The organism is Candidatus Amarolinea dominans, from assembly GCA_016719785.1.
In the GTDB taxonomy this organism is placed as follows: Bacteria; Chloroflexota; Anaerolineae; order SSC4; family Amarolineaceae; genus Amarolinea; species Amarolinea dominans.
The window spans coordinates 1-53935 of sequence record JADJYJ010000022.1 but is presented as its reverse complement, the minus strand read 5'-3'; the positions used below and the strand labels follow the sequence as shown (position 1 = coordinate 53935).

Genomic DNA, 53935 nt, shown 5'->3' with positions numbered 1-53935 from the left:
ATCGCCGCAGTGAGACGGTCAAGGACGTGTCGCCGGCGGAACTCGACAAGGCCTACACCACCGGTGGAACTGACCCGCAGGAAGCCGACGCGATCTTCCGCCTGACCGTTGCCGACCTACGAAGAACGCTTGTCGTATCGCCATGAATCGTGAAGTTGCCATCGAATCGAACATCCCGCCCCCTCACCAACAAACAAGAAAACAGGCTTCTTACTTCCACCGGCGCCCAGCGCAGGTTCTAGCCATGACACTTCATCCCATGCTCCCAACCACCCTGGCTCCGCCGCCACGTGCTGGACTATCCCCAGCCCGGCCTGGGCCGAGAAATCTCGCCTGTGCGAGCAGATCTGGCCCGGCATGGCGCTGCCGTTCCTCGCGAGATTTACGCTAAATCTCCGTCGCCCGACGCGCCTGTCCGGTGCTTTGCGCGCGAGGTCGAGCCGATGGCCTACGGCTTGCAGGAGGAGTCACGCCAGCACCTTCGACCTGGGCGGCGCGTATCCCTACATCGGCTATCAACTGCTCTCTGAAACCTACTAGCGCAGCATCTTCTTGCTCCGAACTGAAGAACCGCTAACATGCGTATGGGTTGAGCGAAGGAGGCGAACTCTTTGACCACTCTTGTTCTGCATCCTGCGCTACTTGAACGTGCTGCAGGATGAGGAGGAGTTTGGTGATTTCACCCAATACGCCATCCTGCCTGCGCTGGACAAGGTTTTCGTGCGGCTCGCATGCGCGACGAGAACGATCATTCCGCGCCGTCGCCCACCTGGCCGTGCTGCAAGCTCTGTACGATGTGCGGGTGACTACGGTCGGCGAGCCGCTCATCAAGGCCGCTTTGGGAGGAAGACCACGCCCAGGCGCAATGCGAGGCCTTCGACGAAATGCCCCTGGCATACGACGCAATGGATTAGTTCAAGTTCTTGTTGGAGGACAACGTGCTTGATACCGTTTTCTTCATTGCCTTCCTTACGTCGCGTTTATTTTGTCGACAGTAGTCGGCATCACCGCTACTATTCCGATCGCTTCTCCTTTCCAGCTTCTCCTCGCAGTTCCTGGAAAGCCGCCGCCTGTTCTGTGGTCCGTGCCTGGCACTACGGCATTGTCACCATTCTGAGCGTCCACTTATTTGCCTTTCTTTCTTCCCAAAGCGCATGGGCTCGACGACGCTGACCCGACGCGGTTTCGGCATCATCGAGGTGATCGGCGGTGGCGCTGGCGCCGGTCTCCATCGTTGGGCTCAGCCCGCTCGTCCTGCGCCGCATGTCTGATGACCGCGGGTGTCGTCGCCACCTGGGCTGACTGGTTGCTCATCCTTGCTCCTGCTCGTGCAGGTCATCCTGGGCTTCTGGGTCTCCTTCTTACCGCTGGTGGTCCGACTGGTTCTGCGCACTGGCGCAGCCGTGGTTGTTTCCCTGGTGGTCTTCCAGCCGAAGATCGAATATGTCCCGTCGTTGCTCTGTGGTCAAATGGCATCACCCGTGGGGCTTCGTCATCATCTGCATCTTCTTCACGTTAGTTGGTGCATGTGGTCACCTACCCGATTACCTACCTCTGGTAGCTGCCGCAGGTGGTCATTTGAATCGCTCGGCCGGTGCAAAAGTAACGGCGCGGAACCGCACCCCATTCGTGCAAATTCGTGAAATTCGTGGCAAAGAATGCCCATGAAACACCTGATGAACTCCTACGCGCGACTGCGTGACGCACCATCACCGCCTGTGCCTGGTAGGTGCTGGGCACGCGGGCATGTTGGCCGCCTCCTCCTGGCCCTCGACCTGCCGCAAACGGACAGCGCCTGGCTCGCCATCACCGAGACCGACGGCTGCTTCGTGGATGGCGTCAGCGCAGTAACGGGTTGCTACGTGGGTCGGCGCACGCTGCGTGTGGAAGATTTCGGTAAAGTTGCCGCCGTCTTTGTGGGACACGCAGCCAGCGGGCCGTTCGCATTGCGCCGCGGCTCGACGTGCGGAGCTGGCGGCGGCGTTTGCGCCTGAGGCGCGCAGCCGTTGGGAAGCGGGCAACTACTCGGCTATCAGCGCATGCCCGACGAGGACCTGCTCGATTCCCGATGGGTGACGATGCGGATCAACATCTGACTCGATCGGACACGCGGGTGTGCGTGAACTGCGAGGGGCCTGCGGCGAGGAAATCATCAACCAGCGAGGTGACACGGGACGCGAATTCTCTGTCGCGCCTGTGCCGGCCAGGCGTACTATGTCGAAACCCGCCTGGGCCTGGCGTCACAATCTCTACCTTGCCGTGGACATCGAAGCTGGTTCAGAGCTAATGAGGGGTTCCCTTGACACCGGTTGAGCATTGGGAACCTACCTGGAATGACAACTGACGCTGCGATAGAACCATGAATCGAACCGCCAACGAAACCAGGGCCTCTCTCTGGGCATTCTCGATCGTGAGGGCGCAAGATCTGTATCCCGCCTACTTGCTTTCGTCATGGCACGGGCATCGTTTCCATTGCCTGCCATCTCTTGGGCATGATCTCCTCGCCCTTCCCTGTTCTACCTGAATCAGCTTTTCCCGCCGCGCTCTGGTTGCTCACGTTGGGCCGGCTCTTTCGTCATCTCCGATCCTCGCTGACCTCACCAGCCACAACCTGAGCGCGGCTTTCTACCCTCGTCGCCGGGACGAACGGTGCTGGGCAGTCAATTCGTCATCCTGGAAGTGACCAGCCAACGGCGCTGGCGCTGGATTGTCGGCCTGGTTCTGGATCGTCTTGATCTACGCCTTCTTCGCCGATGACCATCAAAGAACAGAAACCGCCGCTGGAAGGGGCATCAACGGCGCCTGGCTGTTGACGGTGGTCTCCACGCAGTCCGTCGCCGTGCTGGGAACGCTGATCGCCCCCCGCTTCGGCGCCTGGCAAGAGATTTTCCTCTTCGCCATGCTCTGCTTCTTCCTGCTCGGATGCATGTTCTACATCCTCGTCATCGCGCTCATTTTCTACCGCTTCATGTTCTTCAAGCTCAACCCGCAGGAGCTGACGCCTCCCTATTGGATCAACATGGGCGCCGTCGCCATCACCACCCTGGCGGGCGCCAACATCATCCTCAGCGGCAACTATCCCTTCCTCGCTGACATGATGTCGTTCATCGAGGGCTTCACCCTCTTCTTCTGGGCGATAGGAACCTGGTGGATTCCGCTCCTGCTCGTCTTCGGCGGATGGCGTCACCTCTACAAGCACCAGATGCTGACCTATCATCCGCTGTATTGGGGCCTGGTCTTCCCGCTCGGCATGTACACCGTTTGCACCTTCAACTCGCCAGGGCGCTTGGGGTTGACTTTCTGCTTGCCATCCCTCGCTACTTCGTCTATCTTGCCATCGCGGCCTGGCTCGTCACGTTCTTTGGCCTCGTGGTTCAGATTGGGAAGAAGCTGGCGCCCTGAACGATCACAGAGATCGAACCTGGTTTAGCCGATGAGTATTGACCGTTCACGCCGCATCACTTTCGAAGAGATCGCGGACCTCTATAATGAAACGCGCACCCGCTATCTCGATGCGCTGATCGAGGACATCATCCGCCTGGCCGCGCTGCCCGCGGACGGGCGCATCCTTGAGATCGGCTGCGGGCCGGGCAATGCGACCGTCGCCTTCGCCAGGCGGGGCTATCGCCTGCTGGCAATCGAGCTGGGCGAGCGCCTGGCCGCGTACGCCGCCCAGAACTGCCGGGCTTACCCCAACGTGACCATCGTCCAGTCCGAGTTCGAGTCCTGCGACCTGCCGAGGTATGGCTTCGACCTGGCCGTTTCTGCGGACGCCTTCCACTGGATTCGCCCCGAAACCGGTTACGCCAAAGTAATGACCGCGCTCAAGGCGACAGGCTCCTTTGCCTTTTTCTGGCAACTTACGGTTGACCCGCAAACCGACTGGTCGCGGGCCATTGACGAAGTGTTTCGCCAGCGCGCGCCGCAGGTCGAGCGGCCCAACGAGCCGATGGACGCCGCCTGGGTGCGGGCCGTCATCGAGGGCAACTTTCGTGACTATTGCGGCATCGAGAATGTGGCGGTCAAGATCTACGATTGGATGGAGACCCTGGACGCGGACAGGTACGTCAAGCTCCTGCGCACTCGTTCTGGCCTGCACGGCATGGACGAGGGTTTGCGGCTGGCGCTGAACCGGGAGATTGACGCCGTGATTCAGGCGGCCGGTGGCAGCATCGAGCAGCCGTACCGGGCGATCCTCTTTCACGCACCTGGAGCCTGAGGGGAACTGGACTTCCGAAGTTGGGGGGAGGGGGCGAATGTCGAATGGGGGCAAAATTCGGATTTGCCGGAGGCAGTAAATATCGTTTGACGCAGTCAAGGGATGGATGTATACTGCTGCAGTTCAGGCATCAATCGTCGTTCGGAGCGCATCTTGATCATCTCGCACAAGTACAAATTCATCTTCATCAAGACCAAGAAGACGGCAGGCACGAGCATCGAGGTCTACCTGTCTCAGTTTTGTGGAGAGGATGATGTGGTCACGCCCATCTGGCCGCATGTGGAACCGCATCGCGCCAGGAATTACCAGGGCCTTTGGAATCCCCCACCGGAAATCATCGAAAGCAGAGGGCGCGACCTGAAAACGACCCTAAAATGACATGGAGACACCTCTGGCGCAGGCACAGATACGTTCGTCACCTCCCGGCAACGATCATACGGGCAAGAACATCGCGGGAAGTGTGGGAAACCTATTTCAAGTTCTGCGTGGAAAGAAACCCATGGGACAAGACGCTGTCTCACTATGCCATGATCAACGATCGCAAGGACGGCGGCCTCACGCTGGACGAGTATTTTGACAGGCGCTGGTTCTGCATCAACTATCCGAAATACACCGACTCGCGTGGGTCAATCCTGGTGGATCGGGTTCTCAAGTACGAATCACTGATGCAGGAATTGTCCCAGGTGTTCGGCCAACTGGGCATCCCGTTCGAGGGATCGCCGGGGTCAGGCCAAATCAGAACATCGCACAGACAGAAGGCCGTACCAGGAAGTCTTCACGAGTCGTCAGAGAGAGATCATAGACAAGGCATTCGCGCCAGAGATCACAATGCACAACTATATCTTCTGATGCCGAACGCATGGTAAGCCCATTGTGAGGAGTATGACACCATGACCACTATCCAAACCATCATTCGCCAGGTCAACAAAGACCTTGTCCCGCAGTTCGAGGAAAGACTGCGCGGCTTTCTGATCACCCAGGACAAGGATTGGTTGATTGATCAGATCATCCGCCTGGCTCTGGACGCGCACAGCTTGCAGGAGATGGATCGCAAGCAGCTACAGGAGGTCAAGGCGAAGGCCCGCGCCGACCGCATCGTTCGCCTGCACGAGATGGATCTGAATCTGCCGGTGCTGACCGCCTTCCTGGAGCGTTACGGATCGTATGACCGCGCCAAACTCATCGCCGAGGGGTATCTCCTGGCGAGTGCGCCGGTCAAGGGCGGCGATCTGATCGGGGAAGAGTACCGCACCAGGGAAGGAGATGCCTTGCTTCAGCACGCCAAAGATGTCCTCTTCGGGCTTCTCTTTGGCGACGAGAGCACCCAGACCCACTTCGAGCGAGTGCAACGTGAGCTGCTCACCTTCGCGCTGCCGCGGTTCAAGGCCGAGGCGCTGGATTTCATGAAAGCGTCCACGGAAATGAGCGCAGCCGGTACCTGGCAGGACCCCGACAGTGTGTCCAATGACGCCCGCGCCGACAACGTCATCATGGAGGTGGAATATGGTGAAATCGTGGGAGAGGCGATTGGCCACGGGATTGTGCGCGGTTTGAGCCTGATCAACAATCTGGAGGTGAACGAGCAGATTCTCTATGCGCGCATGATCAATATCGAACAGAGTACCTTGATCGAATAGATTCGCAACAGACAGCGCCGGTGGCTGGCGAATGATGTTTGACACGGGTAGAGGGCAGGGGTATACTGCCAGCGATAACAGAGCCGTAGCACGCTTCGCCCCTGGCGGGATTGTCCAAACGATTTAGAAGTAGATGCACAATGATGTTTCAGCAGCGTTGACGGTAGATGCATCGTCTAGCTGAGAATCGAGCGAGAAAATGAGCGTTTATGACATGACCATCACTAAGGTTCTTCAGTTGCCCGAATCGTTCGTTCAAGAAGTGAACGATTTCATAGACTTCTTGCTGATGAGACAAGACACCACCCGCTGGCAGCTGTGGAATCAGTTCACTGAGACACTTGAACTCTCCGAGATAGGCCTTTCCGATTATTTGTCCAATCTCGAAGACTATGAGAGTCGCCTGGCACGCGGAGAGATCCAGTGGTGACAATCACGCGCGGAGATGTGGTGTTATGCGATCTCAACCCAGTCATAGGCACAGAAGTCGTCAGTTCTTGGGTTATGAAGGACCAGAATGTGTCCAACGCGCAGGAGTTGCCGTGAAACTCATCAAGCAGCACCCGCTCGTGTCGTTCTTTGTCCTGGCCTACGCCATCACCTGGAGTCTGCAATTGGCCGCGATTGCCCTCGCGCCCGGCCAGGGGATGTCCCTGAGCAATGAGACCAACTTTCAGTATTTTCTCGATCTGCTGGCCGGCCGGTTGAACTCCGGACAGGCGCTGGTCTACTTCTTATTCACACTAGGCGCCGGCCCGCTGTTCGCGGCCATCCTCGTCACATCTGTGGTGGAAGGCCGGGCCGGACTGAGAGACCTGTGGCGCCGCTCCACCCTTTGGCGGGTTGACACCAGGTGGTACCTGGCCGCGCTGGGCATTCCGCTGGCCCTGGGCGTGGTCAGCCTCGGCCTGGGGCTGCTCTCCAGCGGCGGCAAGTTGGATTACACCGCGAAATTGCCCATCGGCTCGTTCATTCCGTTCTTCCTGTACATGCTCATCTTCACGGGCATTGCCGAAGAGCCGGGCTGGCGCGGGTTTGCTCTGCCCCGCTTGCAGCACCGCTTCCATGCCGAGCGCGCCAGTTGGATTCTGGGCCTCCTGTGGGGCGTCTGGCATTTTCCTTTCATCATCTACTACAACCTGGCCGCCGGCCCGGCGCCGCTGATCGCCTCGCTGCTTGGGCTGACGATGGGCATCATCGGCTGGACCATCGTCAACACCTGGCTCTACAACAACACCGAGAGCGTGTGGATCATGATCCTGCTGCACGGCTGGGGCAATGCGGTGCAGTCGTACCTGGTGCTTTCGTCCAACAACTACGCAGCGCAGACGCTGTACGGCATCCTGCCCTGGGCCATTGCCATTTTCCTCGTGCGCAAATACGGCAAGGAAAACCTGGCCCCGCGCCCCCGCCCGACCCGCGCCTGATCCTGGCGGCTGTTACTGTTCGTACACGGATTCACGCGGATGGACACGGATTCTTCCCGTCTTTGCGGTGAGTAGAGTTTGCTGCACCGGTTTGTGAATTCATCCTCGCGCCGTCACACCAGGGCCGCAATCTACGTCAATCTCCACATCACCCCATTGCGTTCCGGCGCCATTGTATTTCGGCATAGACAACCATCTCATATCACCCGCCAGAGATACGGGGCGCTTCCTCATTCACCATTGCCGTTTGCGACCGAGAAGATACCCCGCCTGCGAAAAGGTGAGCAGTCATCACCGGGTTTGGCGTAGGAGGTGTGGAAATGAATTTTGTGTTTCGTGTGACTGCGCCGGCAGCCGTGTGGCTGGTCGTTGCGCTATCGCTGGGCCTGGCGATAGTCGCGGCGCCGGCGCTGGCCCAGGCCGTCTACAACCCGCGCTACGATGTCAACGGCGACGGAACGATCAGCGTTGTGGACCTGCAGATTGTGGCCGCGGCCTGGGGGACCAGCGGCAATCCCTACAACGATCGGGAGCTGATCGTGGCCAAAGAAGGGGGCGAGTATCTGACCGTCGGCGCAGCCGTGGCCGCGATCAACGCGGCCGGCAACGCCAGCGCCGGCAGCCCCTACGTGGTCCGCGTCCTGCCCGGCTCGTACGTGGAAGCGGTGACGCTGCCGAGTTTCACGCACCTGTTGGGGAGCGGCGAGGAGACCACCATCATCAGCAGCACGGTAGGAAACCCCATAGATGCGCTCAACTTTCCCACCGCGACGCTGGTGCTCAGCGACCAGAGCCGCGCCAGCCAGCTCACCGTGGTCAATGCAGGGACGGGGTACGTCAACACTGCGGTGCGCCTGCGCAGCGGCAACGGCGCCACGTTGACCCACCTCACGGCGCGGGCGGATGGGACGGGCCAGCCGTGCTGCCGCTACTACTTCGGCCTTTACGTAACAGACGCTGGCGCCGTGTTGCAGGGCGAGATGCTCAGGCTTCATGCACAAGGTGGGCTGCAAAACGCGGCGCTCTACGTCGCAGAACAGGCCGTCGCCAGGTTACGCGAGAGCAGCCTGACGGCGCAGAACGGCGATGCCGATACACGTGGCATCGAGGTGTGGGGGAGCGCCGTTGAGTTGGACCGGATCAGCATCGAGGCCGAATCTTCTAACACCAATGCCAGGGCCATCGAGGCGACCGATAGCCAGGTTACCGTGCGCAACAGCACGCTGGCCGCGGCTGGCGGCTACGCCACCGCTGGCGCGACCAACATCAACACCGCCTTCACCCTCAGCAACAGCTCGGTGACAGTGTTGGGAGGAATCGGCCAGTCATTTGGCATCCAAGCCCTCGACGATACGGGTCTGGAAATTGAGAACAGCGTCATCGTCGTTACTGGCGGCGATATCGGCGTCTACGGCATCAGCAGCGTATCCAACTACGACAGGGCGCTGCGAGTCCACCATACGTCGGTGGATGGTACGGGCGTGGGCCCGGCTATCGGCCTGTCTGTACAAGACTCTGTGCTTCAAGTGACCAACAGCGAGATCCGGGCCCTCTCCAACAGCGGTATCACTGGCTATGGCATCCATAACGCCACCGGCGGCGGCGTACGGGTGGATTCATCCCAGGTGCGCGGGAGCATCAACGCGGTGTGGAATGATGCGGGCGCCCGCGCCGATTCAGACATCCGCAACTCGATGCTGGGGTGGGGGCTGGTGCATGTTGACGGTGGCGCGCTGACCTGCACCGATGTCAGCGACGACCAGGATCGGCGGCTGAACAAACAGTGCAATCCGACCCACCTGCTGCAAATCCTGGGCGCGGCCGGCCAGCCCGTCTTCCGCAGCGCGGGCATCACCTACGGCAACGCGCCCGGCCTCGGTAATTGGGGTACCTCACTCTGTCTGGGTTTCGCCACGGGCGGCGCCAACGACAACGCCGGCCGCCGGCTCATTTACCCTTTCAGTCTGCCGGCCGGCGCGCGGATCACCCAAATCATCACGGAAGCGTACAGTGCAACCGCCACCGGCGTCATGACCAGCACCCTGGCCAGCCGCTTTTTCGGCTCTGGCAGCAACGTCACGCAGATCGGGCAGATCGGTGTGATCAGCGGCCCCTTTGGGTGGAATACCGTGGGCCAGACCTTCGACGTCACCCTCGACGACTGGCGCAGCTACTTCATCCAGGTTGATTTCCAGACCACCAACAACATGAGCGGTACCTGCATCGGCGGCCATCGGATCGCGTATGAGCTGTATGGGCCGTAGGCGACCTACCGGAGGGTTGGCCAGGGAGCTTTCAGCACGCTCCGCTGGCTGAGAGGAAGACACGATGTCAACTGCATGTGTTTTGACTTTGTTGGCGCTGCTCATCCTGGCCGGATTGGCTGCGCTGATCGCGCCGGCCGCGGCGACAGTGCGGGACGATCTGGCGGAGCCGTCCGCCGCGACCTTCCTGCCGGTGATCCTGAAATAGGCTTGTTGTCGTCCGATGATCGTACGCGAAGGAGGCATGATGACACGAATCCAACGTTTTTTGATGGCGGTTCTGCCCAAGCGATGGGCGGACGCCATGCGCGCCGAGTCGCAGGCCTGGCAGATGCGCTGCAACAGTTGCGGGGCGACGCGCTCCGTGTGGGACGCGGGCGGCATCCGCTGGAAGGCCGCAGCATCCCGCAAGCAGGCGCTGGTCTACTGCCCGCAGTGCGGCGAGCGGCGTTCAACTACAATCGAGCGCATACCTGCGACAAACAGAGGAGATATGCAATGAACGATCAAGTTTTTCCGACTGGCAAGTTCACCTATACCGTTGGCGAGTATTCGCCCGTCGTTGACATTTACGAGGGAGGGAAAATAACCCTGTCTCTCGAAGGGGAGATCATTGTCATCAGCAAATACCAGGTGACGGGCGACCTCCTCGAAGTGGAGGATGTGGAAGGATCGTATGCCGCGCCCGAATACGGGGCGGGCAAGTACCGATGGAATCTTGATGGGAACACATTGACCTTCACGTTGGTGGAAGACAAAATGCCCCCGCGCCCGAAATCGTTTGCCGTTCCCTGGCATAGAGTGGAGTGACTGCCACAAGACAAATCAGGAGGCTCCTATGAATCTGCAATCCATCTGGTCTACGCTTGAAGAAAGTTCGGAAATTTTGGGCGACAATTATGCCTACCCCGCCGCAGACAAAGCTGCGGAGGAACTTTCACTGCCCCCTAATTTCTACAATTGGGTGACGGCGATTTGGGCATTCGACGCCAATCCGTTTTCCATCGCCCAGTTCATGCGATACTTTCCATACGGGCTTGCGCAGGTGAACGATGAGCGACTTTCCTCCGCAGTTCAGCAGGGATATTTGGCGACTGACGGTCAGGGGAAATATCGCGCAACCGAGTCGGGAAGAACCACTGCGCTTCGACTTATCAATGTGGGGAATGAAGCGATGGCGCCCCTCACTCCCATGCCAAAAGAGTCGTTGCGGACAATTGGCGATCTGCTTGCCCGCATTTCAGGCGCGGCGTTCCATTCGCCTGAACCACCCGCGCATGTTTTGATAAAAGCCAAACGAGATTTCTACGAGCGGACGGGAGTGTTCGCGACGCTCGAAGGTTTTATTGCCCACTGCTTCCTGTTGGAAGGTCACCGCGACGATTGCTATTTTGCCACGTGGAGCGCGCACGGAGTCGAAGGTCACGCGTGGGAGGTACTCGACAAACTCTCCCAGAACGACGCGCTGACCTTCAACGAACTCCACGAGAAGTCCAGCCGCCGCGGCGTGACGGAGGATGTCCACGCGGGGGATGTGAGGGAACTCATCGGGCGCGGGTGGGCGGAGGAAGGTTCGGGCGTAGTTCAAATCACAGCGGCGGGCAAACAGGTTCGGGCAGAGGTCGAAGCGGAGACGGAACGTCTCTTCTTTGCGCCGTGGTCATGCCTGAACGAGTCCGAGTTGGAGGAGTTGGCCAGTCTCGCAGTTCGATTGCGGGATGGGCTGCAAGCAATGAAAGGAGAAGAACTATGAACGAAAACACCCCTATCAACGGCGTGCAGGTTGGAGAACTGGTGGAGTTCAGAAACATGTGCGCAACAACATTCAGGAGGTATGAGTCATGACTCCCATCGTTCGTGTGACTGCCCTGGCAGTCGTGCTGATGTTCCTTGCGCTGGCGATGGGGCCGGCCAGCGCGCAGGAGCCGCCGGATGGTCCCGCCGTGGCCGCCACAGCATCCCGGTGGAGGAGGCCAAGCCGGCCGGCGAGCGCGGGCTCTACCTGCACCCCGTGGAGCTGGGCCAGCCGGCAGAGTTGGGTTTGGACTACCAGCGTAACCTCGACGAGACGGAGTAATTCGATCTGCGCGGAACGGCAAACAGAGTCCATTGCCCAAAAGAACTAGTTCTTGTGCCGCAAAACGGTAAAATATCCCTCGTAATTTCATCCCTGGCCAGACAGGTGAGGGATGTTCTTGTTCTCCCATTTGTTGTATTGTATGCTGAGGTGGTTCATCCTGTCGGCCACAGGATAACACGCGGGCGATCGTGAGGCGACACGCCCCGCAGGGGGCGTTTGTCTGCGTAGCCGCGGCTTCCAGCCGCCATGTGGCCGGGCGATCGTGAGGCGACACGCCCCGCAGGGGGCGTTTGTCTGCGTAGCCGCGGCTTCCAGCCGCCATCTGGCCGGGCGATCGTGCGTTGACACGCCCCAGGTTGTGGAGGACCGCCATGAGAGGATCGTCTGCTCGCTTCGGCCGCGTGGTTGTTTTGGTGGTGGGACTGGCCATTCTGGGCATCGCCAGCGCCCAACCAGCGCTCGCCAGGCCGGTGCCGGGCCCGTGCGCACCCGGTGCAAGTTACGACCCCGCCTGCGACGCCGACCAGGACGGCGACGTGGATATCTTCGACATTCAATTGACCGCGGGCCACTGGAACCAATCGGGGACATGGGTCAGCGACAACAACCACGACCACCTGGGCCAGAATTGGACAGGCTCCGACTCGTTGGCGATTATCGGCTCCTTTGGCTCGCCCAGGTACGCGGCGTTGGTTCTGGACAACAACCACCCCAGCGGTGACGGCCTGGCGGTCGCACAGGCCGGCGGAGCGGGCGTATCCGTCTATTACAGCGGCTGGGCCGGCATTTTCGTCGGCGCGTCTGGCGCAGGCGGCGGCAACGGCGACGGCGTCCGTGTCTGCACCGCCGGCAGCGTCGGCTCGTGCCCGATCGACACGGCCAGCAACGGGGTGGAGATCGGCCATGCCACCGGTCACGGGCTGCGCGTCATGTCGGCCGACGGCGACGGCCTTTCGGTGCAGGCCGTCGACGGCAGCGGCGCCAGCGTGCAGTCGGCCGGCGCGCACGGCCTGTTCGTCGGCGCGGCCGGCGGCAACGGCGTCTACGTCGGCTCGGCGGGCGCCCACGGCGTCTATGCGCTGACGACCAACGGCGCCTACAATGGCGTCTACGGCATCAACAGCGGCGGCGGCAACGGCGTGCGCGGCGACAGCAACGGCGCCATCACCAGCGGCGTCTACGGCGAGAACAGCGGCGGCGGCTTCGGCGTGGCCGCCAGGTCCTCAACGGCGGCCGCGCGGTCTACGGCGAGGCCGGCGCGGGCTGGGCCGGCTGGTTCAACGGCAGCGTGACGATTACCGGCACCTGCACCGGGTGCCGGCAGGCAAGCTTTGCGGTCAACACCGGCACGCGCGCCTTGCAGCCCGGCGACGTGGTCGCCGTGCGCGGCGTCACGCCGGCCGATCTCGATAACGCGGCGGCGCTGTGGGATGTGTTGCCCGCGCAGCCGGGCCAGGCCGCGGTGGGCGTCGTGGCCGGCCGCGCTGCCCTGGTTGCTGCGACCGAGCACCTGCCGGCGGAGAACGGCCGGCAGCTTCTCCCCGGCGACGGAGCGGCCGCGCCAGGCGAATACGTCGTCGTCGTCTATAGCGGGCCGATGCAGGTGCGGATGACGACAGGCGTGGCCGCCATCGCCGCCGGTACGCGTGTCGTAGCGGCTGCCGATGGCCGGGTGCGGCCGCTGGAAACCCGAACCGTCGACGGTATGGTCGTCGCCGAGGGCGCGCCGACGCTAGGCTTCGCTCTGGGACAGGCCGCCGACGGCTTGATTTGGGTGCTGGTCAATCCGCAGTAGCCTGCCCGCCGGCTCACAGCCCACCAGGCTGCACTATCGAAGAACGACACCCGACACGCCCTTGGCTTTGGGACCCGGCGCCTGCCAACGGCAAGGCCGGGCCGTTGCTCGTGGAGGAACGCAATGCTTCGCTATTGGTCCGCAGTAGTGATCATGCTGTTGCTCACAGGCTGCCAGGTGAGCGCCCCCGCTGGCCAGGCCGCCTACGGATCCCGGGTCGCCTATGCCCCCGGACAGCCCGTGAACTTCCCCGATTTCACGCTGGAATTCGCCGGCACGCGTCGCGTGACGTCGCCTCAGTATCCACGCGGCTTTCTCTACTACGATTTCACCGTCACCCGCGGCGATGAGCAGCAAACCGTCGCCTGGAGCAGCGGAACCGGCGACATCGGCCCTCAGGAGTTCAAGGTGGGCGACAAGGTCTTTCTGCTAGAGCTGGCGTTCTCCGGGACACTCGGCAAGCTTGACGAGAACGAGCTTGTCATCATCGCTCCATAGACCCCGTGAAAGCCCAACGCGACACTGCCCCGCCCCTGTCTGGCGCGTAGCACCGAGGCCCCCTGCCGGCCGCAGATCCCAGAGCCGGCAAAACGGTCTGATTTTGTATCGAAAAGCGATACCTGCTGCCGCTCGTTTTGTGCTTAAATGAGCGCGCGGCTTTGCCCGCACTGTCATCCGCACCATTGAATCACCAGGAGGTAGTCGTCATGCAGCGCAGTTTCCGTTTCGCCGTGATCTCAATCGTGTTGCTCGTGCTCGGCCTGTTGATCGGCCCAGCCGGCGCCCAGGAGGCGCCTTCCATCCCCCAGGCAGGTCCCTGTGCGCCGGGCGCGGTCTACGACCCAGCCTGCGACGTGGACCACGACGGCGACGTGGATATCTTCGACGTCCAGCTGGCCGCCGGCCACTGGAACCAGACCGGCGTCTGGACCGGCGGCGACTACTGGGCGCTCGCCGGCAACGCCGGCACGACACCCGGGAGCCACTTTCTCGGCACCACGGACAACCAGCCCCTGGAGGTGCGGGTCAACGGCAGCCGCGCCCTGCTGATCCAGTCCAACGGTAGTAACTATGGCCCCAATCTGATTGGGGGTTATAGCGGCAATAGTGTATCCGCCGGCCTGGTTGGCGCAACCATCGGGGGCGGGGGAGCCAGCGGCTACGAAAACAGTGTTACCGGCAACTACGGCACTGTGGGCGGCGGGTGGGATAACACCGCCGGCCTCGAGGGCGCCACCGTGGGCGGCGGCCAGGCCAACACCGCCGGCGGGGTGTATGCCACCCTGAGCGGCGGGTTTGGCAACATAGCCAGCGACGGATATGGTACCGTAGGCGGCGGGACGTTTAACACCGCCAGCGGAGGGAACGCCACCGTGGGTGGCGGGTACCAAAACGCCGCCAGCGGAGGGTATTCCACGGTGGGCGGCGGGTACGGTAACACCGCCAGCGGAGCGTATGCCACCTTACCAGGCGGCGCCCTCAACACCGCGTCAGGCCAGTACAGTTTCGCAGCCGGCCAGCGAGCCAAGGCCACCCACGACGGGGCGTTCGTCTGGGCCGACAGCCAGGCCAGCGACTGGAGTTCCACGAGTACTGACACCTTCAGGGTGCGCGCACAAAACGGCGCCTATATCCAGGCCAACAATACCAACTACGCCGGCATCATTGACAACGATGGCAATGGCGACGGGCTGCGCGCCTATGCGGCAACCTCGCAGGGCAATAACTTTGGCGCGGCCTACGTCACCAACTCTGGTACCAGCCCCGGCCTTGTCGCCCATAGCGGCGGCACGTATGCCGGTTACTTCAATGACCAGATCTATGTCACCGGCGGCTGCACCGGCTGTACGCTGATGTACGTGGCGCAGAACACCGGCGATGCCGCGCTGGAGGCGGGCGACCTGGTGGCGGCGGCCGGCGTGGACAGCGCGCTGACCGGCGGCGTTGATCCTGTCCTGCGCGTGCAGCAGAGCGGCGCGGCAGCGCCGGGCGTGGTCGGCGTGGTCTTCAGCCGGGCGTCGGTCACGCCATCCGAGAAGGAAGGCGAGGCGCTGGACAGCGTGCAAGCGGCTGACGGCGCGGCGCAGCCGGGCGACTACCTGCTGATCGTCGTGCAGGGCCTGGCGCGGGTCAAGGTGGCGCAAGGCGAGGCGCTCACGCCTGGCCAGCGTCTGAAGGTCAGCGACGCGGCCGGGGAGGCCCGCGGCCTGCGCACGGTCGAGGTAGACGGCGTCACGCTGGACGAGGGCGGCCCAACGGTCGGCGTGGCGCTGGATGCCGCCGAAGATGAAATGGTGTGGGTGATGGTGGCGCTTCAGTAGCCCGCGCCTGCGTTCAACACGCTCCAACCGAAGGACCGGGCAGCCACGCCTGGTCATTTTCACCCGTACCTGGCTCGGTTGGAGACCGGCCAGAGCGGCAATTTTTTGGACAAGGAGACTAACGACACCCATGAAACATCGTCATTCATCCCTGCGCCGCGGCAGCATGGCGACATGCCTGCTGCTGGTACTATGTCTGGTTTGGGTCGCCATCCCGTGGGCCGCGGCCCAGGACGCGCCGGCTGCTACGTTTACCGTCAACTCGACCAATGACGTGAACGATGGCGCTTGCGACGCGACCCACTGCTCGCTGCGGGAAGCCATCAGCGCGGCGAACGCGGCCGCCGGGTCCGACACGATCGCGTTCAACATCGCCGGCGCAGGCGTCAAGACCCTCAGCCCGACCAGCGAGCTGCCCGCCATCACCGGTCCGACGATCATAGACGGACTGACGCAGCCCGGCGCAACCTGCGCGGCCTGGCCGCCGACGCTGCTCATTGTGCTGAACGGCGCGATGGTAGGGCCGTCCACCCCCGGCCTGCAGGTAACGACCGGCGCCAGCACGGTGCGCGGGCTGGTCGTCAACGGCTGGTGGGACGACTACGGCATCGTCATCGACGGCACAGGCAACCGCGTCGAGTGCTCGTTCCTGGGCACCAACGCGGCCGGAACGGCCGCCACGCCCAATTCCGTGGGCGTGGGCATCGTGGGCGGCGGCAGCAACAACATCGGCGGCAACCTGGCCGGCACACGCAACCTGATCTCCGGCAACACCGGCGATGGCGTGTACCTGACCAACGGCGTCTCCAACAACGCCGTCTACGGCAATTACATCGGCACCGACGTCAACGGCAGCCTCGACCTGGGCAACGGCAACAGCGGCGTCGCCTTCTCCAACGCCAGCAGCAACACGGTCGGCCTGCCCAATCCCTCCTCGCGCAACGTCATCGCCGGCAACAACAACACCGGCATCGTGTTCAGCAATGGCTCGAACAACAACTCGGTCGTGGCGAACTACATCGGCCTCAATGCAGCGGGCACAGCCGCAGTTCCCAATAACGTGGCCGGGGTGTTCATCAACAACGGCGCGGGCAACATCATCGGCGACAGCAGCGCCCCGGCGCGCAACATCATCTCGGGCAACGAAAACCAGGGCGTGCTCATCTTTGGGCCCTCGTCGGGTAATTTTGTGCGGGGCAACACCATCGGCCTCGACCCGGCCGGCGCCGTGGCCATTCCCAACCAGGGGTCCGGGGTGCGCCTGGCCAGCGGCGCCACGCTCAACGTGATCGGCGGCAGCGTGGACGCCGCACGCAACATCATCTCCGGCAACGACAACGAGGGCGTACTGATCCATGAGGCCGGCACGGACAACAACACGGTCGAGCGCAACTACATCGGCGTCGCCGCCGATGGGGTCACAGCGCGGCCCAACGCATACCTGGGCGTCGCCCTGGCCACCGCAGCCGGCAACCAGGTCCTCGACAACGTCATCTCCGGCAACCTGGCCGGCGGCGTTGTAATCTCTGCGGCCGGTGCGGACAACAACGTCGTGCAGGGCAACAAGATCGGCGTCGGCGCCGATGGCGTGACCGCAGTGGGCAACGGCACCTCCCCCATCGAGGGCGGCGGCGGTCCGGGTGTCGGCATCTTCCAGGGCGATGGCAACCAGATCGGCGGCCTGGCGGCCGGCGATGCCAACATCGTCGCCTACAACGGCGGCAACGGCTTGCAGGTCCAGGAGGGTGTCGGCAACCGCATACGGGGCAACTCGATCCACAGCAACGGCGCCCTGGGCATTGACCTGGACTACGATGGCGTCACCCCCAACGACCCGCTGGACCCGGACACCGGCGGCAATCTGCTGCAGAACTTCCCGACGCTGACCAGCGCCTCGGTCGGCGGCGGCGTCAGCGTGGCCGGCACGATCAACACCACGCCCAGCACCGCCATCAAGATTGACGTCTACGGCAATGCGACGTGCGATCCCTCCGGCAACGGCGAGGGCGCGACGCACCTGGGCGAGATCGCCATCACGACCAACGGCAGCGGCGACAGCCCGTTTGCGGCGACATTCCCCGTGTCACCCGGCGGCTTCTGGCTGACCGCGACCGCCACCGACCCGGCCGGCAACACCTCGGAGTTCAGCGCCTGCCGCGCCCTGGGCTGCTATCTGGACTTCAACGGCAACGGTCGCGTGGACGTGCAGGACATCATGCAGGTGGCCGCGCGCTGGAACAACCCCGGCGCGTACAACGCCACTTACGACGTGGCCCCGCCCTTCGGCAGTCCCATCGATATCTTCGATCTCATTGCCGTGGCCGAACAGTGGAACGCGCTCTGTCCGACTTTCGAGGGATGAAGCAGAGAGGCAGGCCAATGAGAATCAAGACACTCTGGCTGATGTTGGTAATCGTGCTGGCCGGCTGCGTCCAGGTCACGCCGGCCAGCCGCGACGTGGCGACTCCGACTGGCCCGCCAGGCCATCACGGCAGCCTGGAGATTACCCCATGACCCTGTAAAACATGTTCGCGTTCAACGAGAGGGCAGCGCAGGAAATCCGCGGCGCTGCCCTTGTCGGCATCCCGAACGGAGGGCATCTCGAGGGCGGGACGCGGATCGATATCCTGTGGCCGCATATCCATCAGATCGTGACGCGCGCGTGAGTGCGGATACCCGGTTGAAGCAACAAGGTGCTTCCATCAAGGAGGCCATCAAATGTCCCCAAGGCCATCAAATGTCCCCACTGGTTCGTTGGATTCTCGCCATTGTCCTGGCGCTGGTTCTGCTCGTGGTCGTCGTCGGCATCGGTTATTTCGGCCTCCTGCTGATAGCGTTCGGCGCGGATTCGTGCAGTGAGGTCGGCAACGACGCCAGCGTGTCCCTGCTCATGGCTGCGCCCGCCGTCATGGCTTTGGGCGTCGTCGTCGCCGCCATCTTGTTCGGGCTGAACAAACGCTGGCCATGGTGGGTCGGTGCGCTGGCCGCTGGCGCCGCGCTGGGCATGTGCGGCTACGTGTCCTGGTTCGCACTGGTGTCGCAATGGTGCGGATGAGCGACCTGTTGATCACAGTGATCACAGGGAGCAAACTTCATGAAAGTCCAACACAAGGCCATCGTCGTCACCGGCGGCGGAAACGGCATTGGGCGCGAGCTGGTTCTGCGCCTGCTCGACAAAGGCGCGCGCGTCGCCGCGGTGGACATCAACGAGGCAGGGCTGCAAGAAACGGCTGCGCTTGCCGGTGAGAAAACCGAGAGGCTGTCGCTGCACATCGCCAACATCGCCGACCGTTCGGCGGTGGAAGCGCTGCCCGCTTCAGTTCCAGGCGCGGCGAGGTTCATCTCCAAACAGATGCAGTCGCTCCTGCCAGAGTGAGCAAAGGAAGACTTCATGACATCAGTCGGGACAGTAGCAATCATCGGCGGGGGCGTGGCAGGGCTGGCGGCGGGCGGACTGCTCGCGCGCAGCGGAATCAAGGTCAAGCTCTTCGAGGCCAACGGCAAGATCGGCGGCTGCTGTGCGACGACCACCGTCGACGGGTACACGTTCAACGACGGCGCGCTCTATCTCGCCTTGCCCACCATGCTGGACCACGTCTTTGCCAGGATCGGACTGGATCGCCCGTCCGCTCTGCCGCTGCGCAAGATCAGCGCGCCGCAGACGACGGTTCTGCCCAACGGCGACGTGGTCACGTTTGGCGACGGCTTGCGCGTGACCGTCGAAAAGCGCACGGGGACGGTGAACGAAGCCGTCCTGAAACAAGAACTGGACGCCATGATGAGCCGATGGGAGCCGGCTCTGCGTCTGCTCACCGAGGACATCCTGGCCCACCCGCTGTCGTTTCGGCGCATCCTTGCCAGGGGCTGGAGGCATCTGCCCAAGTTCCGCGGGACGGTGGCGGACGAACTGAAGCGGCTCTTCAGCGACGACTCGGTGCGCGCGGCGATGGCGGGCGTTCTGCTGTATACGGGCCTGCCCCCGGAGAGACAGCCCGCGATTGGGGTGTTGGGCCTGGTGACCCTCTTCAGCGACGGCTTTCACCTGCCCGAAGGCGGCATGGGCAGCGTGCCCGAGGCGCTCAGCCGGGCGCTGCTGGCTCACGGCGGGGAAATCCATGTGAACGCGAGGGTGGACAGGATCGTCGTCAGCGATGGGCGCGTGCGCGGGCTGGAGATCCGCGGGCAGGGTCCGGTCGACGTGGACGCGGTCATCTCGACCGTCAGCGGGATGCTGACCTTCGGCGCTGCTGGGCGACGCCGACTCGCCGCGCCGTTTGCAGCGCATGGCGCGCGAGGCGAAGCTGTCGCACAGCGCGTTTTCGGTGCAGCTCGGCCTGCGCAACAGAATCGACGCGCCCAGCCATTCCCACTGCTTCCTGCCGCCGATGGAGCGACAAGGCGAGGTGTTCACCCCCTGCGACGACGGCGTCAAGTGGCTGGTGTACGATGCGCCCACGGTGACGCTGCCCGAGCTGGCGCCGGCGGGCGGGAGCGTGATCGAGCTGTATCCTCCCGTGCGCCGCGATCTTCCCGTCGACGCCTGGAGCGAGGAGCGCAAGGAAGCCGTTCTCGCCAGGGCGGTGGAGGCCCTCGGCCGCGTCCACACGCTGGACATCGCCGTCAAACGCCTGGTCAGCCCGAAGGATTTTCGGGACAACCTGAACCTGTACCGCGGAGCGGTCTACGGCCTGTCGCCGGAGGTCGCGCCGTGGAATCACTTCCCGCATCGCACCCCCCTTCGCGGCTTGTACCAGTCCGGGCAGACCACCTATCCCGGCTACAGCGTGGCGCGATCCGCGATGGCCGGCATCCTCGCAGCGGAGGCGCTCCTGGCTGATTGAGATCAGCCCGGTGAATAGAGTTCACCGTATTTATATCTGAGCTACAGGGAGTGCTGGACATGGGTGCAACCTTATGGGTGACGGGTCACGCGATATCAACGGCATGGATGTTGGCGAACTGGTGGAGTTCAAGAACATGTGCGCAACAACATTCAGGAGGTATGCGTCATGATTTCTATCGTTCGTGTGACTGCCCTGGTAGTGGTGCTGATATTCCTTGCGCTGGCGATGGGGCCGGCCAGCGCGCAGGAGATGCCGGATGGCCCCGCCGTGGCCGCGTGCCCGCCGGGCGGCGGCTATGCCTCCGGCTGTGATGTAGATCAGGATAGTGACGTTGACATCCTGGATGTCCAGCGCACGGCCGGCCACTGGAACTCGACCGGCGCCTACACCGCCGGCCATACTCACTGGGGCGAGACGTGGACCGGCGCCACGGGTGGTCACGGTCTGTCTCTCGACAACACGGCGGCCAGCGACATTGCCTACGGTCTGTCGGCCCGCAGCGCCAGCACCAACGGCGCGGGGGTGTACGCCTGGGCGAACTCTCCCACCGGCTTGACCTATGGCGTGTGGGGCGAGAGCAGCAGCACTAACGGCACGGGCGTGTACGGCCTGGCCACGCCCGCCAACGGCACGACGTATGGCGTCTGGGGTCAGAGCAACAGCAGCGACGGCCGGGGTCTCCTGGGGCGCGCCACCTCCCTCACCGGCTACACCTACGGTGTGTGGGGCCAGAGCGACAGCTCCAACGGCCGCGGCGTGTACGGTATTGCCGACGCTGCCAACGGCGTCACCACCGGCGTGTTCGGCGAGAGCAACAGCCCCAGCGGTCGGGGTGTGTACGGTTGGGCCAACGCGGCCACCGGCTTTGCCTATGGCGTGCATGGCCGCAGCGACAGCGACAACGGCGTCGGCGTATCCGGTCGCACCACCGCGGCCAACGGCTTCACCATTGGTGTGTATGGGCATAGCGAAAGCATCGGCGGCTACGGCGTCTACGGCGCCGCCTCGGCGGGCAGCGGGGCCTCTATCGGCGTGTACGGCTACAGCACCAGCGGCGCTGGTTATGCCGGCCTCTTCGAAGGCAATGGCGCCGACGCCCTCTTCGTCCAAAACTATGCCAGCGGCCGGGCCATCCAGGCCGTTGCGGCGACCGACACCGCCGTGTGGGCGAAGACCAGCAGCGGCCTCGCCGGCATTGACGGCTGGAACAGCAGCGCCACGGGGCGCGGTGTCTCCGGCTACGCCAGCGCGGCAACCGGCGCCACCCACGGGGTGTGGGGCCAGAGTGCAAGCACATCGGGCACGGGGGTGTTGGGCGTGGCCACGGCGGCCAGCGGTGACACCACCGGCGTCTATGGCGAGAGTGCAAGCCCTGACGGACAAGGCGTCTATGGCAAAACCACGGCCACGAGCGGCACCACCTACGGCCTGTACGGCGAAAGCGCCAGCACCAACGGGCGAGGCGTTTATGGGGTTGCCACAGCCAGCAGCGGGACCGCCATCGGCGTGTACGGTGTGACCGGATCCTCCAGTGGTTATGCCGGTTATTTCGTCGGTCCGGTGCATGTGCTTGGCACCCTGAGCAAGTCAGCCGGCTCGTTCAAGATTGACCACCCGCTCGATCCGGCCAACCAGTACCTCTCCCACTCCTTCGTCGAGTCGCCCGATATGATGAACATCTACAACGGCAACGCCACGCTGGACGGCGACGGCGAGGCCTGGGTCGAACTGCCGGCCTGGTTCGAGGCGCTCAATCGGGACTTTCGCTACCAGCTCACGACGATCGGCGGCTGGGCGCCGGTCTACGTGGCGCGCAAGATCAGCGGCAACCGCTTCCAGATCGCCGGCGGCGATCCGGGCCTGGAGGTCTCCTGGCAGGTCACCGGCATCCGCCAGGACGCCTACGCGAACGCCCATCGCATCCCGGTGGAGGAAGCGAAGCCGGTCGAGGAGGCGGGCCTCTACCTGCACCCTGTCGAGCTGGGCCTGGACGCAGAACTGGGCCTGGACTACCAGCGCAACCTCGACCCGCCGGAGTAATCCGAGCCGGGCGGGGTGGCGCAGTCAACGAAGGAGTCAACATGTCTGGCACAATGAGACAGAAACTGCTGATGGCGTTGGCCGCAGCCCTGCTGGCGACCGTGAGCATCCATGCAGGGGCCGCGTCCCTGAGCGGGCTGACGCCCGCGCGGGTGCTGGCCGGCCCCTGCGCGCCAGGTGGAGCCTACGACCCCGCCTGCGACGTAGACCACGACGGCGACGTGGACATCTTTGACATCCAGCTCGCGGCCGGCCATTGGGGACAGGCGGGGCCGTGGAGCAGCGGCAGTTGGGACCTGACCGGCAATGCGGCAACGGCGCCCGGCACGCACTTCGTCGGCACCACGGATAACCAACCCCTCGAGCTGAAGGTCAACAACCAGCGTGCCCTGCGCCTGGAGCCGCACACAACCAGCCCCAACCTGGTGGGCGGCCACAGCAGCAACAGCATCACCCCTGGCGTCTATGGCGCCACGATCAGCGGCGGTGGCGCGACGGCCGGCCCCAATGCGGTCGGTGGCACCCACGGCACGGTCAGCGGCGGGTATGCCAACAGCGCCGGCGGGCCCTATGCCACTGTGGGCGGCGGCTACGTCAACCTGGCGCCGGTCGCCTGGACCACGATTGGCGGTGGCTCGATCAACACGGCGAGCGGGACGTATGCCACAGTCAGTGGGGGATTCGGCAACACGGCCAGCGGCCCCTGGGCCACGGTCAGCGGTGGCGGCCGGCGAGACCCGGGCAATCCAGCCACGGGCAACCTGGCGACCGACAAGTGGAGCAGCGTAGGCGGCGGGGCTGGCAATCAGGCCGGCACCAACAACGGCAACGCCGAGGACGCCTGGGGCAGCACAGTGGCCGGTGGGGCTGGTAACCAGGCTCTTCACATCGCGGCCACCGTGGGTGGCGGCGAGAGCAACGTGGCCAACGGCCAGAATGCGACGATCGCGGGTGGGTCTGCCAACGCGGCCGGCCATTATGCCGCCGTTGGCGGCGGCGTAGACAATGCGGCCTACGGCGATTACAGCACGATTGGCGGTGGGGCATACAACCAGGCCAGCGGCCATGCAGCAACAGCCGTTGGCGGTGGCCAAAACACCGCGGGCGGAGCCTATGCGACGATCGGCGGCGGCCTGGGTAACATCACCAACGCCGGCTATGCCACGATCGGTGGCGGCGGACGGACCGACGCGCTCAACTCGGCGACGGCCAACCGCGTCACGGACGATTACGGCACGGTGAGCGGCGGTGGCAACAACCAGGCCGGTGACAATGCCGGCACCACCGGCGACCGGACGTACGCCACGGTCAGCGGCGGCCAGAGCAACACCGCCAGCGGCGCGTTTGCCAGCGTGGGTGGGGGGTCGGAGAATACGGCGAGCGGCGGCACAGCCATCGTTGGCGGCGGCGAGCAGAACCAGGCCAGCGGAGGCTGGGCCGTCGTCGTCGGCGGCACCGGCAACATCGCCAGCGGCCTGGCGGCGGGCGTGTTGGGCGGCTCGTCGAATACGGCCAGCGGCAGCTTTGCCAGTGTTGGCGGCGGTTTTGGCAATACGACGACCGCGGCGTACACGACGATCGCCGGCGGCGGACGCAGCAACCCGGCCGATCCGGCCACCGGCAACCGCGTCACCGACGATTACGGGAGCGTGAGCGGCGGCGGCAACAACCGCGCCGGCAACGCCGGCGGAACCAGCGATGACCGCCCCTACGCGACGGTTGCTGGTGGGTACGGCAACGTGGCCAGCGGTAGTTATGCCGCGGTGGCTGGTGGCTACGGGAACGACGCAACTGCGACCCAGGCCACGGTGGCCGGTGGTGTTCACAACGATGCGACCGGTGACAAGTCCTTCGTAGGCGGTGGGGAGGGCAACACAGCTTCGGGCATCGGTTCGGTGGTGGGTGGCGGCGCGTTCAACACGGCCAGTGGCACGAATGCCGTGGTTCCCGGCGGTGCGTACAACCAGGCGACAGGGAATTACAGTTTCGCCGCCGGGCAGCGCGCAAAAGCGGCCGCAACGGGGCTGTTTGTTTGGGCAGATAGTTTGCCATACGACTGGGGGGTCAGCAACCCGAATGGTTTCTGGGTGCGCGCAACCGGTGATGTCAATTTCACGGTTGGTGTGGACAATCAGGGCGTGCTGACGGTTTATTGCTACCTGCACGCCAACAGCGGCGGCTGGAACTGCGTGGACCTGCGACCCAGGTCAGGCAACCAGGAGATCGTTGATGGTGTGGATACCCTGCAGCGCCTGAGCCAGGTGCCCATCTCAACCTGGAGCACCACGCACGACGACCGCACAGTGCGCCACATCGGTCCGCAGGCGCCAGATCTCTACGCGGCGTTTGGACTGGGCGAGGATGAACAGTCCCTCAACGCGCTCGACATGAACGGGATCGCATTCGCCGCGATCCAGGGGCTGTATCAGATGCTGCAGGAAGCGCAGAACACAAACCAGGCGCTGGCTGCCCAGAACGCCGGCCAACAGGCTCAGCTCGACAAGCTGAGCAGCCGGCTCGCCGCGCTCGAGCAAGCGCTGGGACAAAGTCGTTAGCCCTAGTGCGGGGCCAGGGAACATGTTTGGTTCCGCCTACGGAAACAGGCGCAATTCGTGCCCGCTTGCAGCATAAACAACATTCAGGAGGTATGAGTCATGATTCCCATCGTTCGTGTGACGGCCCTGGCAGTCGTGTTGATGTTCCTGGCGCTGGCGATGGGGCCGGCCAGCGCCCAGGAGCCGCCGGAAAGCCCTGAAGTGGGCGTCTGCCTGGCGGGCGCCGGCTATGCCTCCGGCTGCGACGTTGATCAGGATGGCGACATTGACGTCTTTGATATTCAGTTGACCGCCGGCCGCTGGAGCACCAGCGGCATCTACACCTCGGGTCACAACCACTGGGGCGAGACGTGGACGGGCGCCTCCGGCGCGCACGGCCTGCGAGTTGAGCACACTGCCGCCAGCGGCGACACCTCCGGACTAGTGGGTGTGTCCGCCAGCATGGCAGGCCGCGGCGTCTTTGGCTATGCGTCCAATACAAACGGCCAGAACGACGGCGTGTTTGGCATGAGCGAGAGCAATGGGGGTCGCGGTGTGCGCGGCCTGGCGACGTCCACCAGCGGTACGACCTTTGGCGTCTACGGCGAGTCCAACGGCAACTCCGGCAGTGGTGTGTTCGGCTACGCCTCATCCTACACCGGCACGACGAACGGCGTGGGCGGTGTGTCCACCAGTAGCAACGGCCGTGGCCTATATGGGTCTGCCGTCGCCGCCAGCGGCGCAACCTATGGTGTATACGGCGAATCCGTCAGCACGACTGGCCGTGGTGTATACGGCGTTGCAACCAGCACCAGCGGTCAAACCTATGGGGTGCTTGGTGCGTCTGACAGTTCATCTGGTCGCGGCGTCTTCGGCGTTACAACCAGTACGAGCGGTCAGGCCTATGGGGTCCTTGGCCAGTCCAGCAGCACGGATGGCCACGGTGTGTCTGGCTCCGCATTAGCCGCCAGCGGACCAACCTATGGGGTGTACGGCACGTCCAGCAGCACTGGCGGTATCGGCGTGTATGGCGCTGCCACAGCCGCCAGCGGCACGACCCACGGGATGTACGGCCAGTCCGCCAGCACCGATGGCCGTGGGGTGTATGGCCGGGCCACCGCCACCAGCGGCGCCACCTATGGGATGTTCGGCCTGTCGGCCAGCAGCGGAGGCCGCGGCGTCTATGGTCTGGCCTCATCTGCCAGCGGCACAACCTATGGGGTACATGGCCAGGCCAGCAGTCCCGATGGCCGCGGCGTTTATGGCTACGCCCCATCCACCAGCGGCAGCACCTTTGGTGTCTACGGCCAGTCCGCCAGCACCGATGGCCGCGGCGTTTATGGGGTCACGACAGCCACCAGCGGTACTACCACCGGGGTGTACGGCTGGTCCGACAGCGGCAATGGCCGCGGCGTGTTTGGCTATGCTTCAGCCGCAAACGGCACCAACTACGGTGTGCGTGGCACGTCCGAGAGCACCACCGGCCGCGGCGTGTACGGCTATGCTGTCGCCAGCAGCGGCACCAACTACGGCGTGTATGGCGCGACCGAGTCTGCCAGCGGCTACGCCGGGTATTTCAGCGGCAGGGTGCATGTCAGCGGTACGCTCAGTAAGTCGGCCGGCTCCTTCAAGATTGATCATCCCCTGGACCCGGCCAACCAGTACCTCTACCACTCCTTCGTCGAGTCGCCCGACATGATGAACATCTACAACGGCAATGCGAGGCTGGACGGCGACGGTGAAGCATGGGTGGAACTGCCGGCCTGGTTCGAGGCGCTCAACCGTGACTTCCGCTATCAGTTGACGCCCATCGGCGGGCCGGGGCCGAATCTCTACATTGCCCAGGAGGTGCAGGGCAACCGCTTCCAGATTGCGGGCGGCGCGGCCGGGCTGCGGGTCTCCTGGCAGGTGACGGGCATCCGCCAGGACGCCTACGCCAACGCGCACCGCATCCCGGTGGAGGAGGAAAAGCCGACCGACGAGCGCGGTCTTTACCTGCACCCGCTGGAGTTGGGTCAGCCGAAGGAGCTTGGGTTGGATTACCAGCGCAGCCGGGAACGGTTGGAACAGCCATAGGCGGAGAGGCTCTTATCATGGGTACGTTCGTTCTCGTCCATGGTACGTTTCATGGCGGCTGGTGCTGGAAGAAGGTGCTGCCCCTGCTGCGCGCAGCCGGGCATGTGGTATAATTCCCTCCAATTCGCAAACAATCAGAGGAGCACAAGATGACAACCAATTCACCAACCTGGGCCGATACCCTCGTCCATCTCCTTGCGCTGGCTTCCCGGCTGGAGGACGAAGGGCAGTACAACCTCGCCAAGCTGACGCGCGCGATCGCCGATTCGCTGAGCCGCCAGGCTGCCTTTCGGATGGCCGCGCCCATCGGCGCGGATGAACTCGCCGCCGACCTCAAGCAGACCGCGGCCGCGCTTGCCAGCCTGAATGTGAGCGCCGCGGCGCGGTCGGCCCTCGCACAAGGCGCTGACGTGATGGCCGGCGGGAGCATGCCCCTGATCACCACCATCCCGCACCCCCATGTCTGCCGCACCTGCGGGCATCTGCTGCTCGGCGCGCCGGAGACGAACTGCCCGACCTGCGGCGCCTGGCCCGGCACCTACCAACGCTTCATGCCCAACTACTGGCTCGACGCGTTCGAGCCGTTGGCGGCCATCGAACGTCTGCGCCAGACGCCGCTCGACGTGGCAACGCTGCTGGAAGGACTCACGGAGGCGCAGTTGAATCAGGCGCCGGCCGGCGGCGGTTGGGCGATTCGCAACGTCCTGACGCACCTGCGCGACGCGCAAGATGTGCTCGCTTTCCGGCTCGACCTCTTCCTGCAGGAAGAACACCCCCTGCTGGAAGCGAAGGCGGTTTGGACCTGGGCGGCCAACGAGGGGGAGCGCCCGCCCACCGCGCTGGAGATCTTCCGAACCTACCGGGCTGCGCGCAGGGAAACGCTGCACAAGCTGGAACAGATGCCGCTGACGCACTGGTGGCGCACGGGCCGGCACCAGGAGTTCGGCGCCGTGACGCTGCGCCAGCAGGCCAGCTACTTCGCCGCGCACGAGCTGACCCATCTCTCGCAGATCGGCGTGCTGCGCCGCACCTGGCCGTCGAATGGCCCGGCGTGATGTCTGGAAGCGCCCGCGCTGGCCAGCGGCCACCTGCAGGCCGGCGGTTTGGCGGTGCGCGATGACGTGCGCGTGGGTAACAATGTGCTGGTGCAGGGCGGATTGAGCGTCGGGCCAGCCGGCGCGCTCATCGGCGGCGATGCAGCCGTGGAAGGCGATCTGGGTGTGCTCAGCGGCCTGGTACGACCACGACGACGTGCAGCGAGTGGTTGCCGAGCTGCGGACGCTGGCAACCGATGTCACGCTGGAGCTGTGGGGGCCGTCGCCCATCGTGCCGCAGCCCATCCGTCCTGGCGGCTGACGGCGACGAGCGTAGACGCCAGGATTCTACGCCTACCATCTGTACACGGCGCGCCGGCATCTTGGCTTGGCCAGGCGTTACTGTGCTTCGATCGAGGGATGATGATAATGGTCAATCAGCAAGTGAAACCACCCGCGGCTCAATTCCATAGGCAGGTCATCGGCGAGGTCGAGCTGATTGCGCTGAGCGACGGCGGGATCAACTACCCGGCGGCCATGATCTTCGGGAACGTGCCGCCGGAAGGCGCAACGCGTTACGACCTGCCAGGGCGTCAACTGTTTCTCCCCTACACGCTACTCCTCATCAGAAGGGGACGCAGCCTGACGCTGTGCGACGTTGGCGCCGGCGATCTCGGCAACCCGGGCGATCAGGCATTCCCCGGTCTCGACCACAGGACGTCGCGCACCAACTTGTTGGTCCCCAGCCTGTTGGCGGCGGGGATCAATCCGGGCGAGATCAATATCGTCCTCATCACACATGCTCACCCCGATCACGTCGGGGGGATGCTTGACGCTGAGGACCGGCTGGTCTTCCCCAATGCCCACTACACCATCGCGCAAAGGGAGTGGGACTACTGGATGGCGGCCGATCCTGCGACGGCCGGAGCAGCCGCCCTGCGCGGGCATCTCGAGCAACTGATCGCCACGGCCAGAAAGGCACTCGATGCGATTGCCGGGCGCGTCACCCTCGTGCAAGGCGACGAAGAAGTCGCGCCCGGCATTCGCCTGGAATCAACGCCTGGGCACACGCCCGGCCACATGATGGTCACGATTGCAGCGGGCGGCCAGACGGTCTACAACATCAGCGACTTGGTGGTGCATCCGCTGTTCATCGAACACCCGCAATGGGCGCCGACCATTGACATGGATGCCGGGCAGGCCGATGCAGTGCGACGCCGGTTCTTCGCACGCGCCACCGAGGAGAACGCGCTCGTTTTCGGCCATCACCTCGGGCCGTTCCCCAATTTTGGGCGTATCACACAATGGGGCGATGCGTGGCGGTGGCAACCAACGTGAGTAGCTGGCCATCCATGCTCGTCGAAACCGTCGCCATCACCCTGTGCAGCACGGTCGTGAGGGACAATGCCTGAGCTTACCTACGCCTCATTCATGGTCCGCCTGTGGCGCGAGCCGGCCGGGGAAGTCGTGAACCGCGAAGCGCCGGTCTGGATGGGCGAGTTGGAGTCCATCCAGACCGGCCGCGCCTGGCAGTTCCAGGGGCTGGAGCCGCTCTTGCCGCTGTTGGCCGCGCACCGTCCGTGGAGTTACGGACTATGCCTGAAAACACCCGTCTCCCCATCTTTGAGCGCTGGGCCGCGCGCTACGATCAATCGGTGCGCACCGACCAGGGCATCTTTGCCAGCTACGATGAGGTGCTGGACGCGGTCGTCCACGCCGCGGCGGTTGCGCCGGGCATGCGCGTGCTGGAACTGGGCATCGGCACCGGCAACCTGGCCCAGCGCTTCGTGACGTTGGGCTGCGAAGTCTGGGGGACGGACTTCTCGCCGGCGATGCTGGCGATTGTACGGGAGAAGGTCCCGCAGGTCACGCTGATCCAGATGGATCTGACGGCCGATTGGCCGGAAGCCCTGCAGCAGCGCTTCGACCGCATTGTCGCCAACTTCGTGCTGCACGAGTTCGACCTGGCGACAAAAATCAGCCTGTTACAGCGGCTGGCGACCCATCATTTGATGGCGCAGGGGCTGATCGTCGTCGGCGATGTGGCCTTTGCCACGGCCGAATTGCGTCAACAGTCGGGCGCAGAGACGTGGGACGAGGATGAGTTTTACTGGGCAGCCGATGAAACGATGGCCGCCTGCGCCGGAACCGGGCTGGAGATCGCTTTCCAGCCGATTTCCTGGTGTACCGGCGTCTTTGTCGTCCGGTTGAGTTCACCGCTGCAGATGCCGACCGCCGACGTGGCAACGGGTCTCCAGGGGCCGCCGCCAACCGTGCCGCAGCCGATCCGTCCCGGCGGCTAACGACATTCAAGCTGAACAGTTACGATATCAGATAGCTGAGCGCACACTAGGAATCTTGACAGGTGTCACCCTAAGAGTTACAATGGATGTGTAGGTATAGCCGATGGGTAACATTCAGATGCCGGGCACTTGCGACCGATCGTGAAGAACTCCGAACAGGTGGCTCTAGATGATTAAGTCGTTTCGTCACAAAGGTCTCGAGGATTTCTACTATGATGGAACAAAGAAGGGCATACAACCCAAGCATGCCAATCGACTTGCAGACATCCTGGACGTGCTTGACGCGGCCACGTCGATCCAAGACGTGAACTTTCCAGGATCGGGATTGCATCTGTTGCAGCCGAAAGCGGAAAACAGATGGGCAGTTAAAGTCTCCGGGAACTGGCGAGTCACTTTCCGATTCGAGAATGGAGACGCCCATCAGCTAGATTATGAGGATTATCATTGATTATGAGCACCAGGAACAGACCGCCGGCTCATCCCGGCCGTATTTTGAAGAATTTGTATCTCGAGCCCTTGGGCGTAACGAATACCCAGTTGGCTGAGACGCTCGGTGTATCACGCAAGGCGGTCTCGGCCATTGTCAATGAGCACAAGTCGGTCACTCCCGAGATGGCCCTGCGCCTTGCGCGCGCCTTTCCCAACACCGCGCCGGAGTTCTGGCTGAATCTGCAGCGGTCCTACGACCTATGGCACGCAATCCAAAGGTCGCAGGATTGGCAGCAAGTCAGGTCGCTGATAGGACAGTTGGCGGATTCACCTGCGTAGACTAGTTAATGATGAATGACGAATTGGTAAAGGCGGTCCAAGTCGCGCAAAGAGAGGCTCTACCAATCGGTAGAGCCTCTCGGGTTGTCTCTAATTGGCTGGCGCCACCGTTGCGCGCATCTGATCCACCCGCTGTTGCAGCCAGACGTTGACCAGGGTCTGTGTGCTGACCTGGCGTTGCCTGGCGATGCGGTGCAGATCGTTCATCAGCTCCGATTCGATGCCAACCAGGGAGCGCCGTGCGGTAGGACCGAAGAATATACTACGCCGATCAACGTCACGACAAAGTGAAAGGAGCTTGTGATGAATTCGAGGGTTCGTTTCGTGATGTGTGTTGTGGCGCTGATCGCCCTTGCGCTGAGCATTGGGCCGACCAGTGCGCAGGAGGCGCCGGATGGCCCCACCGTAGGCGCGTGCGCCGCGGGGGCCGGCTATGCTTCGGGCTGTGATGTGGACCAGGACAGCGACATTGACATCCTGGATGTGCAGTTGACGGCCGGGCGCTGGAATTCCAGCGGGGCGTACACCTCGGGTCACAACCACTGGGGCGAGACGTGGACTGGCGCAACGAGCGATCACGGTCTGCGGCTGGAGCACACGGCCGCCAGCGGCGCCACCTATGGCATCTACGGCCAAACTGCCAGCAGCAGCGGATACGGGATCTATGGCTACGCCTCTGCCACCAGCGGCTTGAACCGTGGGGTCGCCGGCCGGTCCGACAGTAGCGGTGGTTACGGGGTGATTGGCTATGCCTCTGCCATCAGCGGCTCGAACCGTGGGGTATACGGTCGGTCCGACAGCACCGATGGCCACGGCGTCTTCGGCTGGAACACGGCCACCAGCGGCGCCACCTACGGTGTGTACGGTCGTTCCGACAGCACCGGTGGAATCGGGCTGTACGGTTGGGCGCTTGCCGCCAGCGGCACTACCTACGGCGTGTACGGCAACGCCGACAGCACCGATGGCCGCGGCGTTTATGGCCAGGCCACAGCCACCAGCGGCGCCACCTACGGGGTGTACGGCCACTCCGTCAGCACCGATGGCAATGGAGTCTATGGCCAGGTCACTGCCACCAGTGGCTTTGCCGCAGGTGTGCGTGGGGAAACTGCAAGCACGGCGGGCCCCGGGGTGTTTGGCGAGGCCACAGCCGCCGGCGGTGCAACCTACGGGGTGTACGGTCGCTCGGCCAGTCACGATGGTCGGGGGGTGTTTGGCGCAGCCACGTCCGCCAGCGGTGCAACCTACGGTGTGTACGGCCAGTCCGCCAGCACAATTGGCACTGGCGTGTACGGGTGGTCTACAGCTGGCAGCGGCACAACACACGGGGTGCAGGGCGTGACTGGGAGCACCTCTGGTAGAGGGGTATTCGGCGAAACCACAACCGGCACCGGCGTCACGTATGGGGTGTATGGCTGGTCCGTCAGCAATGCCGGCCATGGCGTGTATGGCTGGGCTTCAGCATCTGCCGGCACAACCTACGGGGTGGAGGGCAGGACTGAGAGCACCTCTGGCCGCGGCGTGTACGGTATTGCTTCGGCTGCCAGCGGCCAGACGTTTGGCGTGCTGGGCGAGTCCACCAGCACCAGCGGCTACGGCGTGGTCGGTCGGGCAACGGCTGCCAGCGGCCAGACGCGTGGCTTACAGGGCGAGTCCACTAGCACCGGCGGCTATGGCGTGTACGGCTATGCCACCGCCGGCAGCGGTACGACTTATGGCGTTTACGGCCTGTCTGGCAGCACCTCTGGCCGCGGGGTGGTCGGTCACGCCAGCGCCCTCATCGGTCCGACTTTTGGCGTTCAGGGCTGGTCTGGAAGCACCGGTGGCATCGGCGTGTCCGGCTGGGCCTCAGCCGGAAGCGGCTGGACTTTTGGCGTTCACGGCGAGTCTTACAGCACCTCTGGCATCGGCGTGTACGGTTCTGCCCCGGCCGCCAGCGGTGCGACTCATGGAGTTTACGGCGAGTCTGACAGCACCTCTGGCAGCGGCGTTTACGGCCACGCCTCAGCCGACAGCGGTGTGACCTATGGTGTTTACGGCCTGTCTAGCAGCACCTCTGGCCGCGGCGTACGGCTACGCCTCAGCCGACAGCGGTGTGACCTATGGTGTTTACGGCCTGTCTAGCAGCACCTCTGGCCGCGGCGTGTACGGCTACGCCACCTCCTCCAGTGGCACCAACTACGGTGTGTATGGGCGGACCGACTCCTCCAGCGGTTATGCCGGGTATTTCGATGGCCGCGTGCACGTCAACGGCACGTTGAGCAAATCGGCCGGTTCGTTCAAGATTGACCATCCGCTTGATCCGGCCAACCAGTATCTCTCCCACTCGTTCGTCGAATCGCCCGACATGAAGAACATCTACGACGGCGTGGCAGTTCTGGACGCCAACGGCGAGGCCGCGGTGACGCTGCCGGCCTGGTTCGAGGCGTTGAACAAGGACTTTCGCTATCAGTTGACGCCCATCGGGGCGGCGATGCCCGATCTGTACATCGCTCAGAAAATCAACAACAACACCTTCCAGATTGCGGGCGGTCGGCCGGGCATGGAGGTCTCCTGGCAGGTGACGGGCATCCGCCAGGACGCCTACGCCAACGCACATCGCATTCCGGTGGAGGAGGCGAAGTCGGCCGAGGAGGCCGGGCTGTACCTGCACCCGCTGGAGTTGGGGCAGCCGAAGGAATTGGGCCTGGATTATCAGCGCAACACCGGCAGTGCGCAATGAGGAGCCGTGGAAACACATCCTGGCGCACCGCGCAATCCTACGACCGCCTGGCGTCTGAAGTCGCTGCAACGACTGCGAGGCCCACCTGCGCGGGCTGCGTCGCGAGACCGAAATGCCCCCGGTGTGACTAATGTCGCTGTGCGCTTTTCGGCGTGTGTGTTACACTGCCGATAACCCTAACGAACGCAAGGAGCATATCATCATGACCACTGCCACCGATACCCCCTTCATCTGCATTGACGACTTGCTGGCCCAACTGCCGGACATCCCGCCAGACAGCATCGTCAGCCGCACCTTCTATGGAGACGATCGCGTCAAGGCTATCCTCTTCGGTTTCGCGGCCGGCCAGGAACTGTCAGAACACACGGCCGCCAGGCCCGCCATCCTGCATTTCCTGCAGGGTCACGCTCGCTTGACGCTGGGCAGCCACGCGACGACCGCCGACCCCGGCACGTGGGTTCGCATGCAGCCCGGCCTGTCGCACAGCGTGTTTGCCGAGACGACGGTCGTGATGCTGTTGTACCTGGTTTAGGTCTCTCTGTAGAACAGGAAAGAACAGGAATGAAATGAGACAACCATGAACTGGAAACAGGTTTTGCAGCAGGCTTCTGAGCGCTTTCAACCTGGACTTCATCGGTTTCACCATCGAGGGCATCACCGTCAACGAGCAGCCTGCAGAGTTCAAACGCAGCGGGCAAGAACTGACGATCACGCTGGCAACGCCACTTGACGCAAACGAGCTCTTCACGGTCGAGGTCACCTACAACGGCGCACCTGAAGCGATTGAATCGGTTGCGATCCCTGTGCCGACCGGCTGGGTGAATTTTGGTCTGGGGAAGTTTCGTGTCACGAGTCGCATCTCAATTGCTTCGATACGCGGCCACGCGATCCTGACGCCGCGCCAATTCGCTCGTGTAGCGCCGGCCCAAGGTGTCAGCATGGGTCGCGATCCACGCGCTGAGCGCGGTTTGCGCCGGCCGGTTGGGCATCCACATAGAGTAGATTCGCCATCAGTCCGGCGATCTCCTCGTGCGTGATGGTCACATCGCCGACCAGCGCGCCGACCGCACGACCGACCCAGTAGCCCACGGCCGGCGGCATGCCGATCACCGGCCGCCGTGCGCCGATCAAGCGGCCGATGGTCCCCACCATCTCCCGGTAGGTGAACGTTTCGGGGCCGATGGCGTTAATGATCGCGTTCTCCCGCGCCAAGCCCCTGCACCACGGCCAGGGCAGCCAGGTCATCCACGTAGATCGGTTGCAGCTTGTAGGCGCCGTCGCCGAAGACGCCGAAGATGGGCAGGCGGCGCAGCAGCCAGGCGATGTTGTTGATAAGGATGTCCTCCTTACCGAAAAGCACCGTGGGCCGCAGGATGGCATACGACAGACCTGACTCGATCAGCGCCCGCTCCAGCCGGGCCTTGCCGCTGAGCTTACTCCAGCGGCGAGTCCTCCGAGGGGTTGGTGATGCTCACATGCACGATCCGCGCCACGCCGGCGCGTTTGGCCGCCTCGAAGAGCACGAGTGTATTGCGCACTGCGTCCGCGTGGCGAAAGAGCGGGTGGTTGAAACGTACCCAATAGGTGTTGTAGAGCACCTCGACCCCCTGCAGCGAGCGCGCCAGCTCGTCAGGCCGGTCGAAGTGGAACGGGTAAATCCGCAGCCGGCCTCCGAACGCGTTGGCGCGGTCGGTCGAGTTGGTGAGAGTGATCGTCGGCTGGCCCTGGGCAAGCAGACGTTGCGCAATGTACTTGCCGGAATAGCCGAACGCGCCGGTGACGGCGTGGATGCGAGCTTCTGTCATTGATTCCTCTGACTTTGTTCAGCCGCCGGTTCTGACTTCCAGTCGCCTATGGCGCGTTTTTCCTTGTCGAAGGCAATGCCGATCAGCACCACCGGTTTGCCGCTGGCGCGGTAGGGCTGATCGTAACCGCGCGCCCGAATCTGATCGAGCGCAACCTGCGCGCTGGTCATCTTGAATTCGATGATGTAGATTCTGTTGGGCAGTTCCAGCACCGCGTCTATACGGCCATGCGCCATGACCTCTTCGGCGTTCACCTCGAAGCCAAGTACGCTGAGGATCAGATAGACCAGTGAATGGTAGTAGGCTTCCAGCGGAAGATGAATGGTGTGAGGAATGCTGGCAAAGATGGAGTTGAGGATCAGCACGAACTCGGCGATGGAATCCCGGCGCAGCGCCTTCTGCAGCCTGCCTGTCAAGGAAGATGGAAGGGCGCCTACCCGTGGCCCCAGATAATCCGCCAGCAAGTATTGCCTGAAAGCCTGTGCCACTTCGTGATTGGGGTAGCCAAGCCGGTATTCGGTGCCAGCGACAGAGGGCAGCCTTTCTCGAACGGTGAGATAGCCGGTCTGAAATAGCAGGGAGACCGCATCTATGTGATTCACGTCGGCCGAATCGAGCAACCGGTTGTCGGCATAGATTTCGTCCAGTTCATAGGCGGCCACCTGGTTGCTGCGCAGGAGTTTGATCAAGAAACTGGGCGTGGCGGTGGCGAACCAGTGATTCTCGAAGCTCTGCAGTTCGAAGAAGACCAGCGTGGAGAAGGGCACGTAGAGCGTCTGCTTGCCATCCCAGGAAAAGCCGTTGTACCAGAAGCGGATGGCCTCCACCATTTCCGCCCGGCTGACGGCGAAGCGCGCGGCCAGGGCTTCGATGCGGTCGGGGAAATAGCGCTCCAGTTCCTCCTGCGTGTAGCCCACCAGGGTGGCAAAGCGCTCATCCAGGGTGATGTCGAGCAGGTTGTTCAGATCGGAAAAGAGCGACAGCTTGCCATATTTGGAGATGCCGGTCAGGAAAGTCCAGTGGATGTGGTTGGCCGCGGTGGTCTTGAGCACGGAATAGAAGTTCTTGAGGGTGGCGATATGCTCGGCCACCTTCTGCTCATTCTCCAACAGGTCGGTGATGGCCCGGTCGTACTCGTCAATCAGTAGCACGATTTTTTGTTCTGCGGACAGGTGAACGATGAGTTCCTGGAATTTCTCTTTGTAGTGTTCAGCCTGCAGTTGAATTTGATGCTCGGCGGCCAGGCGATCCAGGTGATTGGTCAGCGCTCGCTCCAACGGCTGTTCGTGATAATCCAGATCGTTGAAGTTGATTACCAGCACCGGGCGCGGCTTCCAGTCAACCTTGTCTTCGATCCACAGCCCGCGGAAAAGCGCACGATGTCCCTGGAAGAGATGCTGCAGCGTGGAAACCAGCAGCGACTTGCCAAAACGCCGCGCCGCGACAAGAAGACGAAGGTTCCTGTGTTGATCAGCCGGTAGATCTGCTCGGTCTTGTCAACGTAGAGGAAATTGCCTTCGCGCAGCGAGTCGAAGAACTGGATCCCGATCGGCAGCTTTTGCATGGCGGTATTGTAGCACAATTGCGCCAGAAGCTAGAAATCACTCTCACGATCGGGGTTGATTCGCATCGTTATGATCTGTATCGTGCGGGTATTCCATCCACAGAAAACAGGTCATCAAGCAGGCAGCCGGCACTGACTGCCGCCGCCGAGTGAATTAGGGTCGCCCGGCGCTCGCCACCGACGCCGGCCACCAGGACGGCGTCGGAATGGCCCCGCGGCCCGCCAGCTCGCTGTAATGGATGGTCACCAGGCGGTCGCCCTGCGAGGCGCCGACGTTGTACGGCGTCGCATTCGGGTCCGCGCCCTGACCCACCTCTACCCACCACATGTAGACTTCGCCTGACGGCCAGCCGGCGGGAATGCCCGTCAGATTGACGCAAGCCACGTTGCCCAGGAAGGCCGTCGTGGCGGTTTCGCCGGTCAGCCAGTTGTAGAGCGCCAGCCGGTAGGTGTCGGTGGCTACGCCGCGCGGGTCCAGCAGAACTGCGCCGGCAGCGTGACCTCGGCTCCATCCTCTGGCGAGACCAGTGCGACATCGGCCACGTCGAAGTCTCCGCCCCAGGCCGTCGCGCCTGCGGTGTAGGCGGCCAGCCGGTTGCCCCACCAGCTCCACAGATACCCCTCACCAGGGTTGGGGTCGTCGGGGGTGTTCAGGTAGCGCACCGCGTAGAACTCGCCCGCGGCCAGCGCCGGCGCGCCGACGAAGAGATAATTGCCGTTTGCGGCCGTTATCGTCGCGGCCTGTGTGCTCCAATCAGCGCCGTTCCAGCGCCGGAGGTCCAGCCGCAAACCGCCCGCGGCCGCGCCGTGCGAAGTGACCCGACCGTAGATGCCATTGGCGGACGCTGTGGCTGTGGGGGTAGCGGTTGGCGTACGCGTAGGCGTGACGGTCGGCGTGCGGGTACGCGTGGCGGTTGGTGTGTTGGTCGGCGTGCCCGCGGACGCGGTGGGCGTGCGCGTGGGCGTGGCGGTCGGCGTGCGGGTGCGCGTGGCGGTGGGCGTGCTGGTCGGCGTGCCTGCGGACGCGGTGGGCGTGCGCGTGGGCGTGGCGGTCGGCGTGCCTGCGGACGCGGTGGGCGTGCGCGTCGGGGTACGCGTCGCGGTCGGTGTGCGCGGGGGCGTGCTGGAAGCGGCGGAGGTCGGCGTGACGGTCGCGGTGGCCGCGCCAGAACGGCAGCCGAAGTCCTGCGCCCAGTAATGTTTGTAAGTGCTTGCTGCGTTGTAGCCGTAGCCGACGCCAATCTCGCAGACCAGGGGATTGAGGAGATTGGCGCGATGGGGCGGGCTGTTCAGCCAGGCATTCACCACTGCTTCGGCTGAGTCCTGCCCCCAGGCGATATTCTCAGCAATCGTGTAGTGCGGCGAGTAACCGAAGCCGACCAATCTCGTGGTCATGTCACGGCCCAGGCGATCAATGTGGTTGGCGCTGATGTGGTTATACGCCGCCATGTCCCCGGCGAACCAGGCGGCCGCGCTGCCCAGGTTGGCCTGTGTTTGCAGCGGCGGCAGGCCGTTTTGGCTGCGCGCGGCGTTACTCAGCTCGATGACCCGGCGTACAAAATCGTTGCTGGCCGCGGTCGGCGTGGCCGTGGGAGTGCGCGTGGGCGTTGGCGTGGGGCCGCCCCCGCCCGCACGCCGCAACAGCGGCAGATACAGGCGTGGCGATTGCATCCGGAACCGGGCCGCCTGGAAGCTGGTCTGCTGGTCGAAGCTCCGCGGACGCCGAAGGTGTACTCGCCTTCCGGCGAGGTGGGCAGTCGCCCTTCCAGTGTCAGCGTGTTGGCGCCGGGCGCCAGCGTGCGCGTGCCGCTCTCGGAGAGCGCCGGGATCGCCTGGCCGCGCGCATCCACCAGGATCAGGCTGTAGGTCGCGGTCACATCCTGCCCCACGCGGCCGGCGCTGCTGGCGGTATTGCTGATCACTGCGCGCAGACGGATGGACGCGCCGGGCGTCAGTGCAACCGCTGGATTGCCCGCGCCGTCCGTCACCTCGACCGCGGCCATCTGCACAGGCGAGCAGGCGCGGGGTCAGGCCGATGTCCAGGTCCGTCACCGGCGGCGGTACGGTCACGGTGCGGCTCTGCGCGCCGGCGAAGCAGGGCTTGGCGGCCAGCACGTAGAAGCTGCCCGCTGACGTCTGCCAGCCGTAGCGACCATCGCTGTTCGTGGCCTGCGGGTTGAGCTTGCCCGGAAAGGGCCGGGTTCCAGATCGCGTCGCCCGTGACCGGGTCGCGCTGGTAGAGCGTCACCACCGCGCCTGGCAAGGGGGGCGCTCGTGCTGGCATCGAAGACCTTGCCGGCCGGATCAATGCAGGCCAGCCGGCCGCTCAGCACAGTCTCGGTCATGGTGACGCCATCGGACCAGACGACCCGCTTGGTCACGACGACGCCCAGGGCCGTGTTGGGGATGCTCGCCGCGCCGGTAGAGTCCGCCGCCGGAAAAATTGGACACACGGGTCATGACGCCCAGCAGGTTGCCCTGGCTGTCCACCAGGGTGACGCTGCTCGGCGGGTCGCCGTAGATCGGCTCCTCGACTGTGATGCTTGCGTGTGGTACATGAGACCACGAAGGGATAGTTGGCTGAAGTCACCCTGCGCCAGGTGTAGGGGCCGTAGGTGACGGTGGCTGCGCCCAGCCTGCGGCTGACATCCGACCGCACGGTGAATCCCTGGGCGAGTACGCCTGCCCGGCCGTTGGGATTGGTCACGGTTACATCGTACGCGCCTGGCGCCAGGCCCGCGACCAGCGTTCCGCGCACGCGCGCGCGGAAGGGCGGCGCTGTCTCGTCGGGCAAGTGCTGAAGGCCCTGCACGATGCTCGACCCCACCGCCGCCTGCAAGCCGGGCTGGAAGAAGTAGCCCAGGATGGTGACTTCGACGTTGATGCCCGCGCTGGCTGACGCCGGTTCGATGGCATCTACGATCGGGGTCGCGCCGTCGAAACAGCGCGAGAACTCCGAGGTGTTGCCGTTGGGGTCCGTGGCGGTGGCCGTCATCTGGTCACCGGCCGGCACCGCATTGACGAAGGTGGCCGAGAACGCGGCATTGCCCGGAGGCGTTGGTGGTGGCCGTAGTTGCGCCCAGGAACGTCCCACCCTCGCCGTAACCCGAAGGATCGCAGGTGGGGCTGGCGAAGAATTCCAGCCGACACTCTGCGAGGGCTGGCTGTTGATGGAGCCGGTCAGGGTCTTGCGGTTGGCGGAGAGGGTCAGCAGCAGCGGGAAGTTTTGCAGGCGGTTAGGGCCATCGTCCGCGTCGCCACTGTCGTTGGCCGTCGCGCCGGTTGGCGCCAGGTCGAGGCCCAGGCTGCCGTTGGCGAAGATGCTGTTGACCGCGAAGGTGTTGGTCCGGCCAGAATCGGCGAAGACGCCCGCCCCGGCGTTATGGGCGATGACATTGCCTTCGCCCGCCCTGCGCCGCCGATGTCGTTCTCACTCGCTTCCAGGGTGAAGAAAAAACGCCATGACCATCATTCCCCAGCGCGCTCGTTCCGTCCGCTGCGGCGCCGATGAAATTGCCTTTGCACGGTATTTGTGGTTGCGCCCGGCCGCGTCAGTTGGATGCCGTCCTCGCCGTTGCCGGAGATGACGTTGCCCGGCTGAGGGCCTGCGCGCTGCGTGGCCCGCCGATGGTGTTGCCACTGGCGCTGTCAACGGCCACGCCCGCACGGGTGTTGCCCAAACTGGCCGCGCCCACCGCGTCCGGGCCGATCAGGTTGCCCAGCACTTTGTTGCCGCTGGCGGCCGTGCCATAGATGCCCACGCCGTTGCCGCTGTTGCCAGAGATGACATTGCCGGGCAGCGCGCCCGCCGGCGCCGCTGCTCCGCCGATGATGTTACCCGGCGCACCCTGCACGACGACGCCATCACTCCCGTTGCTCAGAGCGACCGTGCCCGCCGCGTTCACGCCGATGAAATTGCCCAGCACCTTGTTGCCGCTGGCGCCCGCGCCTTCGATCTTCACGCCCGCCTGGCCGTTGGCTGCAATCACATTGCGCGGCGAGGCGATGCCGACCAACGTTTCGCCGCCGATGGTGTTGCCCGGCGCGCCTTGAAGATAGACGCCGTTCAGGCCGTTGCCCAGGGCCCGTGTGCCCGTCGCGTCCCGTGCCAACCAGGTTGCCCCGCACGACATTGCCCATGGCATTGGGGCCGGAGATAGCGATGCCATGTCCTTGCGCGCCGATCAGCCCGTTGCCGGAGATGGTGTTGCCCGGCGCCGTCCCTATCACGGTCGTCTCGCCGCCAATCGAATTGCGCGGCGCGTCGAAGATCTTCACGCCATTGGCCCCATTGCCCAGCACCCGCGCCCCGGTTCGATTCGGCCCGATGATGTTGCCCTGCACCCGGTTTTCCGCGGCGCCGCTCTGGATGGCGACGCCGTCGAGCATGTTGCCCGAAATGATGTTCTCGACGTCGAACCCCGTTCCGCCGATCTGATTGGTGTTCGTCCCGCGTCCGTCAGCAGCACGCCGCTGAGCAGATTGGGCAGGGCGTTCTCACCGGCCAGGTCCGTGCCGATCAGGTTGCCCTGCACCGTGTTGTTGGCGGCAGCCAACGAGATGAGCACACCCACCCCGCGGCCTTCAGCGCCGTCGCCGTTGCCGGAGATCAGATTGCCCGCGAGCGCGGCCGGCGGGTTGTTCGACCCGCCGACGGTGTTGCCGGGCGCACCGGTGATCTCGACGCCGTGAAAGCCGTTGGGCAGCCGTCTGGCGCCGGTCGCGTCCGCGCCGATGATGTTCCCCAACAGCCTGTTGCGCGTGGCGCCGCCCGCCAGAATCACGCCGTCCTGCACGTTGCCGGAGATCAGATTGCCGGGCGCCGCGGGTTGCCGTAGCCCCGCCAACCGTGTTGTCGTTGGCCGCGTTGATCTGCACCCCGCTGAGTCCGTTGCCCCTGGCCGTCGCGCCGGCCGCATCCGTACCGATACGATTGCCGGCCACGGTATTTTGGGTGGCGCTGTTCTGCAGGCTGATGCCGTATTGGCCGTTCCCGGAAAGCACATTGCCTTCGCCGACGCCTGGCCCGCCGATGGTGTTCGTATTTGCCGCGTCCACGACCACGCCGCTCTGGCCGTTGCCCAATGCCGTCGTCCCGCTCGCGTCCATGCCAATCCTGTTGCCCTGCACCTTGTTGCGCGCCGCAGCCTCCGCCAGACGCACGCCGTCCTGACTGTTGGCCGCGATGATGTTGCCCCTGGAACGCGGCCGACCCGCCGATGAGATTGAGATCGCTGCCCGCTGTAAACTGCCACGCCGTGGCGTCCGTTGCCCAGCCGGGCGTTGGCGGTATTGACGCCGATGGCGTTGCCGTAAATGATGTTCTCTGCCGCGCCGTTCTGGATCGTCACGCCATCCAGCCCGTTGCCGACGATGATGTTGCCCCCATCAACCGCAACCCGCCCCACCTGGTTGGTGCGCGTGCGCGCCGTCCAAAATCACGCCGCTGAGCCGGTTGGGCCGCGCCAGCGTGGCGGTGGCGTCCGCGCCGATGACGTTGCCTTCGATTTTGTTCAGCGTCGAGCCGGCGCTGACGAACACGCCCACGCCGTTGCCCTGGCTACATCGCCGTTGCCCGCGATGACGTTGCCGGGCGCGCTGCCGGCGGGGTTGGCCCGCCGATGAAGTTGCTGGACGCGTTCTCGAGCGAGACGCCGTGCTGGCCGTTGCGCACCACCGTCGTGCCATCCGCGGCCAGGCCGATGAAGTTGCCGTAGATGCGGTTGCTGACCGCGCGATCGCTCAGCAGCACACCGCTGCGACCGTTGCCCGCAATCACGTTGCGCGACTCGCGATCCTCGCCGCCGACCAGGTTGGAGGCTGTGTCGGAACCAACCAGCGCGACGCCCGCGCTGCGGTTGCCCAGGTTGGCGCTCCCCGCGCTGTTCGTGCCAATCAGGTTGCCCTTGATTTCGACGCCGGTCGTGGTCCCGTGTAGAACAATGCCGACCCCACTGCCGGCCGCGGCGCTGCCGTTGGCCGCAATCACGTTGCCGGGCGGCGCGCCCGGCGTGGCGCTGCGCCCGCCGATGAAGTTGACCCCGGCGTCCGCCACCTCGATGCCGTGCAAATAGTTGCCCAGCGCCCCCCCGGCGCCGGTCAGGCCGATGAAGTTGCCCCGGACACGATTATCTCTGGCGCCGTTGCCGATCCACACGCCATCCAACTTGTTGCCGGAGATGACGTTGCCTTCGGCCGCGGTCGTCCCGCCGATCGTGTTTTCCTGGCGCCGTTGATCTCGACCCCATGGCCGGCGTTGCCCGGATCAGGGTGGGCGAACGGCACGGCGCCGATCAGGTTGCCGAGCACGTGATTGCCCGCCGATGTGCCCGAAAATGCACGCCGCTGCCGGCGTTGCCCGTGATCACGTTCTCCGCGCCGTCGGCCGTGCCGCCAACCTGGTTGTCGAAGCTATTCGCGATGGCGATGCCGGCGCTGCCGTTGCCCAGAAGCCCTGCGCCCCATTGCAGCCCAACTCTATTGCCCTGGATGCGGTTCCCGTTGGCGCCGGCATACAGATAGATGCCAACGTTCCCGTTGCCGGAGACCACGTTGCCTTCCTCCTCCGTATCGCCGCCGATGTCGTTGCCGTTGGCGCCCTGGAACACGATGCCGTAGCTCGTGTTCGGCAGGGCGGCGAGGCCCGAGCTCGTCAAGCCGATCCCGTTGTTCTGAATAGAGACGCCCGCGGTCCCGTTGTAGAGCAAAACGCCATTGGTGTTGCCGGAGATCAGGTTTCCCTGTCCCTCCGCGGCCCCCCCTACGTAGTTCTCATTCGCGGCTTGAATGCTGACCCCCGCGCCAGGGCTGTTGCCTCAGCGCCTGGTCGCCCGTCTTGTTCGTCCCCACGTAGTTGCCATAGATCCGGTTGCCGGTCGTCGCGCCGTTGATGAACACGCCGGTATGGTTGGCGCTGATGACATTCCCCTCCACGCGGTTGTTGGGGGAGCCGCGAATCTCGATGCCCGAAAGCGCGTTGCCCTTCGCTTGCGTGCCGCTCAGACCAACGCCGATATAGTTGCCGGTAATGATGCCGCCGCCGCCGTCCAGAATGAAGATTCCAACCTGGAAGCGGTTGATCGCCAGCCCCTTCACCGTGGTGGAACCTGCCCGGATCAAGCCCATTGGCCTGGTAGGACGGGGTGCCGTCCAGCTCGATGACCGGGGCGCCGTTCCAGCCGGGCTATGTGGTCGCGTCAATGGTCACCGGATCGGTGATGACCGGCAGCCCCGGCCCCTGCACGAAAATCGTGTGCGCCCAGGCGGATCAATGGCAAAGGTGATGTCGTCGTGGCCGGGGTTGGCGTTGGCAAGATAAATGGCGGCGTAGAGCGAGTCTGGCCCGTCGGGGTTGGCGTTGCGCACGATGTAGCCCTGGGGCGCGGCAGATTGGGCGGCCGCTGGCTGCGTGGGCAGTGGTCGCGCGGTCGCGGGAATGCCGCCAACGACCGCTGCGGCCCGAACGCCATCGGCCCAGGTTGAGGCGTAGGCGAGGGGCGCCGACGAGGAGACGACAACCGCGCCGGGCGCGGTCTTTTCGACGCCGGCGCTGAAGCGCCGCGGACGACGAAGGTCGCCTGCAGGCCAGCGGGAGCCGGGATGGGTGCGGTTCGACGCGGCCCTTCCGCCGCAGACTGCGAACCTGCGCTGAATGTCAACATGAGGGAGATCGCCAGAGTAAAGGCAATGTGCCCGGCGCGGGCAGCCAGGCGCAGCAAGGTGTATCGCAGCGGCATGTATCTTATCATCGTGTTCATGATCACCATCTTTCCCAGGGCTTATGCTACACTCACTGCACAATCCGCCGTCGGTAGTTGCTGCGTATTTTGGAGTTGTTTGACAGAGCGATGAAGAAATCTGACTGCCTCATGGCGGCAGGCGGAAAGGAGCATTCTGTGTGAGAGATAATTTACGGACTTGTATAGCACTAATACCGAATTAAGTCAAGTCGGGTTGGAGATGGGCAGTAACGCCAAATATCGGTTTTGGGCAGAATCGGCGCAGTTCGAGTGACTCCCGCGATCCGGACCGGTGCAAGAAGGAGGAAAAAAATGAACCACTCGCGCTCGAAGGCGATACACCATGGATAACGAGAGACGAGCGACGATCAGAGAGCGATTAGCCCTGGTCAGCGACCAGTTGACAACGGGTGACAGCGCGCTGGCTGTGGTCTTGAGCGAGGTGCGCTTGCAGGCGGGGTTGGCGGCCTACGAACGCGCTCGAGCCGATGGCCTGTGCCATGAAGGCGCCTGGGAATGCGCAGTGGAAGCCATGCGGGCTCCTACTGCTGAGACCTGAGTATGCGTGCCGCCCCAGATTACCCGGGCGCAGGTTTGCAGGCTTTTTTGATCTTGCTTTACGCCCTTCGCGTCCTTGCGGCTTTGCATTGAATAATGATCTTTACCCCAGGGCGGCGCAGGAAAGCGCGCGCTTTCCGAAAAAATGAACAAGAAGTGAGCACTGTTCGATCTGTTCACAGAGTATCGTTTGCATGTATCCTGGGGTCACTGATGATCGGTACGAGGCCGATGTCAATCACTTGCAGGAGATGCAATCATGACGAACCCAGGCGCCGAGAGACCGCTTTCTAATTCTAATCCCATTTCACATGCAAACACCCATGCCATCGTTCTCGGCGCCAGCCAGCCTGGCCTGTTGACTGCCCGCACACTATTCTTTTACCACCATCTGGCAACTCGCCGCGCCGGTTGCCCCCATCTGGACGGCGATTACCGAGGTTGAGCGATGGCCGCAGTGGTGGCGGGGGGTCGAGGCGGTCGTCCGCCTGCGCCGCGGGGACAGCCGCGGGATCGGCGCCGCCCACCACTACACCTGGAAGAGCAAGCTGCCTTATCGTCTCACCTTCGTGATGGAGACAACCTGCATCGAACCGTTCCGGCGCATCGAGGGCCGCGCCACAGGCGAGTTGGAAGGGACCGGCTATGGACCTTCAGCGAAGCCAATGGCATCACGACTGCGCGCTACGATTGGAACGTGACGACCACCAAGCGCTGGATGAATCTCCTGGCGCCGCTCGCGCGACCGTTCTTCGCCTGGAACCACGACATCGTCATGGCGTGGGGCCGCGAAGGGCTGTCCGCCTTACTGACTGCGCCCCCTGCAAGCCTGGCCTCGACGGCCAGCCAGGCCTGAGGTGCGCAGTCAGGGCGGCGCCTCCCGCGCAAGACCTGTCGAATGGCCGCAAGCGCCATCTTCAATATCCTGGTAACGAGGTATCATCTATGAACGCATCGTCCGCTTTCGACCGCGCCGCCGGCCTGGCGGCCATCGCGGCCGCGCTGATCGGGCTGCTGTACTCTGTGTCGTTCGTCGTCCTCCAGAACGCTGCTCTACTCGCTGTGCCTGCTCATTGGCGGCCTGTTGTCGCTCGTGGCCCTGGTGGCCTTGTTCGAGCGGCTGGGCGAGGCCGATGCGCAGGTTGCCATGCTCGGCCTGATGCTGGGCGCCATCTCGGCCGTGGGGGCTACCATTCACGGCGGCTACGACCTGGCGAATGTCCTCAATCCACCGGGAGAGCCGGCCGCTGTGGCCGCCCTGCTCAGCCAGATTGACCCGCGCGGCCTGCTCACCTTCGGCGTGGCCGGCCTGGCCGTGCTGATCGCCGGCAGCCTCATGCGCCGTCATCTGAGCTTCTCCCTGGCTTTGGCGTTGACATTCCTGCTCGGCGCTGCTGATCGTGGTCTACCTGGGCCGGTTGATCGTGCTGACGCCCACCAGCCCGCTGGTGCTGCTTTGCCAGCGCGCTGACCGGCTTCGTCGTCAACCCGCTGTGGTACCTGCTCCTGGGCCTGGGCCTACGAGCATCTCGCCTCGAAAAACCAAATTGATAGGAGCAAGAAACCATGTACGGCACGATTGCACGGATCAAAATTGACCCGACCAGGATCGAGGAATTGAAGGCGTTGGGTGACAGCATGGGCGTGGCGCCCGGTCAGGTCACGCGCTACGTTTACCAGATGGACGCCGACCCCGGCGAGCTGTTCCTGGTGGCGGTGTTCGAGAGCAAGGAGGCCTATTGGGCCAACGCGCAAAGCCCGGAGCAGAGCGAGCGCTTCATGCAGTTGCGCGCCTTGCTGCTGGCTGACCCCGAATGGCACGACGGCGCGATCGTCAGCGTGGCTTGACGAATTGATTGGGGAGGGCATGGCCCATCAGACGATAGAAACCGTTATCGTGGGCGGTGGACAGGCCGGGCTGGCAACCAGCTACTGGCTCTGCTGTTGGGTGTCGGGGACGATGCGGCGTTCATCGCCGAACACATCGCCGCGCCAGGGACTGACAGAACGCACCTGCTCAGCCGGCGGCCGCCGCAGGCGAGCGCACGATGAGCATCAGCCATTGATTGACCGAAAGAGTGCTGAACTATGCTGCAAGCGGGCACGAATTGCGCCTGTTTCCGCCGGCAGAAGAGTGAAGTCTATTCCCACTTGCAGTATACCTCGCCTGTCCGCGCACAGCGCCAACCGTGCGCTGACCGAAGCGCCTCAAGCGCGTCGCGGCTGGTCGAGCAGGCGGTTGGTCAGCGCGGGGCCGATGATCATGACCAGCGCAGCAATGGCCCGGCCGGTCTGAGTCACCGCGAAGATGTCGGCGTAGCCCACCGAGGCGCAGGTGGCGATGTAGTAGAAGGCATCGGTGTAGGTGGAGATTCTGGGGTTGGCGTTCTGTTCGGCGCGGTAAAAGGCCCACGCGGCCGCGCCGAGGAATTGCACGGCTGCCTCGAGCGGATTTCTTCCGACCCAGTCCAAGACGCGCGTCTCGACCTGCGCCTTGCGCGCCAGCAGAGCCTGTAAGCCAGCGCCGAGATCAGCGCCCGACACGCCCAGCCAGGTCTGCAGCAGGTCTGGCGCCGGCGATGGCGTGCTGGCGGGCGCGGCCGGCAGCCGGCGCAGTAAATCGGTCAGAGCTTGTTCTTGTTCGGGGGTCAGCGCCATGATGATTCCTCGGTCCTCGGTCGCGCCTGCGCCACTTCGCGACGGGCTGCCATGCGGTCCTCGGCCTGGGCGATCTGCTCCTGGCGCCGGCGCAGCTCGACCTGATCTCGCGGCCTGACGATCCTGCTGGCGCTGCGCCCGCGCCAGCGTTTCCACGCGCTGGCCGAGCGTTCCCACGCTTCCAGCTGCTGTGCGGCCAGATGTCGGCGCGCCTGGCTCTCCTCGCCTTCCAGCAGCGCAGCATCTACGGCCGCATCCAGGCGGTTGACCTCGGCCAGGGCCGCTTGCCAGGCTAACTCCACGCGCTTGCGCCGGGCCACGGCCGCGCGGCGCTGCGTCTGCAGGTCATCCAGCCGGGTTTGCGCCTCAGCGAGCAGGGCGTTCAGGCGATCGTCAGCCGCTCGCTCGCGCGACGTTGATCCCCGCGGCCTGTCCGCCCCGGCCTCATCGCCCTCGCCGAACAGGTCCCGCAGGATCGTTTGCCACCACGCGGCCAGCCATGCCCTCAACTTCATCGCTCACAACCTCCTGCGGCGACCGGTCAGCGGACCGCCATGCGCAGATAGAGATCCTCGAACGGCAGATCGTTGAGCACCGGCAGTTGCGCCAACGCCCGCTGCGCCTTCTCAACCAGCGTGCGTTCGTCGCCAGACACCTTTTGGCCCACCAGGGCTAGAATCTCACCCAGGCTCTTGCCCTTGACCTTGTTCAGGTCCACGCTCTTCTCGGCCACGCGCATCACCTCAGGTACCAGGGCCGCCAATTCCTCGATGCTGACGCCCGACGCTGCGGTCTTGCCGCCATCCGTAGCCGCCATGCGCACCAGGCTATCGCCGGCTGGGTCGCCAGTCGCCCGGTTGATCAACTGCTGGCCGATCTCCCGCACCGGTCAGCGCGGCCCTGATCACCTCCACCGATACCGTCGGCCAGCGTCACCAGGCGCAGCAGGGAAGCGGCCGCATTCGGATCGCCGATCAGCTTGATATTCATGGACGCGAGGGCCGAGCCCAGCGCCGCCTGGGCCTTGGCGATCTCGATGCGTACCTGGGCATCCAGTTGCAGCTTCAGCATTTCCCGCGCTGCGCCACGCCGTCGAACGCGGCAGCGCCTCGGCCTTGGCTTGGCACTCGGCCTCGGCCAGCCGCTGCGCGCATCGCTCGGCCTCGCGCATGGCCGCATCGGCCTTACCTTCATGACATCGGCCCTCCGCCAGGCCGACCGCCGACGAGGTCGCCTTCGTGCCCTCCGCGCGCAACTTCGACGCCTCCGCCTCGGCCTGGGCTTGGGTGCGCAGCGTGTCGGCCTGTTTGAGCGCCGCTTCGGCCTCGGCCGCGGCGATCTCTTTCCGCTTTGGCCTGCGCTTCGGCCTCGCGCTGCTTGCGCAGCGCATCCAGCTCGATGCGATTCTTCTGTTCGATGACCGCCTTCTGCGCCTCGCGCTCGGCCTCGATCACGCGGATTCTGGCTTCGCTGCGCCGTCTGCGTGGCCTGCACCGTCACCACCGCCTGCGCGGCCTCTTCCCGCGCCCGGGACCAGCAGGCGATCCTTCTCTGCGCCCTCGCGTTTCTGCTGCTCGGTCAGCACGATGATCTGGCGCTGCTGCTCGGCCATTTCGATGGCCTGGCGTCGCGACCTCGGCCCCCATCACTTCCTGCTGTTTGCGCCCGCCTGAATGGCAAGCTGTTGGTCGCGCTCGATTTCCATCAGCGCCACGGCCCGTTCCTAGCCACGCGCCGCTTCCGATTTTTGTGTTCCTCGTACTCGCGCAGGCTCGGCCTGCGCCTTTTCCACCGCTCTGGCTTGTCCGCACCTCGCGTGACTGGGTGGCGGACGCCAGGCCAGTTCACGGTCCAGGTTGAGTCGCAGCGCGGTGTCGGTATCGCGTCGCTTGATCTCGATCTCCGCGGTGCGTTCGATGTCGTTACGCTCTAGCGCCTGCTGAATGACCTGGGCGTTGGCGCGCCACCTGGGCGCCAAAGACATCATCGGTGCCGAACGATCCCTGCCGCGCGGCGCGCAGGGTCAGCACCGATACCGATTCGAGCACCAGGCCGTTTTCCTCCAGGTCGGTCTTGAGCCGATTCTGCACCTCCTGGATGAACTTCTCGCGTTCCTGGTGCAGGCTCATCAGCGTGAAGGAGGCCGCCACGTCGCGCGCGCGCCATCCAGCTTGGCTTCGACCAGTTGCTTGACGGCGTTGACATCCACCTGCTTGCCGCATGGTGCGCGCGGCGTCAATGATACCTTCGACGGTGGGGTTGACTTTGACGTAAAAAGATGGCCTTGGATGTCCGCGTACTGCGGGTCTTTGGTGAGAAGGGCGTTGTTTTCGGTGCGTTCGATGTCAATCGCCATCGTGCCCAGGTCAACCCAGGATTTCATGGATGGCCCGAACACCCAGGCGCCGCCGTTCATCACCACCTTAGGCGGGTTATTGGCCTTGCGACAGGCCGCCCGTGCGCACGAACGAACGATTGGCCGGCGTTTTGACATAAGAGCGCATGACGGAGCGCACGAGGACCAAGAGCAGCAGGAGCACAACCGCAAGAATCACGGAACCATGACAACGGCTATCTGCATCGTCGGAATCTCCCTAGAACTGGGGCCGGTGGGGTGAGGTAGCAGTGGGCCTGGTTCGCGGAAGCGTAAAAGAAAAAGCGTTCAGCGCACCCGTTAAAAGTAGCGGGGGTTGCGCCAGCGTGACGATGGCGGCGTTGAACCGGGTCGTAGGTCAACAGGATCACTTTCGGAGCTGCTCTGATGGTCGCTTGCCCCGGCACGGAGTCGCAAAATGGTGATCAACGTGCCTGCGCCGCGCAGATGCACATGCCATACTGGTCGTCCACGAACGGGCCGATGACCGTGCCGTGGGTACCCACCAGAGTCTGCGCACTGGCCGTGGTGCTGATGGGCGGCAGCGCGGCCCACCCAGCGATGCTTATGCGTGTGGTCACCAGGTTGCCTATGACCAGCGGTCGGCAGCACCGCGAACAGCGCGGGCCGGTACACCCGATGGCGCTAGCCAGCAGGCCGTTCAACAGCCAACCAGCAGGGCCACCGATTTGAACAGACCGCAGACCACCAGCAGCGGCGCTCACCCGTTTGCGGAAAGCCAGCAGCGAAAAACTGCTGCCGGACGCGCCGGCGCTGCCTCATGCTCGGCTGCGCGGCTGCCATCCGCCGCGGATCGAGGTCTGCGCTATGATCGAGGTGGAGCGTCGATCCAGGCCGGGCATCATGATCGGAGAGATGAACGTCATATCCAGGCCGGCATCGTGATCGAGGTCCGCGCCCCGATCGACGTCCGCGCCGTGGTCTGCATCCCGTGCGTTGCGCCCGCTTCCAGCCCGGTCAACTGCAGGCCGGCGAGCAGAATCCCAGGCGGGCGAAATGCGCACCGAAAGGCAGGTTATACTCAGGCAAAGGCAAAAGCGAGAAGATCACGCAGTGCTGCACACCTCAGGTACAGCAGACCCTGTCCGCTGACTGACAGAGTTTCGACGCCGATTACAGACCGCATTTTACCACCAGGTCACCGCAGCCGTCAAGGCAAGTTGAGAACGAGTTGAAAGTTGAGCCATGTCAGCGGATGATGTCCCCGCGCCGTGGCATACGGGGGCAGACCGCCGGCGTTCCTGTTTGCACAGCATGCTGATGAGTTCGGTTGTAGACGCTCCGTTTTAGTTCAACTCATCCCTTTCAAAACATCCCCACAGGCTCCTCCGCCCTGCAGTGCTTGCAGGGTAAAGGGAGACGCCATAGGTGCATTTGTTGCAGCGTTCGCAAGTGCCATTCCCGCCAATCCCGGTCAACTAATCGGCCGCAGACCTCATTATGCCAGGTGCAGCCGGTCCTGGACGACACTCTGGCAGCAAAAAGAGCAAATTATACAATCTCTCGCTGCACCCCTGGCAGATAATGAGCAGCGACCTGAGCGGTACGTGCTCACCCGCACGGCAGTTCGTGTTCCTCTGCTGCGCCCTCCTCCGACAGCTCTTTGAACCTCGATCAGATGGCGCAAAACAGAAAGGGCGTCAACGTCCACGCCGTTCAACGGATTGTGGCCGGCGCTGGTGCGCGTCGTATAGCTCGTTGTTTGCCAAGCACGCGCCTGTTGCGGCAGCTGATTTGCAGTTACAGCGAAATTCCTTCTTCATTTCATTCCTCCTCAGCAGCTTTGCACTTTTAACATAGAGCCAGATTGGACGGCCAGTGTTCTCCCGGTTAGAGTTAGGTCTCATGGTATCTCAACAAGCGTGCCGGCGAACCACCCGCCAACGTGGCTGGTTCCTGACTGGTGGTTGTTGTTGGTGGAAACGGGTTGCTCTGCGCCGCCGCATGAACGGGAAGAACCAGGGCGATTCGCGGCAGCGGCGTGATGCGCACGACGATCAGGCCGCCGTGGTGTCAGCCGCCACATAGGCCAGATTCTATCTGCACGTTGCTTGCAGAACCGGGCGCGCAGCAAACAGGCCGGCAACCAACGGTTGGTGCCGGATCACCACGTCCACGATCTGCATAGGCCGTCGCTGCCGTGAGCCAAAGGCTCCAGGGACTGCGCCAGGACAGGCTGCAGGAATTGCCCGGCAGCGGCATTGCCTGCCAGGCGCGCGCGGCGCGGTGGGCTGATGACCGTGGGTCACGCCAGACCGACCGTCTGGGCGATGTACGCGACGCTATCGCACACGGTTGGCCTGCGGCGTCAGTCGCGCGGGTAGGTTGCCAGCAGCAGAGGCGCCGCCGGATTCGCCAGGCTGAAGAGCAGCCCGTTGGGGAGCGAAAATCGGCCACGCACAACGCATCAGATCGCCAACGATGTCCACGCTGCGCATCGCCAGACCGAGCATCGGTGACGAGGGTCGGCGTGGCCGGTTGGTTTGACGTTGATGACCGAGAGTGGTGCGGCCCGTCATTGCTATAGGCCAGGTAAAGCGTTGATCGCCACGTCGAAGGCATAGCCGATCGTGTCGTAACTGCCGAGCAGGGTTGGCTGGCCGGGGTCGGTGACATCGAGAATCTGCAGACCGCCGTCGCCGACCGCGACATGGTGCGGGCAAGAGATTCACATCCAGTGATGGCATTGAGCGGCGATTCGGGCGTGCGATAGAGGCCGAGCGGCGCCGGGTTGGCCGGATCGGTGATGTCCATGATCCACAGGCCGTCATCGGCATCGGCCAGGTAGGCGCGAAGTCCTTGTCAACACGCATGCGCTTGCGGACCGCGCCGCGAGATCGAAATATGCCTGCGCACCGGCGCGGCCGGCTGCGACACATCCATCGATCACCAGGTTTTTGATCCTTGCTCAAGACGAAGGCGTGACCGCTGCGTTTACTCCGCAGCGCCGCTGATGGCGGCAAGGCGTGTAGCTGCCTGCTACAGCCGCCGGCGCGGCGGCGTCCTGGATGTCAACCACTTGCAGCCCTCTTGATCCGCGGCCAGGTAGGCGAACGCGCCGTCCATTGGCAATTCCTTTGCTGGCGCCGGGAGTCAGCAGGTGGTCACGATCTGCGTCGGCGCGGCCGGGAAGTCGGTCACGCTGACGATCTCCA

At 64.0% G+C, this 53935-nt stretch carries 58 protein-coding genes and 6 pseudogenes; 41 read left to right on the top strand and 23 right to left on the bottom strand.

The window, feature by feature from the left end:
- From IPM84_20300 to IPM84_20125, 36 genes and pseudogenes are all read left to right on the top strand, one after another.
- Window positions 1-146: hypothetical protein (locus tag IPM84_20300; protein ID MBK9095055.1), on the top strand; the 146-nt coding region annotated here is incomplete at its 5' end.
- A gap of 1518 nt (window positions 147-1664) precedes the next feature.
- Window positions 1665-1994, top strand: coding sequence for a hypothetical protein (locus tag IPM84_20295; protein MBK9095054.1), 330 nt, complete (start codon window positions 1665-1667; stop codon window positions 1992-1994).
- A 713-nt stretch (window positions 1995-2707) separates the two neighbouring features.
- Window positions 2708-3430 (top strand): tellurite resistance/C4-dicarboxylate transporter family protein, encoded by a 723-nt coding sequence (locus IPM84_20290; protein MBK9095053.1) that lies wholly within the window; start codon window positions 2708-2710, stop codon window positions 3428-3430.
- 3 nt (window positions 3431-3433) lie between these two features.
- Window positions 3434-4219 (top strand): methyltransferase domain-containing protein, encoded by a 786-nt coding sequence (locus IPM84_20285; GenBank protein ID MBK9095052.1) that lies wholly within the window; start codon window positions 3434-3436, stop codon window positions 4217-4219.
- 153 nt (window positions 4220-4372) lie between these two features.
- Window positions 4373-5068 (top strand): annotated as a pseudogene (locus IPM84_20280) (hypothetical protein).
- 41 nt (window positions 5069-5109) lie between these two features.
- Window positions 5110-5856 (top strand): hypothetical protein, encoded by a 747-nt coding sequence (locus IPM84_20275; GenBank protein MBK9095051.1) that lies wholly within the window; start codon window positions 5110-5112, stop codon window positions 5854-5856.
- A 199-nt stretch (window positions 5857-6055) separates the two neighbouring features.
- A complete protein-coding gene (locus IPM84_20270; GenBank protein MBK9095050.1) occupies window positions 6056-6286 on the top strand; it encodes a hypothetical protein in 231 nt (76 codons plus the stop codon).
- A gap of 112 nt (window positions 6287-6398) precedes the next feature.
- On the top strand, window positions 6399-7283 hold the full coding sequence (locus IPM84_20265; protein ID MBK9095049.1) for a CPBP family intramembrane metalloprotease: 885 nt from the start codon (window positions 6399-6401) through the stop codon (window positions 7281-7283).
- Window positions 7284-7603: 320 nt separating this feature from the next.
- Window positions 7604-9547, top strand: a complete 1944-nt coding sequence (locus IPM84_20260; protein MBK9095048.1) for a hypothetical protein — start codon at window positions 7604-7606, stop codon at window positions 9545-9547.
- Window positions 9548-9611: 64 nt separating this feature from the next.
- Entirely contained in the window at window positions 9612-9755 is a 144-nt protein-coding gene (locus IPM84_20255; GenBank protein MBK9095047.1) for a hypothetical protein, read from the top strand.
- 39 nt (window positions 9756-9794) lie between these two features.
- Window positions 9795-10049, top strand: a complete 255-nt coding sequence (locus IPM84_20250; GenBank protein ID MBK9095046.1) for a hypothetical protein — start codon at window positions 9795-9797, stop codon at window positions 10047-10049.
- Complete coding sequence (locus IPM84_20245; GenBank protein ID MBK9095045.1) at window positions 10046-10357, top strand: hypothetical protein; 312 nt, start codon at window positions 10046-10048, stop codon at window positions 10355-10357. Before IPM84_20250 ends, IPM84_20245 begins: the two co-directional genes overlap by 4 nt.
- A gap of 28 nt (window positions 10358-10385) precedes the next feature.
- Window positions 10386-11300 (top strand): hypothetical protein, encoded by a 915-nt coding sequence (locus tag IPM84_20240; GenBank protein MBK9095044.1) that lies wholly within the window; start codon window positions 10386-10388, stop codon window positions 11298-11300.
- 81 nt (window positions 11301-11381) lie between these two features.
- Complete coding sequence (locus IPM84_20235) at window positions 11382-11624, top strand: hypothetical protein (protein MBK9095043.1); 243 nt, start codon at window positions 11382-11384, stop codon at window positions 11622-11624.
- 374 nt (window positions 11625-11998) lie between these two features.
- The gene (locus tag IPM84_20230; protein ID MBK9095042.1) at window positions 11999-12919 is read left to right on the top strand and encodes a hypothetical protein; all 921 of its coding nucleotides are present in this window, start codon (window positions 11999-12001) and stop codon (window positions 12917-12919) included.
- A complete protein-coding gene (locus tag IPM84_20225) occupies window positions 12916-13422 on the top strand; it encodes a hypothetical protein (GenBank protein MBK9095041.1) in 507 nt (168 codons plus the stop codon). The genes IPM84_20230 and IPM84_20225 overlap by 4 nt, the downstream gene beginning before the upstream one ends.
- 123 nt (window positions 13423-13545) lie before the next feature.
- Entirely contained in the window at window positions 13546-13920 is a 375-nt protein-coding gene (locus tag IPM84_20220; GenBank protein ID MBK9095040.1) for a hypothetical protein, read from the top strand.
- A 209-nt stretch (window positions 13921-14129) separates the two neighbouring features.
- On the top strand, window positions 14130-15743 hold the full coding sequence (locus IPM84_20215; protein ID MBK9095039.1) for a hypothetical protein: 1614 nt from the start codon (window positions 14130-14132) through the stop codon (window positions 15741-15743).
- A gap of 130 nt (window positions 15744-15873) precedes the next feature.
- The gene (locus IPM84_20210) at window positions 15874-18105 is read left to right on the top strand and encodes a right-handed parallel beta-helix repeat-containing protein (GenBank protein MBK9095038.1); all 2232 of its coding nucleotides are present in this window, start codon (window positions 15874-15876) and stop codon (window positions 18103-18105) included.
- A 163-nt stretch (window positions 18106-18268) separates the two neighbouring features.
- Entirely contained in the window at window positions 18269-18409 is a 141-nt protein-coding gene (locus IPM84_20205; protein ID MBK9095037.1) for a hypothetical protein, read from the top strand.
- A 14-nt stretch (window positions 18410-18423) separates the two neighbouring features.
- A complete protein-coding gene (locus IPM84_20200) occupies window positions 18424-18798 on the top strand; it encodes a hypothetical protein (GenBank protein MBK9095036.1) in 375 nt (124 codons plus the stop codon).
- Between the two features lie 39 nt (window positions 18799-18837).
- Window positions 18838-19119, top strand: a complete 282-nt coding sequence (locus IPM84_20195; GenBank protein MBK9095035.1) for an SDR family NAD(P)-dependent oxidoreductase — start codon at window positions 18838-18840, stop codon at window positions 19117-19119.
- A gap of 15 nt (window positions 19120-19134) precedes the next feature.
- A pseudogene (locus tag IPM84_20190) lies at window positions 19135-20584 on the top strand (NAD(P)/FAD-dependent oxidoreductase).
- Between the two features lie 168 nt (window positions 20585-20752).
- Window positions 20753-22627 (top strand): hypothetical protein, encoded by a 1875-nt coding sequence (locus IPM84_20185; GenBank protein MBK9095034.1) that lies wholly within the window; start codon window positions 20753-20755, stop codon window positions 22625-22627.
- A 41-nt stretch (window positions 22628-22668) separates the two neighbouring features.
- Complete coding sequence (locus IPM84_20180) at window positions 22669-25182, top strand: hypothetical protein (protein ID MBK9095033.1); 2514 nt, start codon at window positions 22669-22671, stop codon at window positions 25180-25182.
- A 99-nt stretch (window positions 25183-25281) separates the two neighbouring features.
- Window positions 25282-27237, top strand: coding sequence for a hypothetical protein (locus IPM84_20175; GenBank protein MBK9095032.1), 1956 nt, complete (start codon window positions 25282-25284; stop codon window positions 27235-27237).
- Between the two features lie 17 nt (window positions 27238-27254).
- Window positions 27255-27347 (top strand): annotated as a pseudogene (locus tag IPM84_20170) (alpha/beta hydrolase).
- Window positions 27348-27386: 39 nt separating this feature from the next.
- Window positions 27387-28292: a DinB family protein gene (locus tag IPM84_20165; GenBank protein MBK9095031.1), complete on the top strand. Its 906-nt coding sequence runs from the start codon at window positions 27387-27389 to the stop codon at window positions 28290-28292.
- 139 nt (window positions 28293-28431) lie between these two features.
- The gene (locus IPM84_20160) at window positions 28432-28593 is read left to right on the top strand and encodes a hypothetical protein (protein MBK9095030.1); all 162 of its coding nucleotides are present in this window, start codon (window positions 28432-28434) and stop codon (window positions 28591-28593) included.
- Window positions 28594-28700: 107 nt separating this feature from the next.
- A complete protein-coding gene (locus IPM84_20155; protein ID MBK9095029.1) occupies window positions 28701-29609 on the top strand; it encodes an MBL fold metallo-hydrolase in 909 nt (302 codons plus the stop codon).
- Window positions 29610-29866: 257 nt separating this feature from the next.
- The gene (locus IPM84_20150; protein ID MBK9095028.1) at window positions 29867-30574 is read left to right on the top strand and encodes a class I SAM-dependent methyltransferase; all 708 of its coding nucleotides are present in this window, start codon (window positions 29867-29869) and stop codon (window positions 30572-30574) included.
- A gap of 169 nt (window positions 30575-30743) precedes the next feature.
- On the top strand, window positions 30744-31022 hold the full coding sequence (locus IPM84_20145) for a type II toxin-antitoxin system RelE/ParE family toxin (protein MBK9095027.1): 279 nt from the start codon (window positions 30744-30746) through the stop codon (window positions 31020-31022).
- 2 nt (window positions 31023-31024) lie between these two features.
- Window positions 31025-31342, top strand: coding sequence for a HigA family addiction module antidote protein (locus IPM84_20140; protein ID MBK9095026.1), 318 nt, complete (start codon window positions 31025-31027; stop codon window positions 31340-31342).
- A gap of 303 nt (window positions 31343-31645) precedes the next feature.
- On the top strand, window positions 31646-33463 hold the full coding sequence (locus tag IPM84_20135) for a hypothetical protein (protein MBK9095025.1): 1818 nt from the start codon (window positions 31646-31648) through the stop codon (window positions 33461-33463).
- Window positions 33435-34061: a hypothetical protein gene (locus IPM84_20130; GenBank protein ID MBK9095024.1), complete on the top strand. Its 627-nt coding sequence runs from the start codon at window positions 33435-33437 to the stop codon at window positions 34059-34061. Before IPM84_20135 ends, IPM84_20130 begins: the two co-directional genes overlap by 29 nt.
- A gap of 202 nt (window positions 34062-34263) precedes the next feature.
- Window positions 34264-34593 carry a cupin domain-containing protein gene (locus tag IPM84_20125; protein ID MBK9095023.1) on the top strand — a complete coding sequence of 110 codons (330 nt, stop codon included), beginning with the start codon at window positions 34264-34266 and terminating at the stop codon, window positions 34591-34593.
- Window positions 34594-34921: 328 nt separating this feature from the next.
- Here the strand turns inward: IPM84_20125 and IPM84_20120 are convergent.
- From IPM84_20120 to IPM84_20060, 13 genes and pseudogenes are all read right to left on the bottom strand, one after another.
- Window positions 34922-35866 (bottom strand): annotated as a pseudogene (locus IPM84_20120) (NAD(P)H-binding protein).
- Window positions 35863-37188, bottom strand: a complete 1326-nt coding sequence (locus IPM84_20115; protein MBK9095022.1) for an AAA family ATPase — start codon at window positions 37186-37188, stop codon at window positions 35863-35865. The pseudogene IPM84_20120 and the gene IPM84_20115 overlap by 4 nt, the downstream one beginning before the upstream one ends.
- Complete coding sequence (locus tag IPM84_20110) at window positions 37179-37430, bottom strand: AAA family ATPase (protein ID MBK9095021.1); 252 nt, start codon at window positions 37428-37430, stop codon at window positions 37179-37181. Before IPM84_20110 ends, IPM84_20115 begins: the two co-directional genes overlap by 10 nt.
- 154 nt (window positions 37431-37584) lie before the next feature.
- Window positions 37585-37758: a hypothetical protein gene (locus tag IPM84_20105; protein MBK9095020.1), complete on the bottom strand. Its 174-nt coding sequence runs from the start codon at window positions 37756-37758 to the stop codon at window positions 37585-37587.
- 131 nt (window positions 37759-37889) lie between these two features.
- Window positions 37890-39101 carry a CAP domain-containing protein gene (locus tag IPM84_20100; protein MBK9095019.1) on the bottom strand — a complete coding sequence of 404 codons (1212 nt, stop codon included), beginning with the start codon at window positions 39099-39101 and terminating at the stop codon, window positions 37890-37892.
- A 706-nt stretch (window positions 39102-39807) separates the two neighbouring features.
- Window positions 39808-40524, bottom strand: coding sequence for a hypothetical protein (locus IPM84_20095; GenBank protein ID MBK9095018.1), 717 nt, complete (start codon window positions 40522-40524; stop codon window positions 39808-39810).
- Window positions 40525-40981: 457 nt separating this feature from the next.
- Window positions 40982-41542, bottom strand: coding sequence for a hypothetical protein (locus IPM84_20090; protein MBK9095017.1), 561 nt, complete (start codon window positions 41540-41542; stop codon window positions 40982-40984).
- A 472-nt stretch (window positions 41543-42014) separates the two neighbouring features.
- Window positions 42015-42662 carry a right-handed parallel beta-helix repeat-containing protein gene (locus tag IPM84_20085; protein ID MBK9095016.1) on the bottom strand — a complete coding sequence of 216 codons (648 nt, stop codon included), beginning with the start codon at window positions 42660-42662 and terminating at the stop codon, window positions 42015-42017.
- A 156-nt stretch (window positions 42663-42818) separates the two neighbouring features.
- Window positions 42819-42971 carry a hypothetical protein gene (locus IPM84_20080; protein ID MBK9095015.1) on the bottom strand — a complete coding sequence of 51 codons (153 nt, stop codon included), beginning with the start codon at window positions 42969-42971 and terminating at the stop codon, window positions 42819-42821.
- 19 nt (window positions 42972-42990) lie between these two features.
- Window positions 42991-43587 (bottom strand): hypothetical protein, encoded by a 597-nt coding sequence (locus IPM84_20075; GenBank protein MBK9095014.1) that lies wholly within the window; start codon window positions 43585-43587, stop codon window positions 42991-42993.
- A 136-nt stretch (window positions 43588-43723) separates the two neighbouring features.
- Window positions 43724-44218 carry a right-handed parallel beta-helix repeat-containing protein gene (locus IPM84_20070; protein MBK9095013.1) on the bottom strand — a complete coding sequence of 165 codons (495 nt, stop codon included), beginning with the start codon at window positions 44216-44218 and terminating at the stop codon, window positions 43724-43726.
- Window positions 44202-44549, bottom strand: a complete 348-nt coding sequence (locus tag IPM84_20065; protein MBK9095012.1) for a right-handed parallel beta-helix repeat-containing protein — start codon at window positions 44547-44549, stop codon at window positions 44202-44204. Before IPM84_20065 ends, IPM84_20070 begins: the two co-directional genes overlap by 17 nt.
- Window positions 44550-44633: 84 nt before the next feature.
- A complete protein-coding gene (locus IPM84_20060; protein ID MBK9095011.1) occupies window positions 44634-45230 on the bottom strand; it encodes a hypothetical protein in 597 nt (198 codons plus the stop codon).
- Between the two features lie 360 nt (window positions 45231-45590).
- On the opposite strand from IPM84_20060, the gene IPM84_20055 reads away from it, so the two are divergent.
- The 4 genes and pseudogenes from IPM84_20055 (at window position 45591) to IPM84_20040 (ending at window position 47575) form a co-directional block, all read left to right on the top strand.
- Entirely contained in the window at window positions 45591-45728 is a 138-nt protein-coding gene (locus IPM84_20055) for an acetyltransferase (protein MBK9095010.1), read from the top strand.
- Between the two features lie 361 nt (window positions 45729-46089).
- Window positions 46090-46583 (top strand): annotated as a pseudogene (locus IPM84_20050) (SRPBCC family protein).
- A gap of 228 nt (window positions 46584-46811) precedes the next feature.
- Window positions 46812-47198 (top strand): hypothetical protein, encoded by a 387-nt coding sequence (locus IPM84_20045; GenBank protein MBK9095009.1) that lies wholly within the window; start codon window positions 46812-46814, stop codon window positions 47196-47198.
- A 95-nt stretch (window positions 47199-47293) separates the two neighbouring features.
- Window positions 47294-47575: a hypothetical protein gene (locus IPM84_20040; protein ID MBK9095008.1), complete on the top strand. Its 282-nt coding sequence runs from the start codon at window positions 47294-47296 to the stop codon at window positions 47573-47575.
- 360 nt (window positions 47576-47935) lie between these two features.
- On the opposite strand, the gene IPM84_20035 is transcribed toward IPM84_20040, so the two are convergent.
- Genes IPM84_20035 through IPM84_20020 form a run of 4 tightly spaced genes read right to left on the bottom strand, consistent with a single transcriptional unit; the run spans window position 47936 to window position 49456 of the window.
- The gene (locus IPM84_20035; protein MBK9095007.1) at window positions 47936-48385 is read right to left on the bottom strand and encodes a two pore domain potassium channel family protein; all 450 of its coding nucleotides are present in this window, start codon (window positions 48383-48385) and stop codon (window positions 47936-47938) included.
- Window positions 48376-48900, bottom strand: coding sequence for a hypothetical protein (locus IPM84_20030; protein ID MBK9095006.1), 525 nt, complete (start codon window positions 48898-48900; stop codon window positions 48376-48378). The genes IPM84_20035 and IPM84_20030 overlap by 10 nt, the downstream gene beginning before the upstream one ends.
- 26 nt (window positions 48901-48926) lie before the next feature.
- The gene (locus tag IPM84_20025; protein MBK9095005.1) at window positions 48927-49250 is read right to left on the bottom strand and encodes a hypothetical protein; all 324 of its coding nucleotides are present in this window, start codon (window positions 49248-49250) and stop codon (window positions 48927-48929) included.
- Entirely contained in the window at window positions 49247-49456 is a 210-nt protein-coding gene (locus IPM84_20020; protein ID MBK9095004.1) for a hypothetical protein, read from the bottom strand. The genes IPM84_20025 and IPM84_20020 overlap by 4 nt, the downstream gene beginning before the upstream one ends.
- A gap of 167 nt (window positions 49457-49623) precedes the next feature.
- On the opposite strand from IPM84_20020, the gene IPM84_20015 reads away from it, so the two are divergent.
- Window positions 49624-50058 (top strand): hypothetical protein, encoded by a 435-nt coding sequence (locus tag IPM84_20015; GenBank protein ID MBK9095003.1) that lies wholly within the window; start codon window positions 49624-49626, stop codon window positions 50056-50058.
- A gap of 50 nt (window positions 50059-50108) precedes the next feature.
- Here IPM84_20015 and IPM84_20010 read toward each other — a convergent pair whose 3' ends face one another.
- The 6 genes and pseudogenes from IPM84_20010 to IPM84_19985 form a co-directional block, all read right to left on the bottom strand.
- Window positions 50109-50363 carry a hypothetical protein gene (locus IPM84_20010; GenBank protein MBK9095002.1) on the bottom strand — a complete coding sequence of 85 codons (255 nt, stop codon included), beginning with the start codon at window positions 50361-50363 and terminating at the stop codon, window positions 50109-50111.
- The gene (locus tag IPM84_20005) at window positions 50308-50535 is read right to left on the bottom strand and encodes a hypothetical protein (protein MBK9095001.1); all 228 of its coding nucleotides are present in this window, start codon (window positions 50533-50535) and stop codon (window positions 50308-50310) included. The genes IPM84_20010 and IPM84_20005 overlap by 56 nt, the downstream gene beginning before the upstream one ends.
- Window positions 50514-50879 carry a hypothetical protein gene (locus tag IPM84_20000; protein ID MBK9095000.1) on the bottom strand — a complete coding sequence of 122 codons (366 nt, stop codon included), beginning with the start codon at window positions 50877-50879 and terminating at the stop codon, window positions 50514-50516. Before IPM84_20000 ends, IPM84_20005 begins: the two co-directional genes overlap by 22 nt.
- A gap of 305 nt (window positions 50880-51184) precedes the next feature.
- On the bottom strand, window positions 51185-51340 hold the full coding sequence (locus IPM84_19995) for a hypothetical protein (GenBank protein MBK9094999.1): 156 nt from the start codon (window positions 51338-51340) through the stop codon (window positions 51185-51187).
- A gap of 1961 nt (window positions 51341-53301) precedes the next feature.
- On the bottom strand, window positions 53302-53448 hold the full coding sequence (locus IPM84_19990; GenBank protein MBK9094998.1) for a hypothetical protein: 147 nt from the start codon (window positions 53446-53448) through the stop codon (window positions 53302-53304).
- 35 nt (window positions 53449-53483) lie between these two features.
- Window positions 53484-53570: pseudogene (locus IPM84_19985) on the bottom strand (hypothetical protein).
- Window positions 53571-53935: the final 365 nt, after the last annotated feature.

Coding starts and splice junctions, on each gene's coding strand:
- IPM84_20210 (MBK9095038.1), top strand. CDS start 15,874: ATGAAACATCGTCATTCATCCCTGCGCCGCGGCAGCATGGCGACATGC.
- IPM84_20295 (MBK9095054.1), top strand. CDS start 1,665: ATGAAACACCTGATGAACTCCTACGCGCGACTGCGTGACGCACCATCA.
- IPM84_20240 (MBK9095044.1), top strand. CDS start 10,386: ATGAATCTGCAATCCATCTGGTCTACGCTTGAAGAAAGTTCGGAAATT.
- IPM84_20260 (MBK9095048.1), top strand. CDS start 7,604: ATGAATTTTGTGTTTCGTGTGACTGCGCCGGCAGCCGTGTGGCTGGTC.
- IPM84_20135 (MBK9095025.1), top strand. CDS start 31,646: ATGAATTCGAGGGTTCGTTTCGTGATGTGTGTTGTGGCGCTGATCGCC.
- IPM84_20220 (MBK9095040.1), top strand. CDS start 13,546: ATGCTTCGCTATTGGTCCGCAGTAGTGATCATGCTGTTGCTCACAGGC.
- IPM84_20160 (MBK9095030.1), top strand. CDS start 28,432: ATGCAGCCGTGGAAGGCGATCTGGGTGTGCTCAGCGGCCTGGTACGAC.
- IPM84_20110 (MBK9095021.1), bottom strand. CDS start 37,430: ATGCAAAAGCTGCCGATCGGGATCCAGTTCTTCGACTCGCTGCGCGAA.
- IPM84_20035 (MBK9095007.1), bottom strand. CDS start 48,385: ATGGCGCTGACCCCCGAACAAGAACAAGCTCTGACCGATTTACTGCGC.
- IPM84_20245 (MBK9095045.1), top strand. CDS start 10,046: ATGAACGATCAAGTTTTTCCGACTGGCAAGTTCACCTATACCGTTGGC.
- IPM84_20020 (MBK9095004.1), bottom strand. CDS start 49,456: ATGCTGAAGCTGCAACTGGATGCCCAGGTACGCATCGAGATCGCCAAG.
- IPM84_20155 (MBK9095029.1), top strand. CDS start 28,701: ATGGTCAATCAGCAAGTGAAACCACCCGCGGCTCAATTCCATAGGCAG.
- IPM84_20000 (MBK9095000.1), bottom strand. CDS start 50,879: ATGTCAAAACGCCGGCCAATCGTTCGTTCGTGCGCACGGGCGGCCTGT.
- IPM84_20205 (MBK9095037.1), top strand. CDS start 18,269: ATGTTCGCGTTCAACGAGAGGGCAGCGCAGGAAATCCGCGGCGCTGCC.
- IPM84_20105 (MBK9095020.1), bottom strand. CDS start 37,758: ATGTGGTGGGTAGAGGTGGGTCAGGGCGCGGACCCGAATGCGACGCCG.
- IPM84_20180 (MBK9095033.1), top strand. CDS start 22,669: ATGTCTGGCACAATGAGACAGAAACTGCTGATGGCGTTGGCCGCAGCC.
- IPM84_20165 (MBK9095031.1), top strand. CDS start 27,387: ATGACAACCAATTCACCAACCTGGGCCGATACCCTCGTCCATCTCCTT.
- IPM84_20140 (MBK9095026.1), top strand. CDS start 31,025: ATGAGCACCAGGAACAGACCGCCGGCTCATCCCGGCCGTATTTTGAAG.
- IPM84_20040 (MBK9095008.1), top strand. CDS start 47,294: ATGTACGGCACGATTGCACGGATCAAAATTGACCCGACCAGGATCGAG.
- IPM84_20275 (MBK9095051.1), top strand. CDS start 5,110: ATGACCACTATCCAAACCATCATTCGCCAGGTCAACAAAGACCTTGTC.
- IPM84_20150 (MBK9095028.1), top strand. CDS start 29,867: ATGCCTGAAAACACCCGTCTCCCCATCTTTGAGCGCTGGGCCGCGCGC.
- IPM84_20175 (MBK9095032.1), top strand. CDS start 25,282: ATGATTCCCATCGTTCGTGTGACGGCCCTGGCAGTCGTGTTGATGTTC.
- IPM84_20215 (MBK9095039.1), top strand. CDS start 14,130: ATGCAGCGCAGTTTCCGTTTCGCCGTGATCTCAATCGTGTTGCTCGTG.
- IPM84_20250 (MBK9095046.1), top strand. CDS start 9,795: ATGACACGAATCCAACGTTTTTTGATGGCGGTTCTGCCCAAGCGATGG.
- IPM84_20185 (MBK9095034.1), top strand. CDS start 20,753: ATGATTTCTATCGTTCGTGTGACTGCCCTGGTAGTGGTGCTGATATTC.
- IPM84_20125 (MBK9095023.1), top strand. CDS start 34,264: ATGACCACTGCCACCGATACCCCCTTCATCTGCATTGACGACTTGCTG.
- IPM84_20270 (MBK9095050.1), top strand. CDS start 6,056: ATGAGCGTTTATGACATGACCATCACTAAGGTTCTTCAGTTGCCCGAA.
- IPM84_20235 (MBK9095043.1), top strand. CDS start 11,382: ATGAGTCATGACTCCCATCGTTCGTGTGACTGCCCTGGCAGTCGTGCT.
- IPM84_20255 (MBK9095047.1), top strand. CDS start 9,612: ATGTCAACTGCATGTGTTTTGACTTTGTTGGCGCTGCTCATCCTGGCC.
- IPM84_20030 (MBK9095006.1), bottom strand. CDS start 48,900: ATGAAGTTGAGGGCATGGCTGGCCGCGTGGTGGCAAACGATCCTGCGG.
- IPM84_20285 (MBK9095052.1), top strand. CDS start 3,434: ATGAGTATTGACCGTTCACGCCGCATCACTTTCGAAGAGATCGCGGAC.
- IPM84_20230 (MBK9095042.1), top strand. CDS start 11,999: ATGAGAGGATCGTCTGCTCGCTTCGGCCGCGTGGTTGTTTTGGTGGTG.
- IPM84_20195 (MBK9095035.1), top strand. CDS start 18,838: ATGAAAGTCCAACACAAGGCCATCGTCGTCACCGGCGGCGGAAACGGC.
- IPM84_20100 (MBK9095019.1), bottom strand. CDS start 39,101: ATGCAATCGCCACGCCTGTATCTGCCGCTGTTGCGGCGTGCGGGCGGG.
- IPM84_20145 (MBK9095027.1), top strand. CDS start 30,744: ATGATTAAGTCGTTTCGTCACAAAGGTCTCGAGGATTTCTACTATGAT.